Genomic DNA, 45,628 nt, shown 5'->3' on the forward strand with positions numbered 1-45,628 from the left:
ACGCCAGCAAGCGGTAGGGTGATTACAAAACTCTCATCAGTTGAATTTAAACTGTAGTTCATCAGCAAGTCGGCGCTAAATGCATGACTGGTGACTACATCAATAACAAGCTGAGGAATCACGAACTCGAGCGAGAAGTTGCTTAACTCCTCGTCGATATAAGTTGTATTATCATCGGGATTCGAGACCTGTATTGGCAGTAGTGTAAATCGTTGCAACTGCTCTTGCGAGTAGCTCGGCTTGTCAATTATTGACAAATTATTAAAGCCATAGCCTTCAAATTTTACGCCTTCAATTTCTACAGATAAAAGCTGGAAGTCATTCTTAATAATTACAGCTATTCGCCCGGTAGAATCCGTGTAGTAGGCATTATAGGTTGCGTATTTAATTGTCATAATTTGGTTTGTTGCCGGAACAACTATGTGTAGCTTCAGTATGTCGCAGTTTCCTGTATGTTGTAGATTCGTGTAAATATAGTTTGTGAGTGACAGTAGGTGAAGTTGTACTAATAGTTCCTGCACAGAATTAGCCAAACGCCTTTCTGGTACCGACCTTTGCCCAACTATGCACCTTACCGCCACCACCCAGTTCGGCCTGGAAGAACTGCTCGCCGACGAGCTCTACGGTCCGCGTAGCTAACCCAAAGCTGGCTGGTTAAAGCTCCGTGTACAGGTTGTTATTCGGCTTCAGGTAGAGGTAGTGGTTCTTGAAATCCCACACGGCGTTAAACCGCTTCAAAAAGCCGTTGCCCCAGAAACCGGCCTTGTCCGTGCTGGCGTCGATGCCCTCCGCCGACTGTGACAGTTCGACGGGAATCCGGTAGAAGTGCTTTTTGCCTACGTACATCTCGGGAGCCAGCGCAATGGGCGTGACGTAGCTGGAGCCATCGGAGCCCTGTGAAGTCGCGGTGCCTATCCGCGGTAGCTTGGTCGTCAGGCCGTGCTTGCGCACGAAGGGGGCGGCCACCGTCAGCACATTATCAGCCCCCGTATCCAGCCCAAACCGGCCCGAGTAGCGCCGGCCGTTGGCCACTATGGAACTCTGGATGGTCGGGTAGCCCGCTACGAAATGCAGCTTGCAGCGGGCGTAGCTGCTCAGGTCGTTGTGGTAGCTGCCATCGGCGTAGAATCGCAGTTCTTTTTTGTGGTAATCGACCTCGATAACGTAGCCATGCATCAGGTTGGTGCCGAACACGCCGTCGAAGCTGTCGGTGCCATAGGGAATGATGGTCAGCGACACGTTATCCTTCAAGATACCGCCAAAGCTGACCGAGTTGCCGTCGCTCTGGCTCACGGTGTTGCTGCCGTTCGAGCCCACGTTCAAAGAAGTGCCGGTGCGCTTTAGTTGAATCCGGGCGGTGGCCGTTTCGTTGAGTACCGAGCCATCGGCCCCGGTATCGAACAAAAACTTCAGGCTGTCGGTGGTATTTACCTTGCAGTAGAAGTAAATGACGTTGCTTTCCAGTACGAATGGAATCGTAGCTGCGGGTTTCGTCTGCGCCTGCAGTGTCAGCGGCAACAAGGCCATAAGCAAGAGAGCCAGTTTCTTCATGAGTTGTGATAAATGGTGGGAACGTCCCGGCAATTCGCGAAGCCAGGCTGCGCAGGCCAATGATTACCCAATAGTACGAAATTAATCGTAGTTGTGGGGCGCATATCCGTACCGACCTTTGCCATCCTATGCATCTTACCGCCACCACCCAGTTCGGCCTGGAAGAACTGCTCGCCGACGAGCTCTACGACCTCGGGGCCGACATCACCCACGTGGGCAGCCGCGCCGTCGAGTTCATCGGCGACCAGCAGCTGATGTACCGCACCGTGCTCTGGAGCCGGCTGGCCATGCGCCTGTTGCGTCCCTTCGCCGCCTTCTACGCGCCCGACGAAAAAGCCCTCTACCGCGAAGTCGGCCGCATCGACTGGCAGGACTACCTCGGCCCCGGCCAGACCTTCGCCATCACCGCCGTGGTGCATAAGTCCACCTTCGAGCACAGCCTCTTCGTGGCCCAACTCACCAAGGATGCCATCGTCGACCAGTTCCGCGCCCGCACCGGCGAGCGGCCCAGCGTGGACGTGCGCAACCCCGACGTGCGCCTGCACCTGCGGATGCTCGAAAACGAAGTCATCCTGAGCATGGACGCGGCCGGCGACTCGCTGCACCGCCGCGGCTACCGCCAGGCCACCAACGACGCCCCCCTGAACGAAGTGCTGGCCGCCGGCCTCGTGCTCCTCTCCGGCTGGGACGGCAAAAAGCCCCTCCTCGACCCCCTGTGCGGCTCCGCCACTATCCTCACCGAGGCCGGCATGATGGCCCAGCGCATCGCACCCGGTTTGTTCCACCAAGGTAAGTTCGGCTTCGAAAACTGGTACGACTTCGACGCCGACCTCTGGCAGACCCTGCGCGAAGAGGCCCAAAGCCTGCGCATCGAAGAGCCCCAGGCGTATTTGGCAGGCTCGGACCTCGACCCCAAAGTCATAGAGCAGGCCGCCCTGAACATCGAAGCCGCCGGCCTCGACGAGTGCATCCGCCTCTCGGTGCGCGACGTGAAAGACGCCGTGCCACCTGCCAACCAGCCCCCCGGCGTCATCATCACCAACCCGCCCTACGGCGAGCGGATAGGGGAGGAAGCCCAGATGGCCGGGCTCTACAAGACCATCGGTGACACGCTGAAAACGAATTTCCAGGGCTACGATGCGTTTGTATTTACCGGCAACCTGGAGGCAGCCAAAAGCATCGGGCTGAAGACGGCGCGGCGGATTCCGCTGTTTAATGGGCCGATTGACTGTAGGTTGCTGAAGTATGAGCTGTATCAAGGGTCGAAGCGGAAACCCGGCCCCGCGGACCTCACCCCCTGACCCCCTCTCCAAAAAAGAGGGGGCACCGGTTCGTGAGGACGATTCCAAAGACAAACTTGTCAGGAGCAAAACCGGTGCCCCCTCTTTTTTGGAGAGGGGGTCAGGGGGTGAGGTTGACACCCGGCGGTGATACCTTGCCCACATGAAGACTCCGCCCAAACTCAGCGGCCCGCAGGAGCACATCTACACCACCGACCCCCGTACTTGGGACGAGCGGCTGAAAGCTTACGCCCGCGAAAACCGCAAAGCCCCCACGCCCGCCGAAAACCGACTCTGGCAGCACTTGCGAGGCAATAAGTTGGGCGCAAAGTTTCGTCGCCAGCACGCCATCGGCTTTTTTATCGTTGATTTTATCTGCGTGGCCGCCAAGCTCACCATCGAGCTCGACGGCGAAGTTCACCTCACCCCCGAGCAGGCCGAGTACGACCAGGGTCGTACCTTTATGCTAACGGAATTAGGATACCGCGAACTGCGTTTTACTAACTCCCAGGTCCTGCACCACCTGCCGCAGGTACTAGCCACTATCGAAGAACATTTACAAAGCACTCCCCGCCAGCACGAGTCGTCAGAATCGTCAGGCTCCCCCTCTCCGCAGGAGAGGGGGCCGGGGGGTGAGGTTGACGCCATGCCCGAACTCGCTACCCCCGCCCTCACCGCCGCCCGCCAGGCCCTCAAACGCTACTACGGCTACGACAATTTCCGGCCCATGCAGGCCGATATTATCGAGAACATCCTCGGCGGCAAAGACACGGTGGTGCTCATGCCCACTGGCGGCGGCAAATCCATCTGCTTCCAGATTCCGGCCGTCGTGTCGGCCGGCACCTGCGTCGTCGTGTCGCCTCTCATTGCCCTGATGAAGGACCAGGTGGAAGCCCTGAAAGCCAACGGTATTCCCGCCGCCTACATCAACAGCAGCGTGGGCCAGAATGAAGCCAACGACGTAGCCCGCGCTGCCCTCAGCGGCCACCTCAAGCTACTCTACGTGAGCCCCGAAAAGCTGCTCAGCGACGGCTTCTTGGTGTTTCTGAACCGCATTAACATCAGCCTTTTCGCCATCGACGAGGCACACTGTATTTCAAGCTGGGGCCACGATTTCCGGCCCGAATACACGCAGCTCGGGGCCCTGCGGACGCACTTCCCCAGTACGCCCATCATCGCCCTCACGGCCACGGCCGACCGCCTCACCAAGCGCGACATTATTACGCAGCTCAGCCTGCAGCAGCCCAAGGTCTTTCTGTCGAGCTTCGACCGGCCCAATATCAACCTCATCGTGCGCCCTGGCCAGAACCGCGTCGATGGCGTTATCGATTTTATGGCCCGCCACCCCAACGAAGCGGGTATCATCTACTGCCTCTCGCGCAAGCAGTGCGAAACGCTGGCGGGCAAGCTCCAGCAAAAGGGTTTGAAAGCCAGCTATTATCACGCTGGTATGACGCCCAACCAGCGCGCCAGCGTGCAGGAGAAATTTTTGCAGGATGATTTGCAGGTGATTGTGGCCACCATTGCCTTCGGCATGGGCATCGACAAGAGCAACGTGCGCTGGGTAATCCACTACAACCTGCCCAAGAACATCGAAGGCTACTACCAGGAAATCGGTCGCGCCGGGCGCGACGGTACGCCCGCTACCGCCCTGCTGTTCTACAGCTTCGCCGACGTGATGCAGATGCGCGAGATGGTCACCAAAGACGTGCCCGCCCGTCAGGCCCAGCTCAACACCGCCAAGCTCGAGCGCATGCAACAGTTTGCCGAGGCCGCCAGCTGCCGCCGCCGTATCCTGCTGCACTACTTCTCCGAAGACCTGGGCCGTGACTGCGGCAACTGCGACATCTGCCGCAACCCGCCCACCACTTTCGACGGCACGCTCATCGCCCAGAAAGCCCTCTCGGCCGCCTTCCGCAGCCGCGAGAAACCAGCTATCAATCTGCTGATTGATATCCTACGCGGCATGCGCAACCAAGCCGTGCTCAGCGGCGGCTACGACCAGATTAAAACCTACGGCGCTGGCTCCGACCTGCCTTACCTGGACTGGTACAGCTACCTGCACCAGATGCTCAACGACGGCCTCTTCTACATTGCTTACGAAGAAGGCTACGCCCTGAAAATCACCGAGCGCGGCCAGCAGGTGCTGAAAGGCCAACTGCCGGTGTCGCTCAAGAAATTCCAGCCCACCGAGAAGGCTGAAAAAGGCTCCCGCGCCAAAAAAGCCGCTGCCGCCGAAGCCGCCAGCACCGTGGCCGGCACCCCCGAAGCTCGCCTTTTCGAGCACCTGCGCAAGCTTCGCAAGCAGATTGCCGATGAGCAGGGCGTGCCGCCCTACGTCGTTTTCACCGATGCCACGCTGCAGGCTATGGCCCTCGAGCAGCCCACCAGCCGCATGGCCATGCTGGCCGTATCGGGCGTGGGCATGAAGAAATTTGAAACCTACGGCGAAGCCTTTATCAAGCTCATCCTGGAGCACGCCCCGCCCCGCGCCGTCCCGGCCGAGGCCGACCTGCCCCCGCCGTTTTCCGACGACTTCAGCCCCGCTCCCCGCTCCGCCGCCGCTAAGGCGGCCGACCGGCCCAGCAACGAGTCCGAAAACACCACCTTCCAGCTGCACCGTCAGGGCCTTACGCCCGAGCAGATTGCCGAGCAGCGCGGCATGGCCGTCAGCACTATCCGCCAGCACCTGGAGCGCCTCTACGCCCAGGGCTACGACCTGCGCCTGCACGATTTTCTGTCTGACACGCAGCTGGCCGAAATTCTGACGGCCCATGCGCAGCTGGGTTCCAGCCCCTTGCTGCGCGATTTGTTCGACCACCTGCGCGAGAAATACGACTATTTCCAGCTGCGGCTGGCGCTGCAGTACCACAAGCGCCGGCAGGGCTAAGCCCCGCGCCCGCCACACGAAACCAGCAGCTTTCCGCGTTACATTCGCAGCGCCCCGGCCGGACTTTTCGCCGGGGCGCTGCTGCTTTTTATGCCTTCCCAAGCTCGCCCGCTGCTGGCCCGCCTGCCGCTCCTGATTTTCGCCCTCGTCGTGGCCGCCTTCGCGGCGCTCATGGCCACGAAAACCTACCCCTACCTGAGCTTCGAGAAAGGCATTTACTTCCTCACTACCAAGAGCGAGGAAACCAACGACAGCCCGATTTTCCGGCTGGGTTTTTACGTCCACATCACCACCAGCCTGGTGGTGCTGGTGGTGGGTTTGCTGCAGTTTCTGCCTTTCATCGCGGCCCGGGGGGCGTTGCTGCATCGCCGTCTGGGCAAGATGTACATTATTGGTATTCTGGGTTTAGCCGCGCCATCGGGCCTCATTCTGGCTTACTTTGCCAATGGCGGGCTGGTAGCGCAGGTCGGCTTCACCCTGCAATGCCTGGTGTGGTGGCTGACTACCTGGCGCGCCTACCGCGCCGCCCGGCAGCGGCAGTGGCCCCTGCATGTCGACTGGATGCTGCGCTCCTACGCCGTGACGCTGGCCGCGCTGGCATTGCGCGGCGAGAGCTATTTGATGTATTACCTCTTCGAAACCAAGCCGATTGAGACCTACCTGACCGTAACGTGGCTGTCGTGGGTCGGCAATCTGATTGTAATGGAGGTGCTGCTGGAGTTGGGGCTGGGGCGGTATTTCCTGCGGCAGCTAATCCAGAAATTAACTCCTAAATTGGCGGTATGAAGACCTTATTGGGAATCCTCATTTTGGCAGGCCTGGCGGCCAGCTGTCAGCATCACTCACCACCGACCAAGACGGTAGCCGATGCTCCGCTGGTGAAAACCGCTCGGCCGGAGGCGGCCAGACAGACTGCGGACAGACCAGAGCCGTCCGGGCAGGCCGAGGAAGTTAAATCCCTGCAAAATCCTGATTTTTCGTCGCTGCTCCAGACGGTCCATTCAGATGAGGCAGACTATGATAACCATGCTCAGAATGGTTTTTTTGGGCCCACGCACTACCGCATCGAAATGGCCATGACGCGGGTGTGGCGCGACACTGCCAATCCGGCCCTTTATCATCTGCAGGGCCTGAGTCGCTATAAGAAAATTATTACCCCATTTGTGGGAGAATTCACCGTTGGCCAGACTGTTGAACAACCATTATACACGGCCAAGGAAATAGCCGCCCAGCGCGAACAAGGCATTGAGCTCAGGAACGAGTCGGCGCTGTACACGACGATAGGCTCCTTCGAACTACGTGAAGATTCGACTCATCGTGGCGCAGGCGTGTTCCGGGGTAAGCTGGCCATTGACTGGAAACGAGGTGACTATGGTCGGCTAGAAACGGACTGGCGTAAAGTTAACAGCGGCTCCCATGGTGGCGGCGTGTGGTACGATGGAACTTGGACTAATAACAAGACCCAGCAAACCTACCCGGTGCAATGGGTTGAGAACTTTTCCTACGTGGCCGAGCAGGTATTGCCCGAATTCAACATCGGCGAGCGGGAAATGGTCATCAATCCCAAATACGTCAAGCTGGGCTGGCCCGAGTTCTGGGAAAACGAGGAGTGGTGGGCCGACTCGCCCAAGGCTTCTTTAAATCTGTAATACCAAAATTCTAACGCAGCCGTTAGAGTACGAAATAGGTTGCTCCTCGCTTAGTGGCCTATGCTTTCAATTACTTATCTTTGGTCGTATGCAGTACAAACTATTGTTGCTCACCCTGCCGGTGTTGTTCGTGGCCGCCCGCCCCAATAGCACCCCGCCCGTCAAAACCAGCACCCCACCGGCCACTGCGCCTACGGAAGGCACGGCCGCGCTGGCCAGGTTCAACCTGGCGCCGCTCTGGCGCATGGGCAGCGGCAGCAACGACGATAAAGTACACAACGGCTTTTTCGGCTACGGCTACCGGCGCCTGGAGCTGGTGTTCACCAGCGTGCAGCGCGACGAGAAAAACCCCGCCCTCTACCACGTGCAGGGCAAAGACCGGCGCTACAGCATCGTGCGCTCTTTCAGCGGCACCTTCACGCTCAGTGCTATCCGCAAGGCCAGCGCCGCCGATGCCGTTGACCTGACCACCGACCAGGGCCAACTCTACACTGCCACCGGCGAGTTTGTGCTACGCGAAAAAGCCAAACCTACCGACGAAGCCTACGGCACTTTCCGCGGCAAGCTGGCCGTGGACCTGGCCCGCGACGCTAACGGCCGCCTGCAGCTGGTTACCCGCACCACCAATGCTGCCACCCGCCACGGCGGTTTTCTGCTCAATGGCACCTGGACCGACGCCCGCACCGGCGCGGCCATCGACGTGCTGGTAAAGAACGGCATGGCCGTGACCTATCAAGTGTTGCAGGATTTTGAATTCGGTGGACGCAGCGTCGAAATCAATCCCAAATACACCCGCGTGGGCTGGGACGGCTACTGGAGCAACGAAGAATGGTGGGCCGAAAAGCCCGTAGCCCGGCGCTAAAACGGCCCGCACAAAATTATTAGCTAAATGAATTAGTAACTTTGCGTCGCTGTTGCTAACTTCACGAGCCGAAACTGCGTTGATACCTACGCCCACCTTTCGACTCCCGCCCCGCTAATGATTAACACGAACCTCAAATTCTGGCGCCGCGAGCTGGCCCTCACGCAAGCCCAGATGGCCGACAAGCTCGGCATCAAACGCTCTCTCGTAGGTGCGTACGAAGAAGGCCGCGCTGAGCCCCGGCTCAGCACCCTCGTCAATATGGCCCGTCTGTTCGGCATTTCGCTCGACCAACTGGTGACCACTGACTTCAGCAAGCGCAAAAATGCGAAGGCCGCCGCCAGCATGCGCCAGCTGGTTCCCGTGGCCGAAGGTGGCGACGACGAGCCCACCGAGCCCAGCCCGGCCGGCGGCAAGCTCCGCATCCTGGCCCTGACGGTCGATAAAGACCAGAACGAGAACATCGAGTGGGTGCCCCAGAAGGCCGCCGCCGGCTACCTCAACGGCTACGCCGACCCCGAGTACCTGGAGGTGCTGCCCAAATTCCGGCTGCCGATGCTGCCCCCCACGGGCACCTACCGTGCCTTCGAAATCTCCGGCGACTCGATGCTGCCCATTGCCAGCGGCACTGTCATCGTGGGCCGCTATGTGGATGAGTGGCAGACGCTGAAGGATGGCACCCCCTGCATCGTGGTGAGCAACCGCGACGGCATCGTGTTCAAGCGTGTGTATAACAAACTGCGCCAGAACGCCATGTTTGCCCTACACTCCGACAACCAACAGTATTCGCCCTACGACATCAACGCCAACGACGTGTTGGAAATCTGGGAAGCCAAGAGCTACATCAGTAGTACGTTTCCCATTGCCGATTTGTCACTGGAGCGCGTAGCCAGCCTCGTACTCGACTTGCAGCAGCAGGTGGCCATGCTGCGTAAAGCGTAAGGCAATGTTCCTTTCGGGCATTGCCGATGAAGCCCTTCCGTACCCACGGGAGGGCTTTGTTGTTCTGTGGTGCGAAATTCCAACGTCAAAAAGGCCTTAGTCGAGGCGAATTAGTACGTATTTACCGCAGCTTACTTAACTTCGGGCCGCAGCGCCGCGTATGCGGCCTGACTCTATCCCCCGCCATCCCATGCTCACCTATATTCCCGCTGCCGACCGTCACCATGCTGCCCCCGCCGCGTGGCTGAATAGCTACTTCCTGTTTTCGTTCGCCGATTATTTCGACCGCGGCAACATGCACTTCGGCCCGCTCCGAGTGTTCAACGATGACAACATTGCGGCGCAGTCGGGCTTTCCGCAGCATCCTCATTCTGAGATGGAAATCGTGACGCTGGTGCTTGACGGCGAAATTACGCACCAGGATACGATGGGTAACAAAACCACCATCAAGGCCGGCGAGGTGCAGCGCATGACGGCCGGCACCGGCCTGGCGCATTCCGAGATGAATCGGCAGGACAAGCCTCTGCACCTTTACCAGTTGTGGTTCATTCCCAGCCAGCGCGGCCTGGCACCCAGCTACGAGCAGAAAGACCTGGGCTTCCTCGGTGGCGACAAAAACAAGCTGGTGCCTCTAGTGACAGGCCAGAAAGTGCTGGAAGACGTGGTGTACATGAATTCCAACAGCACCATTTACTGGGCCAACTTGGACGAAGGCAAGGATATCGAATTCAAAACCTTTCCCATTCGCCTGACTTTCATCTACGTGAAGGAAGGCAACCTCGTAGTGAACGGAACGGCCCTCAACCCCAACGACCAGGCGCGCATGACGGGCGACGACGTAGTGCAAATCCGCGCCTCGAAGGACGCGCAGTTTATTCTGATTGATTTACCGGCTTCGGAGGCAAATTATTAAGTAACTTATAGCAAATGCCAATTACACGTAGTGTCGACCAACCTAGCGCGACGTTGGAGCAATTCTACGTTCAAATTGGTGAGGGGAATTCTCATTCTCAGGACGTAGCCGAAAATATGCTACGCTTCTTGGCAATGGTAAATGAGATGTTTAAGGAAACTCAGTTGTGGGGCTTGACTTCTCTTGCCCGGCTGGTTATCCAGAATGCCAGCAATTGGGAGTCCAGCTGGTTTATTATCGTTGTAAGTGCCGGGGCACAAGAGTATTATGTTGAGTATTTACTGCCGGCCGATAAAAGTCCGTGGAAGGGCGCCTACGTGAAGGGAGAAGCTGCCTCGCTGGAGGAAGCAAAGAAGTACCTGCTAATTGCAATGCGGGAAAGCCAGGGCTGGGTGGGCAACCAAGAACTGGCGCGGCTGCTACAGGGCATCTGAAAGAGCAAAAAATAAGCGGTAGCACGCCTACCACCGCTTATAAATAAGAAAAAATAGTCCTGCAGAACGTTGATTTACTATTATATATTATACGCAATACCAGCCGAAAAGCCCGTCGATTGGCCGAGGTTGCGGCCGGCTACGTAGCGGCTCACGCCCAACGTGAGGCCGAGGCCCTTGGCGATGGGGCGGAAGGCACTGGCGCCAATGCGTACATAATCAACGCGTGTGGCGGGGAAAAAGCCGTCGAAGCCGGGTTGGATGACGTCGGTGCCGCCGTTTGATTTCTGGACCGAGACGTAGGCATCGATGTAGGTTTTGGGGCCGGCGTAGCCAACTTTGCCCTCGCTGATGAAAGCGTTGGGTACGCGGCCGCTACGTAGGCTATAGCCCGCCTGCCCGGTCACAAATACGCCCGACACAGTTTTGAGGTGCAACAGGCCTGAGGCGGCTACTTTAGTGGCGCGGTTGCCGATGGCGATAATGTACTCGAGACCAGTGTTCGACTGGTAATTGCTGGCGGGCGTGCTCACGCCCACGACGCCCATCACGTCGAGAATGCTGTTGCCTAGTTCTTTGGAATAGCTTTTGAACTTGAGGGCGCCGGTGATATCCTGCAGACCTTCGCGGGAATTGGTGTAGTTACCCGTAGTGAAGGCGCGGATATTCGCCTGACCCTCGGAGCGGATGTAGGGCAGGGTGACGATGACGTCAATCTTGTCGGTGATGCCGTAGGTGGCGTACAGATTGAGCGAGTTGATGCGGATTTCGTTGAAAATCGGCACGCCATCAACCTTTTCCGGTACCAGGAATACGTTGTGGTATTGCTCGGTAGTACCCGAAATAACGACCGAGCCGTGGCCCTTGCCGGCCATGAAGCCGCCCACGATGCTTTGGCTGTGAGCCGCAAAGGAGAAGCTGAGAGCTAGGCTCAGCAGGCTGAGCGAAGAGTACGTATGAGCCATAAGGAACTACTGGTTTGCAGAAGCGGATACCAAGCTACGGCGCAGCATTGGATTTTTCCAAAAAACATAAAATGCGAGCGGTTCCCAAAATGAGAATCGGCAGACGTACGTAAGGTCGTCGGTAATCGGATTTATGGGAGCGCAATCCGAAGCGAGAAAAATTTCGTTACTTCATGGCTCATTTTACCTAGAGCAGCAGTGGGCTGCTCTTTTTTGCCGTAATCCCATGAATTACTTTTTCATAAGCAAAGTGCTTGGCCTGTGCTTGAGCCTGGCTTTCCTGACTGCCTGCGATAAGAAAGACGACGAAGCCCCGTCGATTGCCAGCATCGCCGTGGCCAACCCGGATTTCCAGGTATTGGAAGATGCTGCCATTCGGGGTGATGTGGCCATTGTTCTATCCAATAAAAATCTAAATGACCCGGCGGGCAACTATACCGTGTTTGCGCCGACTAATGCCGCGTTTGCGCGGCTGGGTTTGGTGCAGGCGGCCGATTTGGATGCCCTGCAGAAACCGTTTCTCACGAACACGCTATTGTACCACGTGGCGGGAGGATTGCTGCCCGGCAGCAGCCTGCAGCCGGGTGGCAGCTCGCCCTCGGCGCTGTCGGGCCTGACCCGGCGCTACATCAAGCGCGGCAACGACCTGTATGTGAACGGCTCGAAAATTCTGGCTACCGATGTGAAGGCGGCCAATGGCGTGGTGCACGTAATTGACAAGGTATTGCTGGCTACGGGGGGCAATGTGGTAGAGTCGGCCGTTGCTTTGCAATCGGGTGGCGCATTTGTGAAGCCCGAGCTGACGTTTCTGGTAGCGGCCGTGCTGCATTGCAATCTGCAGGGGCTGCTGTCGCAGCCCGGCAACAACTACACGGTATTTGCGCCTACCGACCAGGCTTTCAAGGATGCCGGTATTCCCAGCATCGACGCCATCAACCAGATGGATGTGGCGGTGCTGACGGGCATCCTGGCTAATCATGTACTGTATAATAACGCGGGAACCAACTTGCTGCTGGGCGACAAATTCACCTCGGAACTGCCGGAAAATACGGCCGTTCCGGCCTTCGGCGGCGCGCAGTTGCAACTGGGGCCGTTCAATAACGGCACACTGACGGTGAAGGGCCCCGGCAACACTGCACCGGCCAACATGGTTATTCCCGACGTGCAGTGCACCAATGGGGTGGTTCACGTTATCGACAAGGTTTTGCTGTAATTTGGGGCTCCTTTCCCAAACGTGTATAGTTCCCGAAACCCTACCCGGCGCCGGGGGCGAATAGCTTTTGCAGTAATGAAAAACCTACTCTCCCTGGCGGGTATTGTGTTGCTTATCTGGCTGCTGCCCGGTTGGACTTTGGCGCAGGCCCCGAAAGGCGGCACTGGCCTGGCGGGCACCTGGAAGGGGCCGCTGGCGGTGCCCGGCGGCGCCCAGCCCATTCAGATTACGGTGCAGGAAGCGACGGCGGGCCGGCCCACGGCCGAGCTACTGCTGCCGGTGAAGAAAATGGCCCGCTACCCCATGACGGTGACGCTGCGGGGCGACTCGGTGGAATTTTTTGCGGCCACGGCGGAGTGCCGCTTTACCTGCCGCCGCTCGGTGGATGGCAGCGAGCTGCGCGGCAAGTGGCGGCAGACGGGTTTCAAAGCCCCGCTGACGCTGGTGCGGGCCACGGCCGCCGGGGCCGAGGCGCCGGAAGGAACCGACCCGACCACCGCGCCGCTGTTCGTCAGCACCTACCGCACCGAGCCGGTGAAGCTCGCCAGTGGCCCGGAGAAAATAGCGCTGGGCGGCAGCCTTACCATTCCGGATGGCGACGGGCCATTTCCGGCCGTGGTGCTGCTGTCGGACCTGGGGATGCAGGACCGCGACGCCACCGTGGGCCACTACCGGCTGTTTGGCGGCTTGGCTAACTACTTGTCGCGCTACGGCATTGCGGTGCTGCGGCTCGACGACCGCGGCGTGGGCCAGTCGGGCGGCAGCACTGCCACCACTACTACCGCCGACCGCGTACAGGACGCCCAGGCCGGGCTGGCCTACCTGCGCACGCAGTCGAGCATCGACCCGGCGCACATTGGGCTGATTGGACACGGCGAGGGCGGCAACGTGGCGCTGCTGGCCGCCGGGCAGCCGCTGGCGCCCAACTTCGTGATTACGCTGGCCGCCTCGGGCCTGATGGGGCAGGAGCTGCTGGCCCGCCAACCCGAGCCCGTGAACCCCGCGGATACGGCCCAGGCTGGCGTGGCCCGCCGCAAAATGAAACGGGAAATCCTGGTGCAGGCTGAGAAGCTGCGCGCCTCCGGCTCCAACGCCGCCCAGATAGAAACTTACCTAGGGCAGCAGCAATTGAAGATGCGTAATGAGGACCGCAAGCAGGCCGAGGCCATGCTAAAGTTTCGCCGCTCGATGCTCGAAATTGTGAAGCAAACCCCTGGTAACGACCAGGCCCAAGCTATTGTGGTGAACATGCTGCGCCAGCGCTACCCCGACGAAAACCCCGCCGTGCTGCGCACGCGGGCCGTCGATTTTACCTCGCCCTGGAACCGCTCCTTCGTGCGTTTCGACCCGCGCCTGGAGCTAGGCAAGGTGCAGTGCCCCGTGCTGCTGCTGCAGGGCACCGACGATATCGAGGTGGAAGCCGAGCCGAACCTGGCGGCGCTGGAGAAAGGCCTGAAGAACAATAAGAAGCTGACGGTCCGCCGGTTGCTAGGTGTCAATCACCAGTTTCAGGCGCCGGCGGCGCAGCTGCTGGCTAGCGCCGATGGGCAGAAATCGGAGCCGATTATTGCGCCGGCGATGCTGGAGGCGGTGCGCGACTGGGTGTCGCAGCAGGCGAAGTAAGAACAAACAGAACGTCATCCTGAGCGTAACGAAAGGACCTCGTCAACGTCGTAAGCAATCCTAATTGTTAGGGTTTGCTATCACAAGCCAGATGCTTCATCACCGCTTGATGCGCGGAATGTTCAGCATGACATCTTTTTAGCTCCTCACTTTATCATGTCACCCGTCAGCAAATGGCAGTCCTTGTACTTGCGGCCGCTGCCGCAGGGGCAGGGCGAGTTGCGGCCGAGCTTGCCGCGGCTGCGCAGGCGCTTGAGCCACTCGCGCGGGTCCACGGCTAAGCCCAGGAAGCGCTTCTTGGGGTTTTGCCGGAAGGCGCGGCTGAGGAGGTCGTAGAGCTCGGGGTGATGCTCCTGCAGGGCCTCGGGCTTTTCGAAAAAATACTCGGTGACGACGGCGAAAAACTCGGCTTCGTTGGTGCCGGCGTAGTCGTTGATTTCGGATTTGCCGGCCCGGATGGCGGCAATTTCGCGCTGCATTACCTCGGCCCAGGGGCGGAGCAGTTCGGGCGGGAGGGTGGCCTTGGGGATACCATCAATTTCGCCATCGGCTTCGTCGAGCAGGTGGGCAAATTCGTGGACGCCCACATTCTGGCGGTCGAGGCCGTCGCGGAAGCCTTGTTCGAGCGAGGCTTTGGAAAGGCGCATGTAGTGGTGGTTCTGAAAGCCTTGCACCGAGCCGAGCAAGGTGCCCTGCAGCGGACGCAGCTCCTTACCAGGGTCGTTGGCGAGCTGCCAGGCGTCGGGCACGATGAGCACCTCGCCCAGGTTGCGATACTCCCAGTCGCGGAAGCCAAAGATAGGAATCAGGGCCGAGGCGGCGACCAGCAGCCGGGTGGCGTCATCGACTTCGGTCTGAATGCCGGTGATGCGCGTGGCGGCCAGGAACAACTGCACCTGCCGCTCGAAATGCTGTTTTTCAGGCTCATTCAGAGCCAGATAGAAGGCTACCCGTTCACTAAGAATAGTTCGCCAGGCGGCCGGAAACTCCTGGGCCAGCGCGGCCGCGCGCAGACGTGAGTCGGCGGTGGCGTAGCGGTAGAAAGCGTAGACGATGGCGGCCAGCACGGCCAGCGAAACGAAATAGGGCATGGGCGGCTTTAACGGCCGCCGGCGGCGGAGGTTGGCTGCTTCGGGGCATCGGGATTGCGGCCCAGGCGGTAAGCTGTGGCCAGACGCAGCGCGTAGCCCGTGCCAAATAGTCGCTGGCTGAAGTCGCCCCCACCTTCAACGTTATACAGCTGGGCATCGGCGCTGATGGTGAGGCGCTGCTGCCGCCAGCCCAGCACGAAGTGAGGCAGCAGCGCGGGCGGCGCATACTCTTGGCTCTTAAGCTCGTCAGCGGTAGCTGTGCCGGCCGTCACCACGGGAGCCAGCACCCAGGCCAGCTCGTAGCCGAAGCCGAAAAGCACCTGCTGCTCGCGTGGCAGCGGATATAAAAAACGCACCCCCAGCCGGGCCGTGCCCAGCCAGGCGCGGTACTGAAAGGTAGGCGGGCCAAAGAACTGGAACCCCTGACTCTGAAATCGCTGCAGGCTGAATTCGCCGGTGAAGGCGCTGACGCGGCCCGGCTGCAGCAGGTCGGCGTAGAGGCCTGCGAAAGGATGCAGACCGCAATCGACGCAGGGCACGGCGGCAGGCACACCCAGGTTGGGAATGTGATGGTAGCGTCCCCCGGCCAGCACGCCGCCCCGTAGCGCCATGCGGCGGCGGGGACTGGCCTGGGCCACCCAGTGGCGGCCGGCCTGGCGGGCAGGAGTACACTGCTCGTTGTAAGTGAGCACCACGGCGGTTAGGTCGTCGGCCGTGAAAGCGGTGTGTTGCAGCGCGGCGAAGGCCGCCGGGCAGGTGCCGAAGTAGGTGCCCAGCTGGCCGCGGTAGTTGTTGCCGTCGGCGGTGGCCCAGGAGCCGGTGGCCAGCTGCCGCAGGTACTGCCGCTCGCTCAGCTCCAGCACGGGATGGCCGGGCTGCAGCAGGAAGTAGTGCGTGGCGCTCGGCAACCGCACCCGCAGCAGGCTGAGGTGGCCTTCGACCAGCACCTCGGCCAGCAGCGAGTCGGTTTGTACATCATAGTGCAGGCCCCGCTCGAGGCGGTCGAGGTGGGTGTGGGCGGCGTGGTCGACGGGCAGGGCCAGGTAGCGGAAGTAGCGCCCGCCGGTGAACTGCACCGCCCGCAGCTGCCGCGGCTGAAACAGCTGGCTGGCACTGCCGGCCGTGGCCCGGTAGTGAATAAACGGCGGCGGCTCCCGCCAGAAGCCATTTTCTATCTCGCCGCGCAGCGTGTCGCCGTTGCTGCGCACCAGCCAGCCCGGCTCGTACACTTGGGCAAGGCTGCCGAAAGTGATACACGAAAAGAACAGTAGCAAAAGTAAACGAAGCAGCATAGGCTATTAATTTTCTGCCGGAAGTAAGGGCAAGTGTGGGCTCAGCCGCTCGCACAGCAGGGCAATGAGCTGAACATCGCCAAACTGATATTTATCGGGAATGCGCAGGATGATGAGCGGTTTGCCGCGCAGCTCGGCGGCGAACTTCTCGCGCAGGCGGTCGGCGTGGCGGCGCTCCATCACGAAAATGACCTCGGCCCAGCCCAGGTGGCCGGCCGTGACGCGCACCCGCGCGCCGGGCTCGGTGCCGGCTGAGCGGGCTTCGTAGTATGGGTGGTCGTCGAAGAGGCCTTCGGCGGTAAGGCTGCGCCACTTGTTCTGGCTGCAGATGAAAAGGATTTGCATGTAGCGTATGGAAGAAATCAGCACGTGTACCCCGAACCGAAGGTCGGGGTACACGTGCTTACCGCACCACGGCCACCTTCACCTTCTTGCCCTTTACCTTGGCGCCGTCCATGCGGGCTTGCACCTCAGCAGCTACTTCTTCGGGCACGGCTACGAAGCTGTAGTGGTCGAACACCTCGATGCGGCCCACGGCTTCGCGCTCCAGGCCGCCGAGGCTGACGAAGGCGCCGGCCAAGTCGCCGCGGCTGATTTTCTCACGCTTGCCGGCCGACACGTGCAGCGTGACGGTGCTCGGGCGCGGGGGCTTGGGCAGGGCGGCCGGCAGGGGCGGGGGCGTGAGGCGGGCCCACTGCACGCTGCTGGTCACGGGCCAGGGCTGGATTTTGTGCTGCTCGGGCGTGGTGAGCAGCAGGTGGGCGGTGCCGGTGGCCCCGGCGCGGGCCGTGCGCCCGGCGCGGTGCTGGAAGGTGTCGGCATCGTGGGGCGGGTCGAACTGCACCACCGTGCCGAGGTCGTTGATGTCGAGGCCGCGAGCGGCTACGTCGGTGGCCACCAGGATGTGGATGGAGCCGTTGCGCAGCTTCAGCATGGCCTTGTCGCGCTCGGGCTGCAGCATTTTGCCGTGCAGGGCGTCGGCCAGCAGGCCCCGGCCGCGCAGGAAGCGGGCCAGCTCCTCCACCCGGTCGCGGGTGTTAGCGAAGATGAGGCTTTTGCCGGCCTCGGGCTGGCTCACGAGGTGATAGAGGGCGGCGGGCTTCTGGTTTTCGGCGGCTAGCAGGTGGCCGTGGATGGTGAGGTTTTCGGGCAGGCGGCTGCCTTCCTGCTCCCCGCCGGCGTTCATCACGCGGGGCTTGGTGAGGTGCTCGCGCACCAGGTTCAGCACCTTATCGGGCATAGTGGCCGAGAACAACAGCGTCTGCCGGCGGCGTGGCAAGCGGCTGATGATGGTGGCCATTTCCTCCTGGAAGCCCAGGTCGAGCAGCTTGTCGGCCTCGTCAAGCACCAGGCTCTTAATCTGGTTCGGGATGAAGGTGCGGCGCTCGAGGTGGTCGAGCAGGCGGCCGGGCGTGGCCACGATGATGTGCGGCAGCTGGTGTTCCTGCATGCCTTTCACCTCGTCGCGCATGGCGTGGCCGCCGTAGTAGCCGGCCACGCGCAGGTTGGGCAGGTGCTTGCCGAGGCTCTTGATGGCGTCGCGCACCTGCAGCACCAGCTCGCGGGCGGGCACCAGCACGATGGCCTGCACCTGCGGCAGAGCCACGTCGACTTGCTGGAGGATGGCCAGGCCGTAAGCGGCGGTTTTGCCCGAGCCGGTGGGGGCCTGCCCGGCCACGTCCTGGCCGTCGAGCACGGCGGGCAGCACCAGGGTTTGCACCGGGGTGGGCTCGGTGAAGCTCAAATCGGCCAGCCCGGCCAGCAGGGCGGGGGCGAGGCCGAAGGCGGCGAAAGGGGAGGCGGCGGGGGAGTCAGGAGTTTGCACGGGGCAAAGGTACCGCTATTGCGCCCGTTGCCTTTTGGTCGGAAGGGCTAACCCGGTCGGGATGGCACCCGGTCCGCATCGACAGGCATCCCGACTAGGTCGGGATGGCACCCGGTCCGCGTCGATAGGCATCCCCACCTGGTCGGGATGCTCACTCGTCCGCATCGATAGGCATCCCGACCCGGTGGGGGTGGGCACTCGTCCGCATCGATAGGCATCCCGACTCGGTGGGGATGCTCACTCGTCCGGACGAGTAGGCATCCCCACCAGGTCGGGACGTTTTTTGCGTTTGCCGGCTGCCGGTTCCTCGTCCTCCACGTTCACCAGCCGGTAGCGCACGGCCGACTTCTTGGGCCGGATATCGAGCCCGATGCGGTGGGCGTAGGCCTTGGTGAAGGCAGCGCCGAAGTAGAATATCATGGCCGAGTAGAACACGAACAGCAGCACCAGCACCAGGCTGGAGGCCGGCCCATACACCGGCCCCAAATCCTGCGCTACCAGCACTTTGCCCAACACAAACTCGCCCAGGCTGATGAGTAGCGCCGTGAGCGCCGCCCCGCGCGTGACGGCCCGCCAGGGTACCTTTGCCAGACTCAGCGTACGAAAGGTGAGCCCAAACCAGGTGGCCAGAATCAGCCAGCCTACCAGCGCATTGAGCCCCCGCACGAGGTAATACACGAAGGTAGCGTCGAAGTCCTCGATAAGGCCGGCGAAGACGTTGAGCGCCGCATCGGCCGTGAAGGCCAGAATGGACAGCAGCGCCGTAGCCAGCAAAATGCCCAGCGCCCGCGCCCGCTCACGCAGGGCCAACGACACCTGCCCGGCACTGCGCCGGGGCCGTACGTGCCAAAGCTGATTGAGCGAGTGCTGAATGATGGTAAAGAGCGTGGTAGCGATGAAAAGCAGAAATACGAAGCCCAGCACCGTGACGAGGTGGCTGCGGTCGGGCGAGGCCACGTTGTGCACAATCTGGGCCACCAGGCCAGCGGCCGGGGCGCCCAGCAGGTTGCTGATTTTGGTGAGCAGCATGAGGCGCACCAGCGAGGCCGAGTAGAGTGAGCCCAGCACCGCAATGAGGATGATGAGGATGGGCGGCAGGGCAAACGAGGTGAAAAACGCCGTGGCCGCGCCCAGCCGCAAGGGGTCGGCGGCGCCCAGCTCGCGGCCGGCGCGGTGCAGCAGAATGGGCAGCTCGCGCCACCAAGGGCCCGGCAGCTCGGCGGGCGGGGTTACTTTTGCCATGAATTATACCTTATTCGGCGCGGAGCCGGCAGTGGGCGAAGATACGCGCCCTGCTCCCGCGCCGTTCCCTACATGTCCGATTCTTCTCTTCCGCCGCCCGCGCCTGCCGGCGGCTGGCTGCGCCGCCGCGTGGTGCAGCCTTTCCTCAACCTGCTCAAGCAGGGCCTGGCGCCCGAGCAGCTGGCCCTCACGGTGGCCCTGGGCGCCATTATCGGGCTGGTGCCGTCGTGGGGCGTGACTACGCCGCTGGCCGCCTTCACGGCCCTGCGGCTGCGGCTCAATGTGGCTGCCATGCAGCTGGTGGGGCACCTGATGAGTCCCTTGCAGCTCCTGATTCTGCTGCCGGCCCTGCGGCAGGGGGCTATTTTGATGGGCAGCGTCGATGCCCGGGGCCTGACGTTTGCCCGCATCAAGTATCTCTTCAGCCACGACTGGCGCGGGGCCCTGAGCCTGCTGTGGCGGGCGCAGGTGGGGGCGCTGGCACTGTGGGCGCTGGCGGCGGGGCCGCTGGCGGTGGGGCTTTATTTTGGGCTGCGGCCGGTGTTCAGGAGGTTGGCGCGGCGGAATGTTCCGTCGCCGCAGGAGGCGCAGGCGGAACACCTCACCCCCTGACCCCCTCTCCCAAAAAAGAGGGGTACTGGTTTTGCGCGAAGCTAATTTGTGTAAAAGGGTTCAATAAAAAAGCCTGTCATTTGACAGGCTTTTTTACTTTCTATTGGCTATTTTCTATTGGCTATCGAATGACTCTGAGCCGAACCGGTGCCCCCTCTTTTTGGGAGAGGGGGCAGGGGGTGAGGTTGACGGCCGGTGCTTACTCAAACAGCACCTTCATCTCGACCCTTCTATTGCGGGCCCGGCCGGCGGCCGTTTTGTTGCTGGCCTTCGGCTTGGTCTGGCCAAACCACTCGGCCATGATGCGCTCAGTGGGGACGCCGCGCTTGGTGAGGTAGCGCTTCACGGCTTCGGCGCGCTTCTGCGAGAGCAGCAGGTTGGCGGCGGGCTTGCCTACGTTGTCGGTGTGGCCGCTCAGGCGCAGGCGAAACTCCGGCTTGGCCTGCAGCAGCTTGGCCAGGGCATTGAGCGAGGCGTACGACTTGGTGCGAATCACGTCCTTGCCGGTCAGGAACTCCAGGTTGGCGAAGGCTGTGGCAATGATTTTCTGCTCGGCCTTTTTGAGCACCGGGCAGCCGTTGTTGGTTTTCGGGCCGGGGGTTTTGGGGCACAGGTCCTTGTTGTCGGGGGTGCCGTCGGCATCGGTATCGGGCCAGGGGCAACCTTTGTTTTCGGCGGGGCCGGCCACGGCGGGGCAGCCGTCGAGGTGGTCGAAGGTGCCGTCGAGGTCGGTGTCGACGTAGGGGCAGCCCTGGTTGTCGGCGGGGCCGGCCACGGCGGGGCACTTGTCGTCGGGGTCGAAGGTGCCGTCGCCGTCGGTGTCGGGGCAGCCCTGGTGCTCGGCGGGGCCGGCGTTGTCGGGGCACTTGTCGTCGGCATCGGTGATGCCGTCGCCGTCGCGGTCGGGACAGCCTTGCAGGGCTACCACGCCGGGGTCTTCGGGGCACTTATCGTCCTTGTCGGCCACGCCGTCGCCGTCGAGGTCGGGGCAGCCCTGCAGGGCCACGGGGCCGGGCTCGGTAGGGCAGAGGTCCTCGCTGTCCTGCACGCCGTCCTTGTCGGTATCGGGGCAGCCTTTGAATTTCACGAGGCCGGGCACGTCGGGGCAAAGGTCGTCCTTGTCCTGCACGTGGTCGCCGTCGCGGTCGGGGCAGCCGCGGAATTCCCAGGTGCCCTTCACGGTGGGGCACTTGTCGAGCTTGTCGCTCACGCCATCCTTGTCTTTGTCCTTGGGCTTTTTCTTATCGAGCCCAAAGCCCAGCGAGGCGTACACATCGTAGCCCGTGATGGTGGTGGCGCCGAAGATGCCACCCAGGTTGTCGGAGCCCACCGTGAGCGGCCCCAGCCGCACCATGGCACCCACCTGAAACTTGTCGTAGTTGTTAGCCAGCATCAGCGGGACGCTCAGCTCGGCCTGGCTAAATTCGAGGCGCGGAATAAGAGCCACGCTGCTCGCGGCGCGGCTGCCGATGGTGCGGGCCGGCACCAGGTTCTGCCGCCAGGCGGCGCCCACGTAGAGGTGCTCGCGGAAGCGGTAGTCGGCCGTCAGGTTCAGGGCCGCCGGTAGCACGCTGGTAAACTGCTTGGTTTTCGAGTTAATGTTGACCAGCCGCTGCACGGTGTTGTCGAGGTCAGCCAGGCTGCGGTAGCGGATGGTATCGAGCGAGCCCAGCTGCACCGTGCCGGTGCTGGTGAGGCCGGTCTGGCGCACGTAATCCTTGTTGTTGTACACGATGCCGCCGAGGTCCACCAGCGCCAGGCCGGCCTTGAGGCGGTACTTATTAGCCGTATGGTCGGTAATCATCTCTCCGTCCATGCTGTAGTTGTAGGTGCTGGCTTTGGGCCGCCACTCGTAGGTCACGCCAATGTCGCCGCCAAAGCCGCGGCCCAGGCGGTTCTGGCCGTAGAAGTCGCCCACCTTGAAGTCGTCGCGGCGGTAGTATTCGTAGTCGGTAGTGCCGTAGGTCATCTGGCGGTCGCGCACCTGAATGCTATCCTCGTTATACACTTGGTACTGCGCGCCCTGGTTGTTGACGTAGCCGCTGCCCAGGCCCACGAGGTACTTCAGCGTCACCCCGGCTTTGATAAAATGGTCGGTGTTTTCGGTGGTGGCCAGCGCGTAGCTCAATGCAAATTCGTGGAAACCGTTTACGCTTACGTTGAAGCTGTTGTCGGTTAGCACCTGGTCGGTGAGGCCCAGGGCTTGCGCCTCGCCTAGGCCGTAGCGACCCAGGCGGGCCAGCGGCTCGCTCACGTTCACGGCCTGCGCGAAGCCCCGCACCCGGCTCGAAAACGCGATGCTCTGCTTGGGCCCCAGCGAAATAAAGAACGAAGGCAACCGCGCCTCGGCGCTGAGGGTGGCAAACTTGCTGCGGCCGTTCACCGTCTCGCGCAGGTAGTCGCGCTGAAACACCACGTTGCCGCTGCCGTCGCGGTATTCATTGCCCACCTTGCCGCGCACCAGCTGCCAGGGCGTGTAGGGCATGGCCAGCTCCAGGTAGTCGTTGTAGAAATTGACGTCGGCCCCGGCCAGGTTGATGTAGAACTTGTGGCGCGAGTCGGCGATGCTGGAAGGGTTCCAGTACAGGCCGTTGGTGCCGCTGTAGTTGCTGGTGGCCAAGCCGGTCCAGCCCTGGGCCTGGGCTGTGGTCCGGCTCATTAGCAGCCCAAAAATCAGCGCCAGGAGCGGGCGCCACGCGGTAGAGCGAAAGCAGGGTAGGGGTAGCATCAATAAAACAATTAACTAGAGGTGAACAGCAACCAGATGTAGCGCCCGGCCGCCGACCGAAACCTGCGGCAAGCCCGGCTTTACTACTACAAAATTGCAAAAAAAAAGTGGCTACCCACGCCCAGGGCCCCGTCAGGCAAGGTTGTAATTGTATTATCAGAAGGTAGTCAATAAAGTTCCGGCGCTTCCGGCTGCTTAGCAGCCAAAATTATCGGCTAGTTCCGGAAATTTATCGGCCAATTCAGCCCCCTGTTCAACTGCCTGCGCTGGCAGAATCAGGGCTGCTCGGCCAGCTGCTTGTTGCTGATAAATTCCTGGTCCGTCAGCGTTTGCAGGAAGGCAATAATATCCTGCTGCTCCAGTGCCGTGAGCGCAATGCCCAGCCGTCCGCCCGCCGGGCGCAGCGCCGCATCGAGGGTGGGGGAGGCCAGCACACCGTGGTCGTAATGCGCCAGCACCTGCGCCAGCGAGGCAAACCGGCCATCGTGCATGTAGGGCGGCGTCAGGGCCACGTTGCGCAGCGAGGGCACTTTGAAGAGGCCCACATCGGCAGGCAAGCCCGTGATGTGCGCCCGGCCCGAATCGAGTGGGAAGCTGCTGCTGAGGCCGTTGTTGCGGAAAGTTTCGTCGGTGAACAGGTCGGTGGCGTGGCAGCTGGCGCATTTGGCCTGCACCAGCGCCAGCCCGCGCAGCTCGGCCGCATCGAGGGTGCCGCCAGCTTCGTGGCGCACGTAATGGTCGTAGCGCGAGTTGCTGGATGTGAGCGCCGCCGTGAACTGCGCCAGCGCCCGCAGCAGCTGGTACGAGTCGATGGGCGACCTCTTGTAAATAGCCGCGAAACGCTTTTGGTAGCCCGCGTTCGCGTTGAGCTTCGCCAGCACGCCGTTCATCGTTTCGTCCATTTCCACCGGGTTCATGAGCGGGGCAATGGGCTGGTTCTCGATATGATGGGCGCCGCCGTCCCACATGAAGCTGGGCTTCCAGCGCAGGTTTTGCAGGGCCGGAGAGTTGCGGGTACCCAGGCGGCCATCCACGCCGTGGCTCAGGGTGTGCCCAGCCTGCGAAAAGGCCGCAAACTGCTGGTGGCAAGAGCCGCAAGATACCTTGCCGTCGCGCGACAGCTGCGGGTCGTAGAACAAGGAGCGGCCCAGCTCGAAGGTGGCGCGGTCGGGCGGGTTCTGCTCGGGGCCGTACACCGCGGGCGGGAAGTTGCTGGGCAGCTCCGCGCCAGGAATGGGCTCGATGGTGGGCGCGTCCGCGTCGTCGTGGCAGCTGGTGAGCCCGAGGCTGAGTAATAATCCGAACAGCAGCCAGTGCTTCATGGTGTAAAAATAAGCCCGCCGGCCGTTAGAGCGTGTACCCCGAATTGGAAATTCGGGGTACACGCTCTCAGAACGCCAACAGCGCGGCTGCCTGTTCCCTCAATAGTTGCACCGCGAACGCGTCCGTCAATTCACCCTCCAGCGTCAGCGACTTGTCAGCAAACGGCAGGCGCACGCGCTGCGGCAGCACGGCCGTGCCGAGATACATCAGCACGTCGGTGAGGTGGGCCATGGGCAGCAGGCCGCCCTGCCCGCCGCTGCTCAAGCCCACCAGGGCGGCCTTTTTATGGCGCAGGCCGCCGGGGTAGGCCAGGCCGTCGATGAAGGCCTTCAGCACGCCCGGAAAAGAGGCGTTGTACTCGGGAATGATAAACACAACCTTTTCACTAGCGGCTAGCTTGGTGGCGAGGCGGTTGAAGTCATCGTGCTTGCCCACATTGTGGTAGAGGGCGGTGGTGGTGAAGTCGGCGGGCAGCTCGGCGAGGTCCAGCAGCTGATGCTCGGTACCTAGCTCGGCGAGAATGGAGGCGTAGAGCCGGGCCAGGTGCCCGGCGCGGGAGCGGGGCCGGTTGGTGCCGATGAGGACGGTAATCAAAATAGAGGAAGCGGAGAATGGAATACAAAAGTCGTTACGGCCAGCTTAATGACAGCTGAGGTGGCCGAAAGTTCGGGCCACCGTCCGGCTTGGCAGGGCGCTGGGGCGTAAGTTTGCCCCCGTTTTCGCCCTCCATTTTCCTAAAAGCGGGCTCCGGCTCGTGCCCTTTGTATGCGTCCACTGGTACTGACTGGCCTTGCCGCCCTCACTACGCTGCCCACCCTCGCCCAAACGCCCGCCGACAGCACCCGGCAGCTCACCGAAGTAACCGTGTATGCCACCCGCCTGGGCCAGGTGGCGGGCCAGACCGGCCGCTATGTGACCGTGGTGCCCGGTGCCGCCCTCTCGCGCTACCCCGTCACCTCGCTCGACGATTTGCTGCGCCTCATGCCCGCCCTGGAGGTGCAAAGCCGCGGCAGCTTCGGCGCCCAGGCCGACATCACGATGCGCGGCTCGACCTTCAACCAGGTGTTGCTGTTGCTCGACGGGATGCGTCTCAACGACCCGCTCACCGGCCACTTCGCGGGCTACCTGCCCATCACCCCGGCCGAGATTGAGCAGATTGAAATCGTGCGCGGCCCCGGCGCCGCCCTCTACGGCCCCGATGCCGTGGGCGGCTTCATCAACATCGTTACCAAGACTTTTGCCGCCACCCACCGCCCCGACACAATGGAGGCCCAGGCCACTTTCCTGGCCGGCGAGTGGAACCTGAAATCGACCAACGCCGGCTTCTACGGCCAGCATAAGGGCCTGCGCCTGGCCGGCGGCGTGCTCAACAACAGCACCGACGGCCAGCGGCGCCCGGCGCCCAGTACCCAGCGCAACGACCTGGCGGCTAACACCTACTCCATCTCGGCCGCAGCCGAAATTACGGCCAGGCTCAGCGCCGCCGCCCGCGCCAGCTTCGACCAGCGCGACTTCAACGCCCAGTATTTCTACACCACCAGCACCGCCGACCAGGCCCGCGAAACTACCAGCCGCGACTGGTACCAGGGCCAGCTGCGCTACGAATGGAACGAGCGCGCCCGCACTGAGGTACAGGTGGTAGGCACCACCAGCACCGACGTATTCCGCTTCACGCCAGCCAGCGTGCCCGCCGACCACCTCATGCACTACTTCAACGTGCAACTGCAACACCAGCAGCGTCTATCTGATAAAGTACGGCTGACGCTGGGCGGGCAAGCCGACCGCCGCGAGATTCGTAGCTCCGACCGGGGCCAGCATGACGTTTGGCACGTCGGTGCTTTCGCTGTGGCCGCCGTCACTCCCTATGCGGGTCTCAATCTCACCGGCAGCCTGCGCCTCGACCACGACCGCGCCTATGGTACTGAGTTCCTGCCGCAACTCAATGCTAGCCAAACCCTAGGCGAGCACCTCACCGTGCGGGCCGGCATCGGGCGGGCCATTCGGGCCGCCGATTTCACCGAGCGCTACAACAACTATCTGGCCCCTGGCCCACTAAGCTCCGGTGTACGGATAGGCAACCCCGACTTGCAGGCCGAGCGCACTATGAATTACGAGGCCGGTCTCGATTACCTGCCGTTGCCTTTTCTCACGCTGCACACTACGTATTTCCGCCGCCAGGGCCAGAATCTGATTGACTACGTGGCCGCCACCGGCAGCACAATACAGGAAACCACTGGCCGCCCCAACCTCAATCCTACTGCCACCTACGCCTTCGCTCAAAACCTGTTTGACGTGACTACGCAGGGAGTGGAAACGGAAGTGTCTACGGCTTATAGCTTTAGTTCTAACATGCGGCTTGATGCCCAGGTAGGCTACACCTACCTACGGGTACAAAACGCCGAATCCATCGTGTCGCAGTATTTGGCCAATTTGCCAAAGCATCTGGTATCGGGCAATGTGGCCTTTACTAGCCGCTGGGGCAATTTCTCCCTGGGCGGCGTATGGAAACAGCGCAGCCCGCAGGCCACCACACCCTCGCCTCGTATTATCAGCAGTACGCTCACGCCCAGCTACACCGTCGTCAACGCCCGCGCCGAGCTGGCCCTGCTGCCCGAGCGCCTCTGGGCCACCGCGCAGGTCCAAAACCTGTTCGACGAAAGCTACGCCGACCTGCTGGGCGCTCAGATGCCCGGCCGCTGGTGGATGGCCGGTGTGCGTGTGCGCCTGGCGAAGTAGGACCCGCCAGACATGGTGAGAGGGCACGAGCAACGAATACTAACCTGATTGGTTTGGCGCTCACTCCTGGGTTTTAATCGATATTTAATAGGCTTATCCGTAGCAACAAACTGGTAGCTCATCCATAACAACAAATTATAAGCGCCGTATGGGGAAACCCTTGCGGCGCTTACTTTTTTAGCCAGTCATAAAATGTCGTTGGCAGGGAATTAATCCCGGTTCAACGAATCCTGTATGGTGCGCCGGGTTCCCTCAAGTACGTTTGTATCACGATTGCGCTAGGACAACTTTCTGATACTTCGCTCGTCTCCCCTTAGCTCCCCCAATTATCCTACACTTTTTTTCACAACAATGGCATTAACAACACACCCTTTCCATCCCCAGACCGGCGACCTACTGCCGGGCTTCCGGGATGCGTATCTGCGCGGTGACCTCTCGGGTAGAAATACCGAGCTGGTCGACGCGTACTTCAAAGCCAACCCCAGCAAAGGTGGCGAAGCGTACCAGCGCTTCCATGCCCTGCAAGCCAAAGGCCACGACGTGCGCCCGGTGGGCTGGCTGCAAAACCAGTTCGACCTCATCCGCACCCAGCCGGCTCGTTTCCGGCAGCGTGCTGGTGGTTTGCTGGTAGTAGCGGCGCTGATTGGTGGCGCGGCTTTCGCCAGCACCAACCTGCCCACCGACACCACCATTGCTGCCGAAACGCCCGCTAACCTCGAAAGCGCCGAAAGCACCGTGGCTATGACCACCGTGAGCGGCCGCATTCTGGACGAAAACGGCCGTCCGCTCATCGGCGCTACCGTGCTCGACAAGCGCAGCGGCCGCGGTGTGAGCACCGATGCTTCGGGAAGCTACACGATGGTAGTGCCTGCCAATCGTTCTGCCAACCTGCAGTTTGGCTACGGTGGCTACGGCGATGAGAACGTACTGGTGAATGGCCACGGCACGCAAACCGTGACCCTGCTGCCCCGCGCCGATGCTCCGAAGCTGAAGCGCCATTGGTGGCAGTTCTAAGCCGCCTGGTCCTTACCTTCGCAGCGCCTTTGCCGCTGGGGTAGGGGAGCAGCTACTGGGCCGGCCATTGCCGGCCGGACCAGTAGTCGCTTGCCCGGCAATCCTGCTTTTCCACCAGCGGTTGCTTTGTGCTGTTTCTACCCATGATATTTTCGTTTTTGAACCGCCTGCAAGTCAAAAAAATAACCGTGGCCACTGCCGATGAAAACGGCCGTCAGGCCCAGACCGTTCTGGAAGGCCTGCTTGCCGACCTGCCCGAGTTGCTCATGGCCTGCGTAGTGGAGCTGGCTACGGGTAAGATGCTGGCCTCCTACACTTCCCGCAAAGAGTACAACCCCAACCATATCAGCCTGCGCTATGCGAAAATCATGCGCACGATGAACGAGGCGCTGGATAAAAGGGCCTGGCCCGGCGGCGAGCTGCTCGACAGCACCCTGATGCTCGACGACCAGCTGCACCACCTGCGCCCGCTGCACAACGGCGAGTGGTACTGCTTCCTGGCTGTGCGCATGGCCGATGCCAACCTCGGAATCGCGAAAGAAATAATGCGGCGTCACGCCAACTGACCCATAGTTTTTAAAAACCACATTTTTTTCACACCCCCTTCTTAATTTTTTTATGTCTCCCAAAGACACCGTAAAAGGCATCCTGTCCGACCTCCCCACCTTGGTAGCCGTTGCCGTAGTTGAAACTGAAACCGGTATGCCCCTGGCTTCGCACGCCAACATCGCCGATTTCGACATCGAAACCGCCGCTGCCTACAACACCGAAGTGGTGAAGTCGAAGCTGAAAGCCATCCAGGCCCTGAAGCTGAACCAGACCCTGCAGGATATCCTCCTGACCCTCACCGACCAGCTGCACCTGCTGAAACTGTCGCCCACTGGTGACAAATTCATCTACCTGGCCGTGAACTCGAAAGACACCAACCTGGCCCAGGCCCGTCAAATCATGAAAGCCCACTCGGCTTCGCTGAGCTAGTTGTAGCTTTCGCCTGAATAAAAAGCCCGCTGGCATAGCTGCCAGCGGGCTTTCTTGTGTTCAACCAGCGGCTTTGCGCGGGGCAATAGCCCTTTTACTTCGGCCGGCTCAGCCACGCGACCACCGCCAGGCATAGAGCAAACCACCCCCAGGGCAGCCGCAAATCCAGTACGGACAAGGTCCCATAAACCAGCGTCGTGGCGAAGCTGGCCAGCCCCTGAAACGCCTGGCTTAGCCCAAATACCTCGCCCCGGTCGGCCTCGGTGGTGCGCCGGGCCAGCAGCCCGCCCAGCAGCCCCGGAATAAGCGAAAACGTCAGGCAGTCAAACACCACAATGCCATAAAGCAAAGGCTGCGAGCCGCCCACCAGCCCGTAGGCAAGCAGCACCGGCACCCCCAGCGCCGCCAGCCAGAAGATGGCCCGTTGCTGGTCAATCCGGTCGGCCAGCAACGAGAAAAAGACGTAGTTGAACACCACGCTCAAGGCCCCGAAAAAGATGAAGAAGTACGAAATAGCCCGCGCATCCATGCGCAGCGCCCCCAGGCTGATGTAGGGCACGAAGTAGAAATAGCACCCCAACGCCAGCGTGAGGGCCAGCTGGGTCAGCACAATGCGCTGGATGCCGGGATTGGTGGCCTCCTTGGCCTGCAGCCGCGCCCAAAGAGTGAGCGGATTGAGGGTGCGGGCCAGTTCGGCGCGCAATTCGGCCCCGCGCACGCCGCCGTGCTGCGGGTGGGTTTCGGGCAGCCACCAGCTTAGCAGCACGTTCAGCGCCGCTAGCACCACCGCCAGCCGGATGACGTAGGTGGCCTGCTGGGCCGGCGGCACGTCGAGCGCCGTCAGCAGCAGGCCCGACAGCATCGGCCCCAGCACGAAGCCCAGCGACATAATGCTGCCCGCCAGCCCCAGGTTGCGAAACAGCCGCTCCGGCGGCGACAAATCCGTCAGCGCCGAGTTCACCGTGGCGTACATCCCGTTCGTAGCCCCGTCCGAAACCCGGTTCACGAAGTACAGCCCCGTCCTGATGGGCAGCAACAGGCCATTGGCCAGCAGCGTGCCTAAAGCCGAAAAAATAAAGATGGGCCGCCGCCCGTATCCATCGCTCAGCCGCCCCAGCAGCGGTGCCGAAAACAGCTGTACCCCCAGAAACACTCCCGTGCCCACTGCCAGCCACAACTCCGGCCGCGACAGCCCACGCACAAACTCCGGCACCACCGGCCCCACGGCCGCCGCCACCACGATATCTACCAGCAGAATCGAGTAAAGCAGCAGCAGGCGGCGCGAGGGGAGGGGCATGCGGCAAAAGTACGAGGCGGGCCAGGGTAGCGGTTAAAACAAAAGAGGCGTGGCCTAACAGCCGCGCCTCTTTTATCGTTAATAATCAGGCTTATTATGCCAGATTATTCGAAGTAGCCTTCGCCGCCAGGAACTCCCGGTTCAACATCGCAATATTCTCCAGCGAAATACCCACCGGGCACTCCGCCGCGCACGAGCCAATGTTCGTGCAGGCGCCGAAGCCCTCGATGTCCATCTGGGCCACCATGTTCTCCACGCGGGTCTTGCGCTCCACTTGCCCCTGCGGCAGTAAAGCCAGCTGCGACACCTTAGCTGATACAAACAGCATCGCCGAAGCATTCTTGCAAGCCGCCACGCAAGCGCCGCAGCCAATGCAGGTGGCGGCCTCAAACGCCCGGTCTGCAATGTCCTTCGGAATCGGAATTTCGTTGCCATCCGGCGCCCCGCCGGTGTTCACATTCACGTAGCCCCCCGCCTGAATAATGCGGTCAAACGCCGAACGGTCTACGCTCAAGTCCTTGTTCACCGGGAAGGCGTGGGCGCGCCAGGGCTCAATCGTGATGGTATCCCCATCACTAAACTTGCGCATGTGGAGCTGGCAGGTCGTCGTTCCCTTCTCCGGCCCGTGCGAGCGGCCGTTGATAAACAGGTCGCACGAGCCGCAAATGCCCTCGCGGCAGTCGTGGTCAAATGCTACCGGGTCCTGCCCTTGGTGCAGCAGGTCTTCGTTCAGCACGTCGAGCATTTCCAGGAACGACATATCAGGCGAAATGTCCTTCACTTTATACTCCACAATCTGCCCCTGCGCGTCGCGGTTTGGCTGCCGCCATACGTTCAGGGTCAGGTTCATCGGTTTGGCGTTGGGATTGGAGCCGGCCATAGCTTAGTTAGTTATGAGTTATGAGTTAAAAGTTATGAGTTAGGTTATGGGGTTAACACATAACTTTTAACTCATAACTCATAACTCAAAATATTATTCGTAGCTGCGTTTCGACAGCTTCACGTTTTCAAACACCAGCGGTTCTTTGTTGAGCCGCTCGGGCTGGTTGTCGCCCATAAACTCCCAGGCGGCCACGTAGGCGTAGTTTTCGTCGTCGCGCTGGGCTTCGCCCTTCTCGTCCTGGTATTCCTCGCGGAAGTGGCCGCCGCAGCTTTCGTTGCGGTTCAGCGCATCGTCCACCATCAGCTCGCCCAGTTCCAGGAAATCGGCCACGCGGCCGGCTTTCTCCAGCGCCTGGTTCATTTCCTCGCCGCTGCCCACCAACTTCAGGTCCTGCCAGAACTCCCGGCGCAGCTTCTGAATTTCGGCTTTGGCAAACGTCAGCCCCTTCGCATTGCGGGCCATGCCGCAATACTCCCACATAATGTGGCCCAGCGCCTTATGGAACTCGTCCGGCGTCCGGTTGCCGCGCATCGCCAAGAACTTGGCCGTGCGGTCGCGCACTTCCTGCTCCGCCGCTACAAAGGCCGGGTGCTGCGCATTGATGGCCACTTTATTGGAATCCTCCAGCTTAGCCGGCGTCTTCGCCAGGTAGTCACCGATAGTGTACGGAATCACGAAGTATCCATCCGCCAACCCCTGCATCAGCGCCGAGGCCCCGAGGCGGTTAGCCCCGTGGTCCGAGAAGTTGCACTCGCCCGTAGCGTACAGGCCGGGGATGGTGGTTTGCAGGTTGTAATCAACCCACAGGCCGCCCATGGTGTAGTGTACTGCCGGGTAAATCCGCATCGGCTGCTTGTACGGATTCTCGTCGGTGATTTTGGCGTACATGTCGAAGAGGTTGCCATACTTCTGGCTAACCGCCTCCTCGCCAATGCGCTTAATCACGTCGGCAAAGTCCAGGTACACGGCCAGACCGCTGCTGCCCACACCACGACCTTCGTCGCACATCTGCTTGGCATTGCGCGAAGCCACGTCGCGCGGTACCAGGTTGCCGAAGGCGGGGTACTTGCGCTCCAGGAAGTAGTCGCGCTCCTCTTCTTTAATGTCATTAACGTGAATCTCGCCCTTGCGCAAACGCTCGGCCATTTCCACCGTCTTGGGCACCCACACGCGGCCATCATTGCGCAGCGACTCCGACATCAGCGTCAGTTTCGACTGGTAATCACCCGATACCGGAATGCAGGTTGGGTGAATCTGCGTGAAGCAGGGATTGGCGAAATAGGCACCTTTCTTGTGGGCCCGCCAGGCGGCCGTCACATTGCAATACTTGGCGTTGGTGCTCAGGTAAAACACGTTGCCGTAGCCGCCGGTAGCCAGCACCACGGCGTGGGCCGTGTGACTTTCAATCTTGCCGTTCACCAGGTTGCGCGTCACGATGCCACGCGCCTGCCCGTCAATCACCACCACATCGAGCAACTCCGAGCGGGTGTACATCTTCACTTTGCCGTAGCTAATCTGCCGGCTCAGGGCCGAGTAGGCGCCCAGCAGCAGCTGCTGTCCGGTCTGGCCCCGGGCGTAGAACGTGCGGCTCACCTGCGCGCCCCCGAAGGAACGGTTAGCCAACAGCCCGCCGTACTCGCGGGCGAAGGGCACGCCCTGCGCCACGCACTGGTCAATGATGTTCACCGACACTTGGGCCAAGCGGTACACATTGGCTTCGCGGGCGCGGTAGTCGCCGCCTTTTACGGTGTCGTAAAAGAGACGGTACACCGAGTCACCGTCGTTCTGGTAGTTCTTGGCGGCGTTGATACCACCTTGAGCGGCAATGGAGTGCGCCCGGCGCGGCGAGTCGTGGTACGTAAAGGCTTTTACGTTATAGCCCAGCTCGGCCAGCGAAGCAGCGGCGGCGCCACCAGCGAGGCCGGTACCTACCACGATGATGTCGTACTTCCGCTTGTTGGCGGGGTTGACGAGCTTAACGTTGAACTTGTGCTTGTCCCATTTCTCGGCTATCGAGCCTTCGGGAATCTTGGAATCCGGAAACATACGGGAGGAAATCAATTAGCAATTGACAATGAGCAATGAACAATCATAATTAAGCAATAAGCGAAGCGAAGGCGCCAAAACAGCAGTCCGTCATTACACATTGTTAACTACTAATTGCTCATTGAATTACTGGATTTTGTCTAAACCGAGGAAGAAGTACAGCGGCATGGCGGCAAACGTCGCCGACACAATCACCGCGAAGCCGTAGCCTACCGCCTTAATAACCGGCGTGTACTTGCGGTGGTTCAGCCCTAGCGTCTGAAACGCCGAGCGGAAGCCGTGCCACAGGTGGTAGCCCAGCGACACCTGCGCCAGCACATACAGCGCCACGTACCACCACTGCTGGAACGAGCTTACCACCAGCGTGTACAGGTCATCGTTGTTGTTGATATCCGGGTCGAGTTCGCCGAAGCGGGCGCGCCAAAAGAAATTGTACAAATGGACGATGAGGAACACCAGAATCACTGTGCCCAGCAGGCCCATATTGCGCGAAGTCCACTCCGAATTCTGCTCCGAATGATTGACCACGTAGCCGGTGCCCCGGGCCTTTTTGTTCTTGCCCGTCAGGGCAATGGCTTCGTAGATGTGGAAGCCAAAACCCAGCACCAGCACCCATTCGATGGTGCGGATAATGGGGTTGGTACCCATGAAGTGCGAATAGATATTAAATGCCGCCCCGTTGTCGTGCTTGAAAAGCTGCAAATTGCCGACAAGGTGAATGACCAGAAAGGAGCACAAGAACAAGCCCGTGATGGACATGATAATCTTGCGGCCGATGCTACTGGTAAAGGTTTTCGTAAACCAACTCATAAAGGAGCCAAACTGGGTTGAAATAGGGCTCAAAGGTACAGTCGGACCGCTAACCAAGCCAGAAAAATCACATTTCGTTACTTAGACTGAATTTAAATAAACCTTTAGCCACCGTGGTGAATCTATCTACCGCGGGCATCGTTAAGGCTATTGCGGTGTGAGGGACAACTCTCAGGCCCGAAAAGATGTTAGGATATTAGGTAGCTTGCGGCGGCTCTGGCGGCTGGGGCTCTGCTTCTCGTTTTTCTTGTACTCGCTGGTATGAAACTGTTCTTTTTACGCTGGGGGCGGGCCGTGGGGCAACTGCCGCTATTAGCCCTGACTTTGTGGGTAATGCTGGGCTTACTGCCTAACACGGCTGAGGCCTCGCACATCCGGGCCGGGGATATTCAGGCCCGCGTCGATACGACGGGCGCAAACCCCCGCCGAATATTCTTTAAGCTGACGCTGTACACTGACTTGGTCGGGTTGAATGGTCAGTTGGTGACGCAGGATGAGGTGACCATTTTCTTCGGGGACGGGACAGCGCAGGAGCACATCCGGCGTACAACCACGAATGCCATTCCGATTCCCAGCTCACCCGATACTGGCTTGAACGTCTACCTGTTTGAGCATACTTTTCCTTCGGCCCGCGAGTTTAAAGTGAGCTTCATCGGGGAAAACCGGAACCAGGGTATCCGCAACATGACGGATTCCAATAATCAGACGTTTTACATCAGCACGACTGTCCGGATAGACCCTGCGCTGGGATTGAATCAGTCGCCGGTGCTCAATGCGCCAGCCTTTGACAAGGCGGGCATCAGACAGGTGTTTTTGCATAATCCGGCTGGCTCCGATGCCGATGGGGACTCGTTGTCTTATAAGTTGATAAATTGTCAGCAAGTGCCATTGGGAGTAGCTGGTACGCTGATATCGGGCGGGGGGAATAACCGTCCTGTGCCAGTCTCCTGCACCAATTATCGCTACCCCAACGACCCTCAGATTAGTGGGGCTACCAACCCGGTGCAGGTAGCCTACAACGGGATACCTGTCGGGGTGCCAGGCGCCCCAGCCGTTTTTGTGCAGGATGCTGTTACGGGCCAGATTACCTGGAACGCACCGATACTGGCGGGCTATTACAACATCGCCTTCAAGGTGGAGGAATGGCGGCGTTCGGCAACAGGTATCCGGCAAATTGGCGAAGTTGTTCGCGACATGCAGATTATCGTGCGGAACACGCTTAACCTCCGGCCCGAGCTGACGGTGCCAGCTGATGTGTGCGTAGTGGCCGGCGATGTCGTGCGCGGCGTTGTGACGGCAGTGGACGGAACGGAGCCGGGCTACCAGGGGCAGACTGCTATTCAGCTGTTTGCTTACGGTGGAATGCTGCCGCCCGCTACTTTCACCCAGGGCTCTGCCGGCCCGCCGCAGGCCCGGGGCGAATTTGTGTGGAGGACGGAATGCAACGACGTGGCCCGATTGCCGCACCAAGTGGTATTTAAGGCACAGGATACGCCGGCCTCGCCCGGCGACCCCGTGCTGGTGGACGTCAGGACCTGGAACATTCGGGTGGTTGGGCCAGCACCGCAAAATGTGCAGGCCTCTGCCAGCGTGGTGGGTGGCCTCAACTCCGCCCTGCTGACCTGGGACCGGTACACCTGCAACAACGCCCGCAACCTTTACATCTACCGCCGTGAGGGTGCTGCCGGCACTACGCCGGGACCCTGCGAAACGGGTATCCCGGCCAGTTCAGGGTACGTGCGCATCGGCACGGTGACGGCGGCCACGATGTCGTTTGTCGATACTAACCTCAACTCCGCGAATGTAGCGCAGGGGCTGGTCCGTGGCAAAACGTACTGCTACCGCATTTATGCCGACTTCCAGCTACCTGCTGGCGGCGAAAGCCTAGCCTCGGCCGAGGCCTGCGTGACGTTTGCCGGTCGGCAGGCGCTGCTGAAAAACGTGGATATAACCCAGACTAACGCCACCAATGGCCGCATTGATGTGCGCTGGACTAAACCCGACCCCGGCAACGGTGCCCCCTTTGCGGCGCCGCTGGGCTACCGCATATTGCGCAGTCAGAGCACTTCGCCCACGGTGTTTGTGCCGGTGCGCACGCTCACCACCCTCGATGATACGATGCTGACTGACACCGGTCTCAACACCCAGGACGTGCAGTATATCTACAAGCTGGAGTTCTTCTCGACCCCCAGCGGCCGCGAGGTGGTGGAGAATGGGCCGGTGGCCAGCAGTGTACGCACCTCGATAATACCTAACGGGCTGACTAGTACTATCACCGTAAACTGGAGATACGACGTGCCCTGGGACAACTCGCTGCCCCAGCAGCCGACTACTATTTACCGGCGGAGCCCGGGCGGCGCGTTCGTGCAGATTGGTACGGCGCAAGGTACGGCTACCGGTGGTACCTACGTAGACCGCGACCCCAGCCTGCGCAAGCAGGAGGAATACTGCTACTACGTGCAGACGGATGGCCGCTACCCCGGTGTGAACTACCTCACGTCGCTGCTCAACAAAAGCCAGGAGCGTTGCGTGGTGCTCACCGACGTGCCCTGCGACCCCATTCTGACTTTAGTGCCTACTAACTGCGACAGTCTGGCGGCACTGCAGGAATTCCCGACGGCTAGTATGCGCTACAGCAACAATTTGCGCTGGACGCTGGGCAATTCGCCCGCCGGCTGCAAGGCCGAAGCCAGCTACTACCGTATTTTCTACCGCGCTGGCAACGCAGGGCCGTACACGCTTATCGACTCGGTTAGCCAGACCAGCTATACGCACCGCAGCCTCGACTTTTCGGGCGGCTGCTACCAAGTGCAAGCGGTGGACCAGTACGGCGTACGCAGTAACCTTAGCAACGAAGCCTGCCAAGACAACTGCGTATTCTTCGTGCTGCCTAATATATTCACCCCCAACGGTGATGGCAAGAACGATACATTCCGTCCCAAAAACAGCAGCCCGCTACGGCGCGTGCATTTCACGGCCTTCAACCGCTGGGGCGTGAAGGTATTTGAGAACACCACCAATGCCGAAATCTTTATCAACTGGGACGGCGGTGGCCCAGCGGGTGAAGTTGGCAACAGCAGCAATAAGGTGGTTGACGGTGTGTATTTCTACCAGGCCGAGGTAGAGTTTGCCGACAACAACAACACCAAGCGCACCTACAAAGGCTGGGTAGAAGTGTTGCGTTGATAAAGCGTAACCAGCGAAAACAACCGGAAACGCGGTGAGCCATTTGGCTTACCGCGTTTTTTTATGGGGCAAGACTCCCGGCCGGCTTACTTTTGCGCACTCCAATTCCTAACCCGATACCCTTAAACAGCACTTTTATGGCCAACCGCGCCTTCGTTTTTCCCGGTCAGGGCAGCCAGTTTCCGGGCATGGCCCGCGAGCTTTTTGAGCAACATCCTGAAGCCGCCCGCCTGCTTACCCAAGCCAACGACATCCTGGGGTTTAGCCTGACCGACATCATGTTCGGCGGTTCGGACGATGACCTGCGCCGGACCGACGTGACGCAGCCTGCCATTTTTGTGCATTCGGTGGCGCAGTTTGCGGCCACGCCCGATGCCCGCCCCATCATGGTGGCCGGCCACTCGCTGGGTGAGTTCTCGGCGCTGGTGGCGGCCGGGGTGCTGCGCTTCGAGGATGCGCTGGCGCTGGTGGCGCGCCGGGCCCAGGCCATGCAGGCGGCCTGCGAGGAGCAGCCCGGCACGATGGCCGCCATTCTGGGGCTGGATGATGCTACAGTGGAGCGCGTGTGCCAGGAAATCACCGATGGCGGCAACGTGGTAGTGGCCGCCAACTATAACTGCCCCGGCCAGCTCGTTATCTCGGGCTCGACTACCGGCATTGCCCAGGCCTGCGAGGCGCTGAAAGCCGCCGGAGCCAAGCGCGCCCTGCCACTGCCCGTGGGCGGCGCCTTCCACTCGCCGCTGATGCAGAGCGCCGCTGCCGCACTGGCCGAGGCTATCGAAAAGACGGCTTTTGGCGAAGCCCTGTGCCCGGTGTACCAGAACGTGGATGCCCGCCCGCACACCAACCCCGACGAAATCAAAGCCAACCTGCTGGCCCAGCTGACGGCTCCCGTGCGCTGGACGCAGCTGGTGCAGCAAATGGCTGCCGACGGCGCCACCGATTTCGTGGAGTGCGGCCCCGGTAAGGTATTGCAGGGCCTGGTGAAGAAAATTGTGCCCACGGCTACCGTAGCCTCGGCCTAACGGTGCGGCTGACGGAGCGGCAGCTTTCATCCCGCCAGTGGTTTGCGTGGTCGGTGGGGCTGGCCGGGCTGGTGCAATTAGCCTTGTTTGCCTACGCCTCCGGCCCCGGCCTGGCCGGCACTGCCGACTCGACTTACTACCTGCACGCGGCCCGCAGCCTGCGGGAGGTGGGCCGCCTGTTGCACCCCGATGGCTCGGCCTACCGCTACTGGCCGCCGCTGTACCCGGTGCTGGTGGCGGTAGTGGGCAACCTGATGGGACTGCGGCTGTTGCACGGCGCCTGCCTGCTGGGCAGTCTGCTGGGCTGGAGCTGGCTGGGCCGGAAATTGCTGCCTGAAGCGCGGACCTGGGTATTACCCTGGGCGCTGGCGTTGGGGACGCCGGGTTTGGTAGTGAGCAAGTTCGTGTGGGGTGAAGCGGTGTTTACGCTGCTGTTTGCCGCGTATGCAGCCGCGCTATACCAATGGCTGCACACCACGCGAAATAGCTGGCTGGCGGTGGCTACGCTGGCGGCTGGCTTGCTGCCTTTGCAGCGTACCATTGGCTTTTTCCTGCTGGTCGGGGTGGGAGCGGGGCTGTTGCTGGCGGCGGTCAAACACCCGCGGCTTCGACCCGGAGTCGTAGTCCATCTGGGCCTGAGTGCGCTGGGTGGTTTGCTGTGGCACTACTATGCGCTGCTGCTGGCGGCGCCCAGCGTGTACCAGATTAACCGGGGCTGGGCGCAATTTTTCAGCTCGATGGCCGATTATGGGTTTGTGCTGCTGCGCTGGCTGCTGCCGGTGCGGGCCAGCTGGTACGGGGCTGGGGCGCCGGTGGGTTGGGGTATTGGGTTGATTTTGGTGCTGGCCACCAGCTGGCCGCGCCAACACCCACCAATGGCGGTGACGCGGCCTGCGGCTGGGCTCTTGCCTCGCCTGTTGTGGGCCAGCTTATTCAGCTTCCTGCTGTTAATCTTAATTGCCACCACCTTCACCCGCAGCGCTGCAGGCCTCTACGACGCCGAGCGGTACGCCAGCGTCATATTCGGCCCGCTGGTACTACTGGTGATGAGTTCTCTGCCAGTGCCGCGCACAAAGGCCGCCCGGTGGCTCCTAATTTCTGTATTAGGAATCTGGCTGGTATACTCGGCGGGCCGGGCTTGTACCAACGCGCAGAATCTGCGCCAATTGCCCACCATCAGCGCCACGCAGTAGCTATTCTTCCCAGCGCCGCACGGCTAAGTGGTCGGGGCACTCGGCCAGCAGCTCGGCAATGTTTTGCTGGTAAAGCGGATGCTGCACCACGCCGGCAATATCCACCAGCGGCGTGAGGGCGAAGCGCCGCTCGGCCAGCCGGGCATGGGGCACGATGAGGCCGGGCTGCTCGATAATGTGGTTGCCGAAGAGCAGAATATCCACGTCGAGCGTGCGGCTGCCCCAGCGCTCGTGGCGCTCGCGGCCGGCCTCGTGCTCGGCAGCCAGGCACTGTGTCAGCAGTTGCCCCACGGTCAGCGTCGTGCGCAGGGCAATAGCCTGATTTAGAAAAGCGGGCTGGTCCTCGCGCCCCCAGGCGGCGGTTTCGTAGATGGCCGACTCGGCTATCAATTCGCCGACGCTGAGGGCCAGCCGGGCCCGGCCGGCCTGCAAATGCGCGGCCCGGTCGCCGAGGTTGCTGCCGAGAAGTAAGTAGGCGACGGTCGTGTTCATAGCTGGCGGTGGAAGAAGGCGGCCGTTTGTTCCGCAATGTAGCGGGCAGGCTGCGGCAAGTCCGTATTGTTCCAGGGGTGGGCGCCGCCAAACATGTGCGTGGCACCCGGCACGAGCAGCAGCTCGGCATCGGGCTTGAGCTCGTGCAGGGCGTGGGCGGCGGCTACGGCCACGGTTTCGTCCTGGTCGCCGTGGATGAGCAGCAGCGGCTGCTTCAGCTTGCGGCGCACGTTGTGCGGAATATCGAGGCGCGCGCGGTGCGCAACGTAATCTTCCACAATCTGGTAGTCGAGCGGCAGCTGCTGGCCGGTGCGGGCATTGGGTACGTGAATGCGGCCCGTGCGCTGCCACTCGTCCATGAACGCGGCGGGCCAGCGCTGGTCGAAATCGGCCACGGCGGCCCAGGTAGTCACGGCTTTGATGCGCGGGTCTTCGGCGGCTTTCAGCAGCACGAGGCCGCCGCCGCGGCTGTGGCCCACGAGGTAGAGGCGCGTGAGGTTCATTTCGGCGGCGGGCACGGGCGTGGTGCCGGGTGCGTGCAGCGCGTCGAGGAGCTGCCCGAGGTCGTCGAGCTCGATGCTGAAATTGTTGCGGCCGAAGGCGTCGAGGTCTTCCAGGTCGCCGCAGCCATCTATTACCATACCGTTGTGCGAGAGATTGAGCTTTACGCACACGAAGCCTTCGCCGGCGAAGTAGTCGGCCACCAGCGGGAAGTGCCCCCAGTCCTTGAAACCTTTGAAACCGTGCACAAACACGATAACCGGCTTGGCTTGGCCGGTAGTTTCATAGGTGGCGTCGGCGGCGAAGCGGCGGCCGTGAGCGGGGCCAGTGAGGACGAAAGCAGCGTGGGTAAGCATGGCGCGAAGGTAGGCAGAACGACAAACTCCCCTCCTTTTCAAGGAGGGGATGCCAAGCCGCAGGCCTGGCTGGGGTGGTTAGTGGTCGGCAGGGCTTTTTTGCCGAAGAGGATACCGATTTCCAGACCAACAGCCTTGGTTGATTGTTCTAACCCTACCCAGACGGCGTGGGCGGCCTAACCACCCCTGTTTTGCTTGCGGCAAAACACCCCCTCCTTGGCAGGAGGGGAGTTTCATTCTGTTCGGCCTTCGCCATTCCCGCCGTATCATTGCGCCCGTAATGCCCGTTTCCCCCTCTATTTCCCTCGCCCAGATTCAGGCCCCCATTGCGGCCGAGATGGAAGAGTTCGAGCACAAGTTTCGGCAGTCGATGCGCACCAAGGTGCTGCTGCTCGACAAGATAATGGGCTACATCGTGAAGCGCAAGGGCAAGCAGATTCGCCCGATGTTCGTCTTCCTGACGGCCCACATCACCGCCGCCGACCCCACCGCGCCGCTGCCCGAAGCATCCTTCCGCGGGGCGGCGCTGATTGAGCTGCTGCACACCGCCACGCTGGTGCACGACGACGTGGTGGATGAGTCGAACTACCGCCGCGGCTTCTTCTCCATCAATGCGCTGTGGAAGAATAAAATTGCCGTGCTCGTGGGCGACTATCTGCTGTCGCGCGGCCTGCTGCTGTCGCTCGAAAACGACGACTACGACCTGCTCAAAATCGTGAGCAACGCCGTGCGCGAGCTTAGCGAAGGCGAACTGCTGCAGATTGAGAAAGCCCGCCGCCTCGACATCACCGAGGACGTGTATTTCGAGATTATCCGCCAGAAGACGGCCTCACTCATTGCTTCCTGCACGGCGGTGGGTGCTTCTTCGACCGGGGCCGACAAGGAGACCATTGAGCGGGCCCGCTTGTTTGGCGAGAAAGTGGGTATTGCCTTTCAAATCAAGGACGATTTGTTTGACTATGGCACCGAGGAAATCGGCAAGCCGGTGGGCATCGACATCAAGGAGAAAAAGATGACGCTGCCGCTGATTCACGCGCTGTCCAAAGCCAGCTGGCTGGAGAAGCGGAAAGTCATTTTCAACGTGAAAAACAACGAAGGCCGCCGCGACCGGGTGCAGGCGGTGATTGAGTTCGTGAAGCAGTCGGGCGGGCTCGATTACGCCATCGGCGTGATGAAGCAGTACCGCGACGAGGCGCTGGCCATTCTGTACACGTTTCCGGATTCGCCGAGCCGGACTTCGCTAGAGCAGCTGATTAACTACACGATTGAGCGGGAGAAGTAGACTTCTGTCATGCTGAACGCAATGAAGCATCCTATCGTGGCCGAACAAATCGTTTCGGCGTGATAAGATGCTTCACTGCGTTCAGCATGACAGAAGGCGTTATTCCGCCACCTGGTAGCTGACCTTGTCGCCGGCCACCTCGCTCACTTTGAACGTCACGCCATCAAAGGTGCTGTCGACCTCAATCTGGTGGGTCATGTGGCAGCCGGGGCACTTGATTTCTTCGATTTCGTGGTTGGCGGCGTGCTCCGAGGAGTCGGCTTCGTCATTCACGGCGGGCACGCCGATGAGGTCGGTGAAGACTTCGGTGTGGCACTGGTTGCACTCAAACTTGAGGCCGACGGCGCGGCCCTGCAGGTCGGACAGCGAGGCGGGCAGGCTGGAGCTTTGTTGAATCCACATAAGCGGGAGGGAGTTGGTTTGGTGAAAGAAAGAGGGGTGGGACGGCCCGGCGGGCCTGCCCGGGTGTACGCAGCGGCGGCAGAAAAAGATAGGCCCGGCGCGTCCGATAGTATCTTGGCAGGGCGGCTGACGGTGGCCGCCCTCGTGTTACTTACCTTGTATGGCCGATTCTGAACTGGCGCCCCTGCCGCGGGTGCCCCGCTGGCAGTCGGTGCGCCGCTCGCTGGGTGGGGCTACCGATTTGCTGCCCACGCTCGATGGCATGCTCAACGACTTTGGCGACACCATCGAGATGTTCATCGGCGGGGTGCGCCACACCATTCTCACCCGCGAGCCGGGCCTGGTGCAGCACATCCTGCAGAAGAATAACCGGAATTACGCCAAGTCGCCCTTTACGCGGGGCTTCGCGCGCTACGTGGGCCACGGTCTGCTCACCAACGAGGGCGCCGACTGGCTGCGGCAGCGCCGGCTCATTCAGCCGGGCTTTCACCGGCAGCGGGTGGCGGGCCTCACCGGGCTGATGCAGGAGATTATCGAAGAAACGCTGGCGCCGCTGGTGGCCCAGGCCGGGGCAGCGGGCGGCTTCATCGATGTGGAAGCCCACGCGCTGATGACGCAGCTCACCTTTCGCATCATTGCCCGCTCGGTGTTCAGTACGGCCCTGGCCGAGGATGATTTGCAGCGCGCCTCCGGGCTGCTCACCAGCATCCAAGAGTTCTACACCCGCACCATCCGGCAGCCCTACAAGCGGCCGTGGTTTAAGCTTTCGGGCCAATATCGGAAACACGATGCGCAGGCGGCCGAGCTGCGCGCCCTGCTGGCCCGCTACATCAGCCAGCGCCAGCAGGCCAACGCCGCCGGCACCCCGCCGCCCGACGACCTGCTGCAAATGCTGCTCGACGCCCGCTACGAGGACACCGGCGAGCCCATGCCGCTGGAGCGCGTCGTCGACGAAGCCCTCATCCTGGTGGTGGCTGGCCACGAAACCAGCGCCAACGCCCTCAGCTGGCTGCTCTACCTGCTGGCCGGGCACCCCGAAGAAGCGGCGCTCATTCGCCAGGAAGCTCACACTACGCTGGGTACCGCCAAACCCAGCTTCGCCGAGCTGCCGCAGCTGGGCCGGGCCCTCTGGGCGGTGCAGGAAACCATGCGCCTCTACCCGCCCGCCTGGATGCTCGACCGCGTGGCCCTGGCCGACGACGAGTACCAGGGCCGGCGCATCGCCAAGGGCACCATGTTTTCGCTCTACCTCCACGGCCTGCACCACGACCCCAAGCACTGGCCCGCGCCGCTCACCTTTCAGCCCCTGCGCTTTGCCCCCGAGGCGCTTAGGCAGCAGGCCCCCTACACCTACGCGCCCTTCGGCGGCGGCCCGCGTCTGTGCGTGGGCATGCAGTTCGCCCTCACCGAAATGCAGCTCGTGACCCTGGAGCTGGTGCGGCGCTTCGACATTACTTGGCCCGCCGCGCCGCCTACCATCATCACGCAGCCCATGATTACGCTACGGCCGAAGACGGATTTCCGGGTCCGGCTGCGGCAGATATGATACAGCCGCCGCTGGTTTATGCACAGCCACCAGTGGTAACGATACACCAGATATTCTTTTATGGACCGGCAACGGTGGCCACAATACACCGGATTTTCTTTTAGGGACCGGCACCGGTGGTGGCTATACACCCACTGTTGTTTTATGAACAGCCACCAGTGGTGATAATACACCGAGTATTATTTTGTGAACATCCCCTAGTGGAAACGATACAACGATAAAGCCCTGCCGTCATTCACTATTAGTGAATGACGGCAGGGCTTTATCAGAAATGCCCTTGTGTATCTTCAGCTTATTGCAGATGGTATGTAAGCACCGGTGGGAAGGCGTGGGTGGCCACTGTCTCGGCAATGCTGGTGTTGAAGAAGCCGCTGAGGCCAGTGCGGGCGTGGGTGGGAATAACAATCAAGTCGGCCCCGACGCGCTTGGCAAACTCCTCAATGCCCGCCGAGGTGCTGTCGGCATTGACCACGTCGGCCTGCACATTCGGAAGTTGGGCCTGGTCGGCAAAGGCCTGAATGTGGCTTCGGGCGGCCGAGCCATCCGAGCCCGAGGCCACGTGCAGCAGATGCAGCTGCGCCTGTGGGAAGGCCGCCGCCACCTGGCGCAGGCCGTTGATGGCCCCGGCCGATTCGCCGGTAAAGTCCGACGGAAACACGATGTTGCGCACCGCGAAACCATCCTGCTGGTGCTTCACCGTGAGCACCGGGCAGGGCGCCAGCCGAATCAGCCGCTCGGTGTTCGAGCCCACGAAGAAGTGCTCCATCGCGCCGTGGCCCTGCGCGCCCATCACCACCAGGTCGATGCCATGCCGCTCGATGGCCTGCAGAATGCCATCGCCGATGCGGGCTACCTCCACCGCGTCGGTCACTGGCACCCCGTCGGCCTCGGCTACCAGGGCGTGCATACGGCGCTTGGTAGCCTCCATCAGCTTGATGGTGTAAATCGCGTCGATGCCCTGGGCATTGGGCAGGTCAGCGCCGTTGGTGGGCCCGCCGTAGGCGCTGAAATTGGCCGTCATGGCATCGGGCGTTTCCAGCACGTGCAGCAGGGTAATGGAGCCGCCGGTTTGCTTGGCCAGCTGTTGCGCCACCTGGTAGGCATGGTGCGCCTCGGCAGAAAAGTCGGTCGGAACAAGGATGTTTTTCATCGGGTGAAAGAAGAAAAGAGGGTTTTGGGTACTTGGTTTTTTCGCTTACGAAAAATGCGGCAGGGAGGCTAAGACCGGGCTTGTGGGGTGATAATATCTTCATGTTTTGCTCACCAAAACCCGCCCGCGCCGTCTGTCATGCTGACGAAGGAAGCATCCTCTCACGCCGCAACGATTTCGTTAGAACGCGATAGGATGCTTCCTTCGTCAGCATGACACGCGGCTCTACTCCTTCAGCAGCGCGTCCACGGTCCGCTCAAACTCCGCCGTCTCCTCCTGATAGTACTTCCCCGTGC

39 protein-coding genes (1 of these 39 running past the window's edge) are annotated in these 45,628 nt (G+C 61.2%); 20 read left to right on the forward strand and 19 right to left on the reverse strand.

Features of this window, described 5'->3' with window-relative positions; genetic code table 11:
- A protein-coding gene (locus Q5H93_RS18470; RefSeq protein ID WP_305008122.1) for a DUF6304 family protein crosses the window boundary here: on the reverse strand, positions 1–395 show its 5' portion. Its footprint begins 295 nt before the window's first position; the window shows 395 of its 690 coding nt (coding positions 1–395); it begins with the start codon at positions 393–395; its stop codon lies off the left edge, out of view.
- Positions 396–654: 259 nt separating this feature from the next.
- Entirely contained in the window at positions 655–1,551 is an 897-nt protein-coding gene (locus tag Q5H93_RS18475; protein ID WP_305008123.1) for an aspartyl protease family protein, read from the reverse strand.
- Positions 1,552–1,679: 128 nt separating this feature from the next.
- On the opposite strand from Q5H93_RS18475, the gene Q5H93_RS18480 reads away from it, so the two are divergent.
- The 8 genes from Q5H93_RS18480 to Q5H93_RS18515 all read left to right on the forward strand — a co-directional run bounded on the left by Q5H93_RS18480 (position 1,680) and on the right by Q5H93_RS18515 (position 10,521).
- On the forward strand, positions 1,680–2,852 hold the full coding sequence (locus tag Q5H93_RS18480) for a THUMP domain-containing class I SAM-dependent RNA methyltransferase (RefSeq protein ID WP_305008124.1): 1,173 nt from the start codon (positions 1,680–1,682) through the stop codon (positions 2,850–2,852).
- Between the two features lie 142 nt (positions 2,853–2,994).
- Positions 2,995–5,721: a DNA helicase RecQ gene (gene recQ / locus Q5H93_RS18485; protein ID WP_305008125.1), complete on the forward strand. Its 2,727-nt coding sequence runs from the start codon at positions 2,995–2,997 to the stop codon at positions 5,719–5,721.
- A 90-nt stretch (positions 5,722–5,811) separates the two neighbouring features.
- Positions 5,812–6,507 (forward strand): DUF2306 domain-containing protein, encoded by a 696-nt coding sequence (locus Q5H93_RS18490; protein WP_305008126.1) that lies wholly within the window; start codon positions 5,812–5,814, stop codon positions 6,505–6,507.
- Positions 6,504–7,370, forward strand: a complete 867-nt coding sequence (locus Q5H93_RS18495; RefSeq protein ID WP_305008127.1) for a hypothetical protein — start codon at positions 6,504–6,506, stop codon at positions 7,368–7,370. Before Q5H93_RS18490 ends, Q5H93_RS18495 begins: the two co-directional genes overlap by 4 nt.
- An 88-nt stretch (positions 7,371–7,458) precedes the next feature.
- Complete coding sequence (locus tag Q5H93_RS18500) at positions 7,459–8,232, forward strand: hypothetical protein (RefSeq protein WP_305008128.1); 774 nt, start codon at positions 7,459–7,461, stop codon at positions 8,230–8,232.
- Between the two features lie 117 nt (positions 8,233–8,349).
- Positions 8,350–9,174: a helix-turn-helix domain-containing protein gene (locus tag Q5H93_RS18505; RefSeq protein ID WP_305008129.1), complete on the forward strand. Its 825-nt coding sequence runs from the start codon at positions 8,350–8,352 to the stop codon at positions 9,172–9,174.
- A 190-nt stretch (positions 9,175–9,364) separates the two neighbouring features.
- Entirely contained in the window at positions 9,365–10,087 is a 723-nt protein-coding gene (locus Q5H93_RS18510; protein WP_305008130.1) for a pirin family protein, read from the forward strand.
- A 53-nt stretch (positions 10,088–10,140) separates the two neighbouring features.
- A complete protein-coding gene (locus Q5H93_RS18515) occupies positions 10,141–10,521 on the forward strand; it encodes a hypothetical protein (RefSeq protein ID WP_305008131.1) in 381 nt (126 codons plus the stop codon).
- A gap of 80 nt (positions 10,522–10,601) precedes the next feature.
- Here Q5H93_RS18515 and Q5H93_RS18520 read toward each other — a convergent pair whose 3' ends face one another.
- Positions 10,602–11,486, reverse strand: coding sequence for a hypothetical protein (locus Q5H93_RS18520; protein ID WP_305008132.1), 885 nt, complete (start codon positions 11,484–11,486; stop codon positions 10,602–10,604).
- Positions 11,487–11,712: 226 nt separating this feature from the next.
- On the opposite strand from Q5H93_RS18520, the gene Q5H93_RS18525 reads away from it, so the two are divergent.
- Positions 11,713–12,699, forward strand: a complete 987-nt coding sequence (locus tag Q5H93_RS18525; RefSeq protein WP_305008133.1) for a fasciclin domain-containing protein — start codon at positions 11,713–11,715, stop codon at positions 12,697–12,699.
- 75 nt (positions 12,700–12,774) lie between these two features.
- Entirely contained in the window at positions 12,775–14,322 is a 1,548-nt protein-coding gene (locus Q5H93_RS18530) for an alpha/beta hydrolase family protein (protein WP_305008134.1), read from the forward strand.
- A 146-nt stretch (positions 14,323–14,468) separates the two neighbouring features.
- Here Q5H93_RS18530 and Q5H93_RS18535 read toward each other — a convergent pair whose 3' ends face one another.
- The 5 genes from Q5H93_RS18535 to Q5H93_RS18555 form a co-directional block, all read right to left on the reverse strand.
- Positions 14,469–15,413, reverse strand: a complete 945-nt coding sequence (locus Q5H93_RS18535; RefSeq protein WP_305008135.1) for a zinc-dependent peptidase — start codon at positions 15,411–15,413, stop codon at positions 14,469–14,471.
- Between the two features lie 8 nt (positions 15,414–15,421).
- Entirely contained in the window at positions 15,422–16,705 is a 1,284-nt protein-coding gene (locus Q5H93_RS18540) for a hypothetical protein (protein WP_305008136.1), read from the reverse strand.
- A gap of 6 nt (positions 16,706–16,711) precedes the next feature.
- Entirely contained in the window at positions 16,712–17,050 is a 339-nt protein-coding gene (locus Q5H93_RS18545) for a low molecular weight protein tyrosine phosphatase family protein (protein WP_305008137.1), read from the reverse strand.
- 58 nt (positions 17,051–17,108) lie between these two features.
- Complete coding sequence (locus tag Q5H93_RS18550; protein WP_305008138.1) at positions 17,109–18,530, reverse strand: DEAD/DEAH box helicase; 1,422 nt, start codon at positions 18,528–18,530, stop codon at positions 17,109–17,111.
- A 237-nt stretch (positions 18,531–18,767) separates the two neighbouring features.
- The gene (locus Q5H93_RS18555) at positions 18,768–19,772 is read right to left on the reverse strand and encodes a YihY/virulence factor BrkB family protein (protein WP_305008139.1); all 1,005 of its coding nucleotides are present in this window, start codon (positions 19,770–19,772) and stop codon (positions 18,768–18,770) included.
- Positions 19,773–19,844: 72 nt separating this feature from the next.
- Between Q5H93_RS18555 and Q5H93_RS18560 the strand changes: the two genes are divergently transcribed.
- On the forward strand, positions 19,845–20,384 hold the full coding sequence (locus Q5H93_RS18560; RefSeq protein ID WP_305008140.1) for a DUF2062 domain-containing protein: 540 nt from the start codon (positions 19,845–19,847) through the stop codon (positions 20,382–20,384).
- Between the two features lie 199 nt (positions 20,385–20,583).
- On the opposite strand, the gene Q5H93_RS18565 is transcribed toward Q5H93_RS18560, so the two are convergent.
- The 3 genes from Q5H93_RS18565 to Q5H93_RS18575 form a co-directional block, all read right to left on the reverse strand.
- The gene (locus tag Q5H93_RS18565; protein ID WP_305008141.1) at positions 20,584–23,043 is read right to left on the reverse strand and encodes a DUF5723 family protein; all 2,460 of its coding nucleotides are present in this window, start codon (positions 23,041–23,043) and stop codon (positions 20,584–20,586) included.
- A 344-nt stretch (positions 23,044–23,387) separates the two neighbouring features.
- Positions 23,388–24,434 (reverse strand): cytochrome-c peroxidase, encoded by a 1,047-nt coding sequence (locus Q5H93_RS18570; RefSeq protein WP_305008142.1) that lies wholly within the window; start codon positions 24,432–24,434, stop codon positions 23,388–23,390.
- A gap of 67 nt (positions 24,435–24,501) precedes the next feature.
- On the reverse strand, positions 24,502–25,029 hold the full coding sequence (locus Q5H93_RS18575) for an NADPH-dependent FMN reductase (RefSeq protein ID WP_305008143.1): 528 nt from the start codon (positions 25,027–25,029) through the stop codon (positions 24,502–24,504).
- A gap of 171 nt (positions 25,030–25,200) precedes the next feature.
- Between Q5H93_RS18575 and Q5H93_RS18580 the strand changes: the two genes are divergently transcribed.
- The 4 genes from Q5H93_RS18580 (at position 25,201) to Q5H93_RS18595 (ending at position 29,163) form a co-directional block, all read left to right on the forward strand.
- Positions 25,201–27,171 (forward strand): TonB-dependent receptor plug domain-containing protein, encoded by a 1,971-nt coding sequence (locus Q5H93_RS18580; RefSeq protein ID WP_305008144.1) that lies wholly within the window; start codon positions 25,201–25,203, stop codon positions 27,169–27,171.
- Between the two features lie 351 nt (positions 27,172–27,522).
- Complete coding sequence (locus Q5H93_RS18585) at positions 27,523–28,185, forward strand: carboxypeptidase-like regulatory domain-containing protein (protein WP_305008145.1); 663 nt, start codon at positions 27,523–27,525, stop codon at positions 28,183–28,185.
- Positions 28,186–28,328: 143 nt separating this feature from the next.
- Complete coding sequence (locus tag Q5H93_RS18590; protein WP_305008146.1) at positions 28,329–28,751, forward strand: hypothetical protein; 423 nt, start codon at positions 28,329–28,331, stop codon at positions 28,749–28,751.
- 52 nt (positions 28,752–28,803) lie between these two features.
- Complete coding sequence (locus tag Q5H93_RS18595) at positions 28,804–29,163, forward strand: hypothetical protein (RefSeq protein WP_305008147.1); 360 nt, start codon at positions 28,804–28,806, stop codon at positions 29,161–29,163.
- A 94-nt stretch (positions 29,164–29,257) separates the two neighbouring features.
- On the opposite strand, the gene Q5H93_RS18600 is transcribed toward Q5H93_RS18595, so the two are convergent.
- The 4 genes from Q5H93_RS18600 to Q5H93_RS18615 all read right to left on the reverse strand — a co-directional run bounded on the left by Q5H93_RS18600 (position 29,258) and on the right by Q5H93_RS18615 (position 34,199).
- Entirely contained in the window at positions 29,258–30,460 is a 1,203-nt protein-coding gene (locus Q5H93_RS18600) for an MFS transporter (RefSeq protein ID WP_305008148.1), read from the reverse strand.
- 94 nt (positions 30,461–30,554) lie between these two features.
- Positions 30,555–31,310 (reverse strand): succinate dehydrogenase/fumarate reductase iron-sulfur subunit, encoded by a 756-nt coding sequence (locus Q5H93_RS18605; protein ID WP_305008162.1) that lies wholly within the window; start codon positions 31,308–31,310, stop codon positions 30,555–30,557.
- A gap of 123 nt (positions 31,311–31,433) precedes the next feature.
- The gene (locus Q5H93_RS18610; protein WP_305008149.1) at positions 31,434–33,389 is read right to left on the reverse strand and encodes a fumarate reductase/succinate dehydrogenase flavoprotein subunit; all 1,956 of its coding nucleotides are present in this window, start codon (positions 33,387–33,389) and stop codon (positions 31,434–31,436) included.
- Positions 33,390–33,515: 126 nt separating this feature from the next.
- Positions 33,516–34,199 carry a succinate dehydrogenase cytochrome b subunit gene (locus Q5H93_RS18615; RefSeq protein ID WP_305008150.1) on the reverse strand — a complete coding sequence of 228 codons (684 nt, stop codon included), beginning with the start codon at positions 34,197–34,199 and terminating at the stop codon, positions 33,516–33,518.
- Positions 34,200–34,460: 261 nt separating this feature from the next.
- Here Q5H93_RS18615 and Q5H93_RS18620 point away from each other — a divergent pair, with 261 nt between their 5' ends.
- The 3 genes from Q5H93_RS18620 (at position 34,461) to Q5H93_RS18630 (ending at position 39,603) form a co-directional block, all read left to right on the forward strand.
- Positions 34,461–37,385 carry a T9SS type B sorting domain-containing protein gene (locus Q5H93_RS18620; RefSeq protein ID WP_305008151.1) on the forward strand — a complete coding sequence of 975 codons (2,925 nt, stop codon included), beginning with the start codon at positions 34,461–34,463 and terminating at the stop codon, positions 37,383–37,385.
- 137 nt (positions 37,386–37,522) lie between these two features.
- On the forward strand, positions 37,523–38,410 hold the full coding sequence (gene fabD, locus Q5H93_RS18625) for an ACP S-malonyltransferase (RefSeq protein ID WP_305008152.1): 888 nt from the start codon (positions 37,523–37,525) through the stop codon (positions 38,408–38,410).
- Positions 38,411–38,412: 2 nt separating this feature from the next.
- On the forward strand, positions 38,413–39,603 hold the full coding sequence (locus tag Q5H93_RS18630; protein WP_305008153.1) for a hypothetical protein: 1,191 nt from the start codon (positions 38,413–38,415) through the stop codon (positions 39,601–39,603).
- Here the strand turns inward: Q5H93_RS18630 and folK are convergent, their stop codons facing one another.
- The gene (folK, locus tag Q5H93_RS18635; protein ID WP_305008154.1) at positions 39,604–40,095 is read right to left on the reverse strand and encodes a 2-amino-4-hydroxy-6-hydroxymethyldihydropteridine diphosphokinase; all 492 of its coding nucleotides are present in this window, start codon (positions 40,093–40,095) and stop codon (positions 39,604–39,606) included.
- The gene (locus tag Q5H93_RS18640; protein ID WP_305008155.1) at positions 40,092–40,952 is read right to left on the reverse strand and encodes an alpha/beta hydrolase family protein; all 861 of its coding nucleotides are present in this window, start codon (positions 40,950–40,952) and stop codon (positions 40,092–40,094) included. The genes folK and Q5H93_RS18640 overlap by 4 nt, the downstream gene beginning before the upstream one ends.
- Positions 40,953–41,232: 280 nt before the next feature.
- On the opposite strand from Q5H93_RS18640, the gene Q5H93_RS18645 reads away from it, so the two are divergent.
- Positions 41,233–42,234, forward strand: coding sequence for a polyprenyl synthetase family protein (locus tag Q5H93_RS18645; protein ID WP_305008157.1), 1,002 nt, complete (start codon positions 41,233–41,235; stop codon positions 42,232–42,234).
- A gap of 99 nt (positions 42,235–42,333) precedes the next feature.
- Here the strand turns inward: Q5H93_RS18645 and Q5H93_RS18650 are convergent, their stop codons facing one another.
- A complete protein-coding gene (locus tag Q5H93_RS18650) occupies positions 42,334–42,636 on the reverse strand; it encodes a hypothetical protein (RefSeq protein ID WP_305008158.1) in 303 nt (100 codons plus the stop codon).
- Between the two features lie 160 nt (positions 42,637–42,796).
- On the opposite strand from Q5H93_RS18650, the gene Q5H93_RS18655 reads away from it, so the two are divergent.
- Positions 42,797–44,182: a cytochrome P450 gene (locus tag Q5H93_RS18655; protein ID WP_305008159.1), complete on the forward strand. Its 1,386-nt coding sequence runs from the start codon at positions 42,797–42,799 to the stop codon at positions 44,180–44,182.
- A 292-nt stretch (positions 44,183–44,474) separates the two neighbouring features.
- Here the strand turns inward: Q5H93_RS18655 and Q5H93_RS18660 are convergent, their stop codons facing one another.
- Positions 44,475–45,332, reverse strand: coding sequence for a universal stress protein (locus tag Q5H93_RS18660; protein ID WP_305008161.1), 858 nt, complete (start codon positions 45,330–45,332; stop codon positions 44,475–44,477).
- Positions 45,333–45,628: the final 296 nt, after the last annotated feature.

The sequence above is a fragment of the Hymenobacter aranciens genome (genome assembly GCF_030580865.1).
Classification (GTDB): Bacteria; Bacteroidota; Bacteroidia; order Cytophagales; family Hymenobacteraceae; genus Hymenobacter; species Hymenobacter aranciens.

Coding starts and splice junctions, on each gene's coding strand:
- Q5H93_RS18475 (WP_305008123.1), bottom strand. CDS start 1,551: ATGAAGAAACTGGCTCTCTTGCTTATGGCCTTGTTGCCGCTGACACTG.
- Q5H93_RS18480 (WP_305008124.1), top strand. CDS start 1,680: ATGCATCTTACCGCCACCACCCAGTTCGGCCTGGAAGAACTGCTCGCC.
- recQ (WP_305008125.1), top strand. CDS start 2,995: ATGAAGACTCCGCCCAAACTCAGCGGCCCGCAGGAGCACATCTACACC.
- Q5H93_RS18490 (WP_305008126.1), top strand. CDS start 5,812: ATGCCTTCCCAAGCTCGCCCGCTGCTGGCCCGCCTGCCGCTCCTGATT.
- Q5H93_RS18495 (WP_305008127.1), top strand. CDS start 6,504: ATGAAGACCTTATTGGGAATCCTCATTTTGGCAGGCCTGGCGGCCAGC.
- Q5H93_RS18500 (WP_305008128.1), top strand. CDS start 7,459: ATGCAGTACAAACTATTGTTGCTCACCCTGCCGGTGTTGTTCGTGGCC.
- Q5H93_RS18505 (WP_305008129.1), top strand. CDS start 8,350: ATGATTAACACGAACCTCAAATTCTGGCGCCGCGAGCTGGCCCTCACG.
- Q5H93_RS18510 (WP_305008130.1), top strand. CDS start 9,365: ATGCTCACCTATATTCCCGCTGCCGACCGTCACCATGCTGCCCCCGCC.
- Q5H93_RS18520 (WP_305008132.1), bottom strand. CDS start 11,486: ATGGCTCATACGTACTCTTCGCTCAGCCTGCTGAGCCTAGCTCTCAGC.
- Q5H93_RS18525 (WP_305008133.1), top strand. CDS start 11,713: ATGAATTACTTTTTCATAAGCAAAGTGCTTGGCCTGTGCTTGAGCCTG.
- Q5H93_RS18530 (WP_305008134.1), top strand. CDS start 12,775: ATGAAAAACCTACTCTCCCTGGCGGGTATTGTGTTGCTTATCTGGCTG.
- Q5H93_RS18535 (WP_305008135.1), bottom strand. CDS start 15,413: ATGCCCTATTTCGTTTCGCTGGCCGTGCTGGCCGCCATCGTCTACGCT.
- Q5H93_RS18540 (WP_305008136.1), bottom strand. CDS start 16,705: ATGCTGCTTCGTTTACTTTTGCTACTGTTCTTTTCGTGTATCACTTTC.
- Q5H93_RS18545 (WP_305008137.1), bottom strand. CDS start 17,050: ATGCAAATCCTTTTCATCTGCAGCCAGAACAAGTGGCGCAGCCTTACC.
- Q5H93_RS18555 (WP_305008139.1), bottom strand. CDS start 19,772: ATGGCAAAAGTAACCCCGCCCGCCGAGCTGCCGGGCCCTTGGTGGCGC.
- Q5H93_RS18560 (WP_305008140.1), top strand. CDS start 19,845: ATGTCCGATTCTTCTCTTCCGCCGCCCGCGCCTGCCGGCGGCTGGCTG.
- Q5H93_RS18565 (WP_305008141.1), bottom strand. CDS start 23,043: ATGAGCCGGACCACAGCCCAGGCCCAGGGCTGGACCGGCTTGGCCACC.
- Q5H93_RS18570 (WP_305008142.1), bottom strand. CDS start 24,434: ATGAAGCACTGGCTGCTGTTCGGATTATTACTCAGCCTCGGGCTCACC.
- Q5H93_RS18580 (WP_305008144.1), top strand. CDS start 25,201: ATGCGTCCACTGGTACTGACTGGCCTTGCCGCCCTCACTACGCTGCCC.
- Q5H93_RS18585 (WP_305008145.1), top strand. CDS start 27,523: ATGGCATTAACAACACACCCTTTCCATCCCCAGACCGGCGACCTACTG.
- Q5H93_RS18590 (WP_305008146.1), top strand. CDS start 28,329: ATGATATTTTCGTTTTTGAACCGCCTGCAAGTCAAAAAAATAACCGTG.
- Q5H93_RS18595 (WP_305008147.1), top strand. CDS start 28,804: ATGTCTCCCAAAGACACCGTAAAAGGCATCCTGTCCGACCTCCCCACC.
- Q5H93_RS18600 (WP_305008148.1), bottom strand. CDS start 30,460: ATGCCCCTCCCCTCGCGCCGCCTGCTGCTGCTTTACTCGATTCTGCTG.
- Q5H93_RS18605 (WP_305008162.1), bottom strand. CDS start 31,310: ATGAACCTGACCCTGAACGTATGGCGGCAGCCAAACCGCGACGCGCAG.
- Q5H93_RS18610 (WP_305008149.1), bottom strand. CDS start 33,389: ATGTTTCCGGATTCCAAGATTCCCGAAGGCTCGATAGCCGAGAAATGG.
- Q5H93_RS18615 (WP_305008150.1), bottom strand. CDS start 34,199: ATGAGTTGGTTTACGAAAACCTTTACCAGTAGCATCGGCCGCAAGATT.
- Q5H93_RS18620 (WP_305008151.1), top strand. CDS start 34,461: ATGAAACTGTTCTTTTTACGCTGGGGGCGGGCCGTGGGGCAACTGCCG.
- fabD (WP_305008152.1), top strand. CDS start 37,523: ATGGCCAACCGCGCCTTCGTTTTTCCCGGTCAGGGCAGCCAGTTTCCG.
- folK (WP_305008154.1), bottom strand. CDS start 40,095: ATGAACACGACCGTCGCCTACTTACTTCTCGGCAGCAACCTCGGCGAC.
- Q5H93_RS18640 (WP_305008155.1), bottom strand. CDS start 40,952: ATGCTTACCCACGCTGCTTTCGTCCTCACTGGCCCCGCTCACGGCCGC.
- Q5H93_RS18645 (WP_305008157.1), top strand. CDS start 41,233: ATGCCCGTTTCCCCCTCTATTTCCCTCGCCCAGATTCAGGCCCCCATT.
- Q5H93_RS18650 (WP_305008158.1), bottom strand. CDS start 42,636: ATGTGGATTCAACAAAGCTCCAGCCTGCCCGCCTCGCTGTCCGACCTG.
- Q5H93_RS18655 (WP_305008159.1), top strand. CDS start 42,797: ATGGCCGATTCTGAACTGGCGCCCCTGCCGCGGGTGCCCCGCTGGCAG.
- Q5H93_RS18660 (WP_305008161.1), bottom strand. CDS start 45,332: ATGAAAAACATCCTTGTTCCGACCGACTTTTCTGCCGAGGCGCACCAT.